Origin of the sequence: Streptomyces pimonensis (assembly GCF_041380215.1) — a bacterium.
Lineage (GTDB): Bacteria > Actinomycetota > Actinomycetes > Streptomycetales > Streptomycetaceae > Streptomyces > Streptomyces pimonensis.
The window spans coordinates 113,304-168,587 of record NZ_JAHWZY010000014.1; the positions used below are offsets into that span (position 1 = coordinate 113,304).

The 55,284-nt window shown below is 72.2% G+C and carries 51 protein-coding genes and 3 pseudogenes (2 of these 54 running past the window's edge); 31 read left to right on the forward strand and 23 right to left on the reverse strand.

The window, feature by feature from the left end:
- The 3 genes in view from pdhA to KYY02_RS16385 are tightly spaced (at most 10 nt apart) and all read left to right on the forward strand, a layout consistent with a single transcriptional unit that may run on beyond the window.
- A protein-coding gene (gene pdhA, locus KYY02_RS16375; RefSeq protein ID WP_371238686.1) for a pyruvate dehydrogenase (acetyl-transferring) E1 component subunit alpha crosses the window boundary here: on the forward strand, nt 1–610 show its 3' portion. 596 nt of this gene lie to the left of the window's left edge; 610 of the gene's 1,206 nt are visible here — the last part of the coding sequence; its start codon lies beyond the left edge, outside the window; the stop codon is at nt 608–610.
- Between the two features lies 1 nt (nt 611).
- Nucleotides 612–1,589, forward strand: a complete 978-nt coding sequence (locus tag KYY02_RS16380; RefSeq protein WP_371238687.1) for an alpha-ketoacid dehydrogenase subunit beta — start codon at nt 612–614, stop codon at nt 1,587–1,589.
- Nucleotides 1,590–1,599: 10 nt separating this feature from the next.
- Complete coding sequence (locus KYY02_RS16385) at nt 1,600–3,018, forward strand: dihydrolipoamide acetyltransferase family protein (RefSeq protein WP_371238688.1); 1,419 nt, start codon at nt 1,600–1,602, stop codon at nt 3,016–3,018.
- 86 nt (nt 3,019–3,104) lie between these two features.
- Here KYY02_RS16385 and KYY02_RS16390 read toward each other — a convergent pair whose 3' ends face one another.
- The gene (locus KYY02_RS16390; protein ID WP_371238689.1) at nt 3,105–4,082 is read right to left on the reverse strand and encodes a BRO-N domain-containing protein; all 978 of its coding nucleotides are present in this window, start codon (nt 4,080–4,082) and stop codon (nt 3,105–3,107) included.
- A 198-nt stretch (nt 4,083–4,280) separates the two neighbouring features.
- Between KYY02_RS16390 and KYY02_RS16395 the strand changes: the two genes are divergently transcribed.
- From KYY02_RS16395 to KYY02_RS16405, 3 genes are read left to right on the forward strand one after another with little or no spacing between them, the layout of a single operon-like run.
- Nucleotides 4,281–4,439 (forward strand): hypothetical protein, encoded by a 159-nt coding sequence (locus tag KYY02_RS16395; protein ID WP_371238690.1) that lies wholly within the window; start codon nt 4,281–4,283, stop codon nt 4,437–4,439.
- A gap of 3 nt (nt 4,440–4,442) precedes the next feature.
- Entirely contained in the window at nt 4,443–4,649 is a 207-nt protein-coding gene (locus KYY02_RS16400; RefSeq protein ID WP_371238691.1) for a DUF397 domain-containing protein, read from the forward strand.
- Nucleotides 4,650–4,660: 11 nt separating this feature from the next.
- On the forward strand, nt 4,661–5,302 hold the full coding sequence (locus KYY02_RS16405; RefSeq protein WP_371238692.1) for an HAD-IA family hydrolase: 642 nt from the start codon (nt 4,661–4,663) through the stop codon (nt 5,300–5,302).
- A gap of 255 nt (nt 5,303–5,557) precedes the next feature.
- Here KYY02_RS16405 and KYY02_RS16410 read toward each other — a convergent pair whose 3' ends face one another.
- Nucleotides 5,558–6,457: a D-alanyl-D-alanine carboxypeptidase family protein gene (locus KYY02_RS16410; protein ID WP_371238693.1), complete on the reverse strand. Its 900-nt coding sequence runs from the start codon at nt 6,455–6,457 to the stop codon at nt 5,558–5,560.
- A 194-nt stretch (nt 6,458–6,651) separates the two neighbouring features.
- Here KYY02_RS16410 and KYY02_RS16415 point away from each other — a divergent pair, with 194 nt between their 5' ends.
- Nucleotides 6,652–7,305: a GntR family transcriptional regulator gene (locus tag KYY02_RS16415; RefSeq protein ID WP_371238694.1), complete on the forward strand. Its 654-nt coding sequence runs from the start codon at nt 6,652–6,654 to the stop codon at nt 7,303–7,305.
- A complete protein-coding gene (locus KYY02_RS16420; protein ID WP_371238695.1) occupies nt 7,302–8,594 on the forward strand; it encodes an MFS transporter in 1,293 nt (430 codons plus the stop codon). Before KYY02_RS16415 ends, KYY02_RS16420 begins: the two co-directional genes overlap by 4 nt.
- A 131-nt stretch (nt 8,595–8,725) precedes the next feature.
- On the opposite strand, the gene KYY02_RS16425 is transcribed toward KYY02_RS16420, so the two are convergent.
- Nucleotides 8,726–9,550: a maleylpyruvate isomerase family mycothiol-dependent enzyme gene (locus KYY02_RS16425; protein WP_371238696.1), complete on the reverse strand. Its 825-nt coding sequence runs from the start codon at nt 9,548–9,550 to the stop codon at nt 8,726–8,728.
- Nucleotides 9,551–9,732: 182 nt separating this feature from the next.
- Here KYY02_RS16425 and KYY02_RS16430 point away from each other — a divergent pair, with 182 nt between their 5' ends.
- Nucleotides 9,733–10,527 (forward strand): carbon-nitrogen family hydrolase, encoded by a 795-nt coding sequence (locus KYY02_RS16430; protein WP_371238697.1) that lies wholly within the window; start codon nt 9,733–9,735, stop codon nt 10,525–10,527.
- A 15-nt stretch (nt 10,528–10,542) separates the two neighbouring features.
- Here KYY02_RS16430 and KYY02_RS16435 read toward each other — a convergent pair whose 3' ends face one another.
- The 4 genes from KYY02_RS16435 to KYY02_RS16450 form a co-directional block, all read right to left on the reverse strand.
- Nucleotides 10,543–11,037 carry an LURP-one-related/scramblase family protein gene (locus tag KYY02_RS16435; protein ID WP_371238698.1) on the reverse strand — a complete coding sequence of 165 codons (495 nt, stop codon included), beginning with the start codon at nt 11,035–11,037 and terminating at the stop codon, nt 10,543–10,545.
- A gap of 125 nt (nt 11,038–11,162) precedes the next feature.
- Nucleotides 11,163–11,411 carry a DUF6458 family protein gene (locus tag KYY02_RS16440; protein ID WP_371238699.1) on the reverse strand — a complete coding sequence of 83 codons (249 nt, stop codon included), beginning with the start codon at nt 11,409–11,411 and terminating at the stop codon, nt 11,163–11,165.
- Nucleotides 11,412–11,492: 81 nt separating this feature from the next.
- Nucleotides 11,493–12,791, reverse strand: coding sequence for a M18 family aminopeptidase (locus tag KYY02_RS16445; RefSeq protein WP_371238700.1), 1,299 nt, complete (start codon nt 12,789–12,791; stop codon nt 11,493–11,495).
- A gap of 116 nt (nt 12,792–12,907) precedes the next feature.
- On the reverse strand, nt 12,908–14,749 hold the full coding sequence (locus tag KYY02_RS16450; RefSeq protein ID WP_371238701.1) for an acyl-CoA dehydrogenase: 1,842 nt from the start codon (nt 14,747–14,749) through the stop codon (nt 12,908–12,910).
- Between the two features lie 163 nt (nt 14,750–14,912).
- On the opposite strand from KYY02_RS16450, the gene KYY02_RS16455 reads away from it, so the two are divergent.
- From KYY02_RS16455 to aspS, 3 genes are all read left to right on the forward strand, one after another.
- Nucleotides 14,913–15,377 carry an SseB family protein gene (locus KYY02_RS16455; RefSeq protein ID WP_371238702.1) on the forward strand — a complete coding sequence of 155 codons (465 nt, stop codon included), beginning with the start codon at nt 14,913–14,915 and terminating at the stop codon, nt 15,375–15,377.
- 139 nt (nt 15,378–15,516) lie between these two features.
- Nucleotides 15,517–16,488 (forward strand): pirin family protein, encoded by a 972-nt coding sequence (locus KYY02_RS16460; protein WP_371238703.1) that lies wholly within the window; start codon nt 15,517–15,519, stop codon nt 16,486–16,488.
- Between the two features lie 767 nt (nt 16,489–17,255).
- On the forward strand, nt 17,256–19,019 hold the full coding sequence (gene aspS / locus KYY02_RS16465; RefSeq protein ID WP_371238704.1) for an aspartate--tRNA ligase: 1,764 nt from the start codon (nt 17,256–17,258) through the stop codon (nt 19,017–19,019).
- 69 nt (nt 19,020–19,088) lie between these two features.
- Here aspS and KYY02_RS16470 read toward each other — a convergent pair whose 3' ends face one another.
- Together KYY02_RS16470 and KYY02_RS16475 are read right to left on the reverse strand one after the other, a co-directional pair.
- On the reverse strand, nt 19,089–20,003 hold the full coding sequence (locus KYY02_RS16470) for an RpnC/YadD family protein (RefSeq protein WP_371238705.1): 915 nt from the start codon (nt 20,001–20,003) through the stop codon (nt 19,089–19,091).
- Nucleotides 20,004–20,068: 65 nt separating this feature from the next.
- Nucleotides 20,069–20,434: a PH domain-containing protein gene (locus KYY02_RS16475; RefSeq protein ID WP_371238706.1), complete on the reverse strand. Its 366-nt coding sequence runs from the start codon at nt 20,432–20,434 to the stop codon at nt 20,069–20,071.
- 430 nt (nt 20,435–20,864) lie between these two features.
- Here KYY02_RS16475 and KYY02_RS16480 point away from each other — a divergent pair, with 430 nt between their 5' ends.
- Both KYY02_RS16480 and KYY02_RS16485 read left to right on the forward strand, forming a co-directional pair.
- A complete protein-coding gene (locus KYY02_RS16480) occupies nt 20,865–22,208 on the forward strand; it encodes a pectate lyase family protein (RefSeq protein WP_371238707.1) in 1,344 nt (447 codons plus the stop codon).
- A 356-nt stretch (nt 22,209–22,564) separates the two neighbouring features.
- Nucleotides 22,565–22,993 carry a YunG family protein gene (locus KYY02_RS16485; RefSeq protein ID WP_371238708.1) on the forward strand — a complete coding sequence of 143 codons (429 nt, stop codon included), beginning with the start codon at nt 22,565–22,567 and terminating at the stop codon, nt 22,991–22,993.
- A gap of 337 nt (nt 22,994–23,330) precedes the next feature.
- Here KYY02_RS16485 and metG read toward each other — a convergent pair whose 3' ends face one another.
- Complete coding sequence (gene metG / locus KYY02_RS16490; RefSeq protein ID WP_371238709.1) at nt 23,331–24,947, reverse strand: methionine--tRNA ligase; 1,617 nt, start codon at nt 24,945–24,947, stop codon at nt 23,331–23,333.
- A gap of 99 nt (nt 24,948–25,046) precedes the next feature.
- Nucleotides 25,047–26,759, reverse strand: coding sequence for a VWA domain-containing protein (locus KYY02_RS16495; protein WP_371238710.1), 1,713 nt, complete (start codon nt 26,757–26,759; stop codon nt 25,047–25,049).
- A gap of 251 nt (nt 26,760–27,010) precedes the next feature.
- Here KYY02_RS16495 and KYY02_RS16500 point away from each other — a divergent pair, with 251 nt between their 5' ends.
- Complete coding sequence (locus KYY02_RS16500) at nt 27,011–29,086, forward strand: PhoX family protein (protein WP_371238711.1); 2,076 nt, start codon at nt 27,011–27,013, stop codon at nt 29,084–29,086.
- 371 nt (nt 29,087–29,457) lie between these two features.
- On the opposite strand, the pseudogene KYY02_RS16505 reads toward KYY02_RS16500, so the two are convergent.
- Together KYY02_RS16505 and KYY02_RS16510 are read right to left on the reverse strand one after the other, a co-directional pair.
- Nucleotides 29,458–29,900, reverse strand: a pseudogene (locus KYY02_RS16505) (endonuclease/exonuclease/phosphatase family protein); the annotation flags it as partial.
- 261 nt (nt 29,901–30,161) lie between these two features.
- On the reverse strand, nt 30,162–30,623 hold the full coding sequence (locus KYY02_RS16510; protein WP_371238712.1) for a hypothetical protein: 462 nt from the start codon (nt 30,621–30,623) through the stop codon (nt 30,162–30,164).
- A 111-nt stretch (nt 30,624–30,734) separates the two neighbouring features.
- On the opposite strand from KYY02_RS16510, the gene KYY02_RS16515 reads away from it, so the two are divergent.
- The 5 genes from KYY02_RS16515 (at nt 30,735) to KYY02_RS16535 (ending at nt 37,506) form a co-directional block, all read left to right on the forward strand.
- Nucleotides 30,735–31,955, forward strand: coding sequence for a PP2C family protein-serine/threonine phosphatase (locus KYY02_RS16515; RefSeq protein ID WP_371238713.1), 1,221 nt, complete (start codon nt 30,735–30,737; stop codon nt 31,953–31,955).
- A 63-nt stretch (nt 31,956–32,018) separates the two neighbouring features.
- Nucleotides 32,019–33,098 carry a hypothetical protein gene (locus tag KYY02_RS16520; protein ID WP_371238714.1) on the forward strand — a complete coding sequence of 360 codons (1,080 nt, stop codon included), beginning with the start codon at nt 32,019–32,021 and terminating at the stop codon, nt 33,096–33,098.
- A gap of 52 nt (nt 33,099–33,150) precedes the next feature.
- Nucleotides 33,151–33,513 (forward strand): effector-associated constant component EACC1, encoded by a 363-nt coding sequence (locus KYY02_RS16525; protein ID WP_371238715.1) that lies wholly within the window; start codon nt 33,151–33,153, stop codon nt 33,511–33,513.
- A gap of 4 nt (nt 33,514–33,517) precedes the next feature.
- Nucleotides 33,518–36,133, forward strand: a complete 2,616-nt coding sequence (locus tag KYY02_RS16530) for a vWA domain-containing protein (protein WP_371238716.1) — start codon at nt 33,518–33,520, stop codon at nt 36,131–36,133.
- Nucleotides 36,133–37,506: an extracellular solute-binding protein gene (locus KYY02_RS16535; RefSeq protein ID WP_371238717.1), complete on the forward strand. Its 1,374-nt coding sequence runs from the start codon at nt 36,133–36,135 to the stop codon at nt 37,504–37,506. The genes KYY02_RS16530 and KYY02_RS16535 overlap by 1 nt, the downstream gene beginning before the upstream one ends.
- A gap of 186 nt (nt 37,507–37,692) precedes the next feature.
- Here the strand turns inward: KYY02_RS16535 and KYY02_RS16540 are convergent, their stop codons facing one another.
- Nucleotides 37,693–37,857, reverse strand: coding sequence for a hypothetical protein (locus tag KYY02_RS16540; RefSeq protein WP_371238718.1), 165 nt, complete (start codon nt 37,855–37,857; stop codon nt 37,693–37,695).
- Between the two features lie 97 nt (nt 37,858–37,954).
- Here KYY02_RS16540 and KYY02_RS16545 point away from each other — a divergent pair, with 97 nt between their 5' ends.
- From KYY02_RS16545 to KYY02_RS16555, 3 genes are all read left to right on the forward strand, one after another.
- Nucleotides 37,955–39,298 (forward strand): tetratricopeptide repeat protein, encoded by a 1,344-nt coding sequence (locus tag KYY02_RS16545; protein WP_371238719.1) that lies wholly within the window; start codon nt 37,955–37,957, stop codon nt 39,296–39,298.
- Nucleotides 39,299–39,486: 188 nt separating this feature from the next.
- The gene (locus KYY02_RS16550) at nt 39,487–40,248 is read left to right on the forward strand and encodes a GAF and ANTAR domain-containing protein (RefSeq protein ID WP_371238720.1); all 762 of its coding nucleotides are present in this window, start codon (nt 39,487–39,489) and stop codon (nt 40,246–40,248) included.
- Between the two features lie 27 nt (nt 40,249–40,275).
- The gene (locus KYY02_RS16555) at nt 40,276–40,551 is read left to right on the forward strand and encodes a hypothetical protein (protein ID WP_371238721.1); all 276 of its coding nucleotides are present in this window, start codon (nt 40,276–40,278) and stop codon (nt 40,549–40,551) included.
- A gap of 114 nt (nt 40,552–40,665) precedes the next feature.
- On the opposite strand, the gene KYY02_RS16560 is transcribed toward KYY02_RS16555, so the two are convergent.
- Nucleotides 40,666–41,472, reverse strand: coding sequence for a hypothetical protein (locus tag KYY02_RS16560; RefSeq protein WP_371238722.1), 807 nt, complete (start codon nt 41,470–41,472; stop codon nt 40,666–40,668).
- Between the two features lie 301 nt (nt 41,473–41,773).
- Here KYY02_RS16560 and thrS point away from each other — a divergent pair, with 301 nt between their 5' ends.
- On the forward strand, nt 41,774–42,997 hold the full coding sequence (thrS, locus tag KYY02_RS16565; RefSeq protein ID WP_371238723.1) for a threonine--tRNA ligase: 1,224 nt from the start codon (nt 41,774–41,776) through the stop codon (nt 42,995–42,997).
- Nucleotides 42,998–43,231: 234 nt separating this feature from the next.
- Nucleotides 43,232–44,935: a glycoside hydrolase family 13 protein gene (locus KYY02_RS16570; protein WP_371238724.1), complete on the forward strand. Its 1,704-nt coding sequence runs from the start codon at nt 43,232–43,234 to the stop codon at nt 44,933–44,935.
- A 531-nt stretch (nt 44,936–45,466) separates the two neighbouring features.
- Here the strand turns inward: KYY02_RS16570 and KYY02_RS16575 are convergent.
- Complete coding sequence (locus tag KYY02_RS16575; protein WP_371238725.1) at nt 45,467–45,838, reverse strand: DUF6479 family protein; 372 nt, start codon at nt 45,836–45,838, stop codon at nt 45,467–45,469.
- A 492-nt stretch (nt 45,839–46,330) separates the two neighbouring features.
- Here KYY02_RS16575 and KYY02_RS16580 point away from each other — a divergent pair, with 492 nt between their 5' ends.
- Together KYY02_RS16580 and KYY02_RS16585 are read left to right on the forward strand one after the other, a co-directional pair.
- Nucleotides 46,331–46,711, forward strand: coding sequence for a MerR family transcriptional regulator (locus KYY02_RS16580; RefSeq protein ID WP_371238726.1), 381 nt, complete (start codon nt 46,331–46,333; stop codon nt 46,709–46,711).
- Between the two features lie 240 nt (nt 46,712–46,951).
- On the forward strand, nt 46,952–47,155 hold the full coding sequence (locus KYY02_RS16585; RefSeq protein WP_003969786.1) for a cold-shock protein: 204 nt from the start codon (nt 46,952–46,954) through the stop codon (nt 47,153–47,155).
- A gap of 276 nt (nt 47,156–47,431) precedes the next feature.
- On the opposite strand, the gene KYY02_RS16590 is transcribed toward KYY02_RS16585, so the two are convergent.
- Nucleotides 47,432–47,752, reverse strand: a complete 321-nt coding sequence (locus KYY02_RS16590; protein WP_371238751.1) for an antibiotic biosynthesis monooxygenase family protein — start codon at nt 47,750–47,752, stop codon at nt 47,432–47,434.
- Between the two features lie 777 nt (nt 47,753–48,529).
- Between KYY02_RS16590 and KYY02_RS16595 the strand changes: the two genes are divergently transcribed.
- The 3 genes and pseudogenes from KYY02_RS16595 to KYY02_RS16605 form a co-directional block, all read left to right on the forward strand.
- Nucleotides 48,530–49,198: a DUF998 domain-containing protein gene (locus KYY02_RS16595; protein WP_371238727.1), complete on the forward strand. Its 669-nt coding sequence runs from the start codon at nt 48,530–48,532 to the stop codon at nt 49,196–49,198.
- A 56-nt stretch (nt 49,199–49,254) separates the two neighbouring features.
- On the forward strand, nt 49,255–49,467 hold the full coding sequence (locus KYY02_RS16600; RefSeq protein WP_371238728.1) for a DUF4287 domain-containing protein: 213 nt from the start codon (nt 49,255–49,257) through the stop codon (nt 49,465–49,467).
- A 13-nt stretch (nt 49,468–49,480) separates the two neighbouring features.
- A pseudogene (locus tag KYY02_RS16605) lies at nt 49,481–49,660 on the forward strand (oxidoreductase); the annotation flags it as partial.
- A gap of 78 nt (nt 49,661–49,738) precedes the next feature.
- Here the strand turns inward: KYY02_RS16605 and KYY02_RS16610 are convergent.
- The 5 genes and pseudogenes from KYY02_RS16610 to KYY02_RS16630 all read right to left on the reverse strand — a co-directional run bounded on the left by KYY02_RS16610 (nt 49,739) and on the right by KYY02_RS16630 (nt 54,371).
- Entirely contained in the window at nt 49,739–50,089 is a 351-nt protein-coding gene (locus tag KYY02_RS16610; protein WP_371238730.1) for a MerR family transcriptional regulator, read from the reverse strand.
- Nucleotides 50,090–50,619: 530 nt separating this feature from the next.
- Nucleotides 50,620–52,128 (reverse strand): DEAD/DEAH box helicase, encoded by a 1,509-nt coding sequence (locus KYY02_RS16615; RefSeq protein ID WP_371238731.1) that lies wholly within the window; start codon nt 52,126–52,128, stop codon nt 50,620–50,622.
- A 232-nt stretch (nt 52,129–52,360) separates the two neighbouring features.
- Nucleotides 52,361–52,564, reverse strand: a complete 204-nt coding sequence (locus tag KYY02_RS16620; RefSeq protein WP_030819851.1) for a cold-shock protein — start codon at nt 52,562–52,564, stop codon at nt 52,361–52,363.
- Between the two features lie 609 nt (nt 52,565–53,173).
- Nucleotides 53,174–53,943 (reverse strand): annotated as a pseudogene (locus KYY02_RS16625) (polysaccharide deacetylase family protein); the annotation flags it as partial.
- Nucleotides 53,944–54,200: 257 nt separating this feature from the next.
- Complete coding sequence (locus KYY02_RS16630; protein ID WP_371238732.1) at nt 54,201–54,371, reverse strand: hydrophobic protein; 171 nt, start codon at nt 54,369–54,371, stop codon at nt 54,201–54,203.
- 138 nt (nt 54,372–54,509) lie between these two features.
- Here KYY02_RS16630 and KYY02_RS16635 point away from each other — a divergent pair, with 138 nt between their 5' ends.
- Entirely contained in the window at nt 54,510–54,683 is a 174-nt protein-coding gene (locus KYY02_RS16635) for a CsbD family protein (RefSeq protein ID WP_371238733.1), read from the forward strand.
- 380 nt (nt 54,684–55,063) lie between these two features.
- On the opposite strand, the gene KYY02_RS16640 is transcribed toward KYY02_RS16635, so the two are convergent.
- On the reverse strand, nt 55,064–55,284 hold the 3' portion of the coding sequence (locus KYY02_RS16640) for a hypothetical protein (RefSeq protein ID WP_371238734.1). 16 nt of this gene lie beyond the right edge of the window; 221 of the gene's 237 nt are visible here — the last part of the coding sequence; its start codon lies off the right edge, out of view — the gene reads right to left on this strand; the stop codon is at nt 55,064–55,066.

A 55,284-nucleotide genomic window follows, 5' to 3' on the forward strand; every position in this document is an offset into this window, starting at 1 on the left:
CGACGGCGCGTCCAGCCAGGGCGACGTGGCCGAGGCGTTCACCTTCTCCGCGGTCTACAACGCCCCGGTGGTGTTCTTCTGCCAGAACAACCAGTGGGCGATCTCCGAGCCGACCGAGAAGCAGTCCCGGGTGCCGCTGTACCAGCGCGCGCAGGGCTTCGGCTTCCCGGGCGTCCGCGTGGACGGCAACGACGTGCTGGCGAACCTGGCCGTCACCAAGTGGGCCCTGGAGCGGGCGCGCGCCGGTGAGGGCCCGACGCTGGTCGAGGCGTTCACGTACCGCATGGGCGCGCACACCACCTCCGACGACCCGACCCGCTACCGGGGCGACGAGGAGCGCCTGGCCTGGGAGGCCAAGGACCCGATCCTGCGCCTTCGCCGCTATCTGGAGTCCTCGGACCACGCGGACGAGGGGTTCTTCGCGGAACTGGAGACCGAAAGCGAGGCGCTGGGCAGGCGAGTGCGCGAAGCGGTCCGTGCCATGCCGGATCCGGACCACTTCGCCATCTTCGAGAACGTGTACGCGGACGGACACGCGCTCGTGGACGAGGAGCGTGCGCAGTTCGCCGCCTACCAGGCGTCGTTCGCGGACGCGGACGGGGGTAAGTGACATGACGGAGAAGATGGCTCTGGCCAAGGCGATCAACGAGTCGCTGCGCCGCGCCCTGGACGCGGACCCCAAGGTCCTCGTCATGGGCGAGGACGTCGGCAAGCTCGGCGGCGTGTTCCGGGTGACGGACGGGCTGCAGAAGGACTTCGGCGACAGCCGTGTCATCGACACCCCGCTCGCCGAGTCGGGCATCGTCGGCACCGCGATCGGCCTGGCCCTGCGCGGCTACCGCCCCGTGGTGGAGATCCAGTTCGACGGCTTCGTCTTCCCGGCGTACGACCAGATCGTCACGCAGCTGGCGAAGATGCACGCCCGCTCGCTGGGCAAGGTCAAGCTCCCCGTCGTCGTGCGCATCCCCTACGGCGGCGGCATCGGCGCGGTGGAGCACCACTCGGAGTCCCCGGAGTCGCTGTTCGCGCACGTGGCCGGTCTGAAGATCGTGTCGCCGTCGAACGCGTCGGACGCGTACTGGATGATGCAGCAGGCCGTCCAGAGCGACGACCCGGTGATCTTCTTCGAGCCCAAGCGGCGCTACTGGGACAAGGCCGAGGTCGACACCGAGGCGATCCCGGGCCCGCTGCACACCGCGCGTGTGGTGCGCGAGGGCACGGACCTCACCCTCGTGGCGTACGGCCCGATGGTGAAGCTCTGCCAGGAGGCCGCCGACGCGGCGGCCGAGGAGGGCCGCTCCCTGGAGGTGCTGGACCTGCGCTCGGTCTCCCCGCTCGACTTCGACTCCATCCAGGCGTCGGTGGAGAGGACCCGCCGCCTGGTCGTGGTCCACGAGGCACCGGTGTTCTTCGGCTCCGGCGCGGAGATCGCCGCCCGGATCACGGAGCGCTGCTTCTACCACCTGGAGGCCCCGGTGCTGCGCGTGGGCGGCTACCACGCCCCCTATCCGCCGGCCCGCCTGGAGGAGTCCTATCTCCCGGACCTGGACCGGGTGCTGGACGCCGTCGACCGCTCGCTGGCGTACTGAGGAGAGGGCCGTGACGACGATGACGAACGCGTCCGTACGCGAGTTCAGGATGCCGGACGTGGGCGAGGGCCTCACCGAGGCCGAGATCCTCAAGTGGTATGTCCAGCCCGGTGACACGGTCACCGACGGCCAGGTGGTCTGCGAGGTCGAGACGGCGAAGGCGGCCGTCGAGCTGCCCATCCCCTACGACGGTGTGGTCCGCGCGCTGCACTTTCCCGAGGGCACCACGGTGGACGTGGGCACGTCCATCATCGCGGTGGACGTCGCGGGCGGCGCGGCCCCGGAGGAGGAGGCACCCGCTCCTGCCCCCGCTCCCGCTCCCGCTCCCGCCGCGGAGCCCGAGGAGAAGCCGGCGGCCCGCCAGCCGGTCCTGGTCGGCTACGGCGTGGCGACGTCCTCGACCCGCCGCCGCCCCCGCCGGACGACGCCCCCGGACACCGCTGCCCAGCAGGCGGCGGCAGCGGTCCAGCAGGAGCTGAACGGGCAGGCCCCGGCGGCCCCCGTCGCGGGCGTGTCGCGCCCGCTGGCGAAGCCGCCGGTGCGCAAACTGGCGAAGGACCTGGGCGTCGACCTGACGACGGTCGTCCCGACCGGCCCGGACGGCGTCATCACCCGTGAGGACGTCCACGCGGCGGTGGCGGTGGTCCAGGCACCGCAGGAGCAGCCCGCCCCCGTGTCCGCACCGGCTCCGGCCGCCGCCCCGGCCGCCCCGGTGTCGTACGACACGGCCCGGGAGACCCGCGTCCCGGTCAAGGGGGTCCGCAAGGCCACGGCGGCGGCGATGGTCGGCTCGGCGTTCACGGCGCCGCACGTCACGGAGTTCGTGACGGTCGACGTGACCCGCACGATGAAGCTGGTCGAGGAGCTCAAGCAGGACAAGGAGTTCACGGGCCTGCGCGTGAACCCCCTGCTGCTGATCGCCAAGGCCCTGCTGGTCGCGATCAAGCGGAACCCGGAGATCAACGCGTCGTGGGACGAGGCGGCCCAGGAGATCGTGGTCAAGCACTACGTCAACCTGGGCATCGCGGCGGCCACCCCACGCGGCCTGATCGTCCCGAACATCAAGGACGCCCACGCCAAGACACTGCCCCAGCTCGCCGAGTCCCTCGGCGAACTGGTGTCCACGGCCAGGGAGGGCAGGACCTCCCCGTCCGCGATGCAGGCCGGCACGGTCACGATCACCAACGTCGGCGTCTTCGGCGTCGACACGGGCACGCCGATCCTCAACCCCGGCGAGTCCGCGATCCTTGCGGTCGGCGCGATCAAGCCCCAGCCGTGGGTCCACAAGGGCAAGGTCAAGCCCCGGCAGGTCACCACCCTGGCCCTCTCCTTCGACCACCGTCTGGTCGACGGCGAGCTGGGCTCCAGGGTCCTGGCGGATGTGGCGGCGATCCTGGAGCAGCCGAAGCGGTTGATCAGCTGGGCATGACGCCCGCGAACCGCTAGGTTCATGAGGCAGGAGGGGCGCCGCAACTTCGGATTGCGACGCCCCTCCTGCCGTTCCCTCCGACCCGCTCAGCCCTGCTGGAGCACGTACACCGGAGCCCCGCCCTCGGCCCCGCCCCGCGAGCGGATGCAGGCGTGCTTGAGCAGCAGCCGGAGGCACTCGTTGACGCGGCGCACGGACAGCCCCGTACGGGCGGCGATCGACTCCAGCGACTCGCGCAGCTCCCCCCGTTCCACGAGCACCGGCGCGACGACCACGGCCACCGCCCACACGTCCTCCGTCACGGACAACCGCTGCCGCCAGTCGGCGAGCACCGACTCGGTGGTGGGCCGCGCGGTGAGGAGGGCCGTGGGCGTCCGGCGTTCGAGGACGAGGGTGTCGAACCGGTCCGCGATGCGTTCCATCGCCCGGACCATGGCCTGCTGCACGGCGAGGGTGGCCTGCTGGGTGACCAGCAGCTCCCTCTGCATGGTCAGCATCTCCTTCTGCAAAGCGATCGATTCGCGCTGCCCGTCGGCCAGCTTCTCGTCCAGCTGGAGGTTGTGCGCCTCCAGCCGGACGATGGCCTCGGCGACCTGCTCCGGCATCGCGTAGGCGATGGGAGCGCCGGGTGCGGCGGACTGCACCTCGGCCTCGTCGAGGGAGTAGGAACCCTCGCGCTGAACGGTCTCGATCACTTCGGCGACCCACTGCTTGAAGGGAGCGCAGGCCGGTTTGGTGCAGGCGTTGACGAGGAGGATCAGACCTTGCAGAGAGATGACTTGCAAGTCTCGACGCCACTCCCTACCTGCGGGAATTCTGAGACCGTAAGCTCTGCTTACGGTCTCGATACACTCTCGATGCTCGTCGGGAACATGGTCTGCGAGCGCCTGCCGGGAGTTGGTGTGGCCGAGTTCCTTGCAGACGTCCACCGCCGGGAACCAGTGCGTCCCGTCCGGCATCGTCAGCCTCCGCACCCGGGCGCCGGTCGCCGCGTAGACGAAGTCGCTGACGTCGATCGCCTCGTGCCGCTCGGCGGAGTTCCGCCGTTTGCTGGGTTCATTCATGTGAGTTACCTCCGCTGGGGAACGTAGAGCGGGGCGGAACGCATGTGCCAGCCGCTTCGGCGATGTTCACGACTGCGAGCGAAGCCGACCGAAACGGCTGTGCCGACCGGCGGGAGCGTGTAGGGCGGATGCCCGAGAGGGCTGCGTACGGCGGCCGCGAGGCACGGGAAAGTCGTCTCCTGCGCGGAGCCCGGTGCGATGGACGTGGTCCACAGGGACACGACCTCGTCTACCCTGTGGACGGAGAGCGAGAAGGACGCCGCGCGTCACAGCGCCACGTTCGAGCGGATCGCCCGGAGTGGGCTCGCTCTGCGGGGCTCCACCGCCCTGATCGAACGCGTCCGCAAGGAGCTGTGAGCCGTGCCGTACCTCGAGTTCCGTAGGTCCAGTCACAGCGGCGGCGATGCTCACGGCGAGCGTGTCGGGGTCGCCCGCGACATACCCGGCACCGTGGCCGTCCGGAACTCCAAGGACGCCGCCGGGGCGGTACTCCGGCTCGCGCCCTCCGCCTGGGCGGCGTTCCACGCGGGCGCCGTCGTCGAACGCCGTGCCACATGGGGCCGGTGACCGCCTCCGGCATGTCCGGCAGACCCTTCGACGCGGTGCTGTGCGACCTCGACAACGTGATCCGCTTCTACGACACGGCCCCGCTGGCCGAGTTGGAACGCGCCGCGGGACTGGCCGAGGGCACCACCATGAACGTGGCCTACGCGCCCGACGTGGACCTGCCCCTCCTGCTCGGCAGGATCACGACGGAGGAGTGGGTGGACTCCATCGCGTCGGCGCTCTCCGGCCGGGTGCCGCAGGCGTACGCCCGTCGGCTGGGCAGGGCGCTCACCGATGCCCCGTTCCGGGCCGATGACGCGGTGGTGACCCTGTTGCGCCAGGTGAAGAGGCACCTCCCTCTGGTCCTGGTGACCAACGCGACCCTGGAGCTGGAGCGCGACCTCGCGTCGATGGGGCTGGCGGACCTCGCGGACCACGTCGTCAGCAGCGCGCGGGTGGGGGTGGCCAAGCCCGACCGGGAGATCTACGAGATCGCGGTCCGGCGGGCGGGAACCGTCGCCGGACGCTGCCTGTTCGTGGACGACCGGCCGGAGAACGTCGAGGCCGCCGTCACGCTGGGGATGACCGGTGTGCACTACCGCGAGCCCGCCGATCTCCGCAAGGCGCTGGACTTCGTGTTCGGCGCCGGGGGCGACGCCGTGACCCACGTGTGAGGAGGGACGCGACGACCGCCGGGACGGGACGCGCGGGCGGTGACCGGAGCGAATCCCCGGGTGGGAACGGCGCGCGGGCGGCGCGTCGCCGGAAGACCCGCTCCCGTCGGCTCCCGGCACCACTTCCTGCCTGCGGGAGTCCCGGGACCGCGGCCGGCTGTCGCCGGAAGCCCGTGCAGACGGCAGTGCGGACGGCAGTGCGAGGCAGGGGGAAGGGGCCCGCCGGTACGGGTGGGCCCCCGTCGCGTCCGTGGGTCAGATCCTGCCGAAGCCGTAGCCCAGGAGCTTCTTCGCGTCCTTCTCGCGTTGGGCGGCGGAGGAGGAGGCGAGGACCGTGCCGATGACCGTCTTGCCGTTGCGGGTCGCGGCGAAGACCAGGCAGTACTTGGACACCGAGCCGGAGCCGGTCTTCACGCCGATCGTGCCGCTGTAGCTGTTGAGCAGCGTGTTGGTGTTGGTCCACGGCGCCATCGTGCGGGTGCCGCCCGTCTTCGTCTTCGTCTTCGCCGTGTACTTCTTCGTCTTCACGATCGAGCGGAACGTGGAGTTCTTCATCGCGCTGCTCGCGATCTTCGTCAGATCGCGCGGCGTGGAGTAGTTGTTGCCGTTCCCGATGCCGTCGAAGGAGTCGAAGCGGGTGTTCTTCAGACCCAGCTTCTTCGCCTCGGCGTTCATCTTGCCGACGAACGACTTCACGCGCGCCGCGCGCGTCGAGCCGGAGCCGAACTTGTCCGCGAGCGCGTACGCCGCGTCGCAGCCGGACGGCAGCATCAGCCCGTACAGGAGCTGGCGCACGGTGACCTTGTCGCCGACGATCAGCCGCGCCGACGAGGCGTTCTTCGACACGATGTAGTCGCTGTACGCCTTCTGGATCGTGACCTTGGCGTCGAGGTTCAGGTTCTTCTGCGCCAACACCACCTTCGCGGTCATGATCTTCGTCGTCGAGCCGGTCGAACGACGCGTGTCCGCCGCCTTCGTGTACAGCGACTTGCCGTTCGCGTTGTTCATCACGAAGCCGCCCTTGGCGACGACGGACGGAGCGGCGGCGGCCTGCGCGGGTGCGGCGTAGAGGGCTCCGGAGGCGAGCAGGGCGCCGGTGGTCACGGCGACGCCGACGGCTCTGCGGATACGGAAGCCCTGAATGTCGATCTTCAAGTCGAATACCCCGATTACCTGGAATGGCCGTATCCTGCGGCCAAGTTGAGGTGCGGACCATAAAAGGGCCGCACCTTTCTGACTCCCGGTGCGTACGGATGGTTGTGCGTGCGCCGGGGGTCGCTTCCGACTTCTCAGGGTCCGCATCGTGGAGGGATTCTCCCATGCGTGCGTGTTGTATCTATCCTGTCCGCATGAGCATGGCCGCCGTGAAGCAACCACCCGCCACCGACCGCGTCTACACCCACGTCAAGAAGGGCGTCCTGGAGCGCCGTTACGAGGGCGGGACGCTGCTCACCGAAGGCGAGCTGGCCGAGGCCGTGGGGGTCTCGCGGACCCCCGTGCGCGAGGCGCTGCTGAGGCTGGAGGTCGAAGGGCTGATCAAGCTCTACCCGAAGAAGGGCGCCCTCGTCCTGCCCGTCTCCGCGCAGGAGATCGCCGATGTCGTCGAGACCCGGCTGCTCGTCGAGGAGCACGCCGCCAGGAAGGCCGTACCCGCGTGCCCCGCACTCATCGAGCGTCTGGAGGAGCTGCTCGCCCGGCAGAAGGAGCAGGCCGCCGTCGGCGACTTCGCCGCGGCCTCCGTCACCGACCGGTGTTTCCACGCCGAGATCGTCCGCAGCGGCGGCAACGAGATCCTCTCCCGCCTCTACGACCAGCTCCGCGACCGCCAGCTGCGGATGGGCGTCGCCGTGATGCACTCCCACCCGGACCGGATCGCCAAGACCCTCGCCGAACACGGGGAGATCCTCCGGGCGCTGCGCTCCGGTGACGCGGAGGCGGCCGTCGACGTCGTCCACCGGCACGTCGGATGGTTCTCCCACCTGGCCCGGGGCGAGGTGCGATGAGCGGCACGCTGCCCGGGGACCCGCCCGGCGGGCGGCGCGCCCTCGCCGTGTGGGGGATCGGCGTCTCGGTCTACTTCGTCGCCGTCATCTTCCGCACGTCGCTCGGTGTGGCCGGTCTCGACGCCGCCGACCGCTTCGACGTGGGCGCCTCCGCCCTGTCCACCTTCTCCATCCTCCAATTGCTGGTCTACGCGGGCATGCAGATACCCGTCGGGCTGCTGGTCGACCGGCTCGGTACCAGGAAGGTGCTGGGTATCGGCGCCGTGCTGTTCACGGCCGGGCAGCTCGGCTTCGCGTTCTCCCCGTCGTACGGCATGGCGCTCGCCTCGCGGGCCCTGCTCGGCTGCGGTGACGCGATGACGTTCATCAGCGTGCTGCGGCTGGGCACCCGGTGGTTCCCGGCCCGGCGCGGGCCGCTGGTCGCGCAGATGGCCGGGCTGGCCGGCATGGCGGGCAACCTCGTCTCCACGCTGGTCCTCGCCCGGTTGCTGCACGGTATCGGCTGGACGGCGGCGTTCGCGGGCAGCGCGGTGGCCGGCGTCGTGGTGTTCGTGCTGCTCCTGCTGTTCCTCAAGGACCACCCCGAGGGGCACGAACCGGCGCCCGTTGCGCACCGGGGCGCCGCCTACGTGCGCCGGCAGATCGCCGCCTCCTGGCGGGAGCCGGGGACACGGCTGGGGCTGTGGGTGCACTTCACCACCCAGTTCCCGGCGATGGTGTTCCTGCTGCTGTGGGGGATGCCGTTCCTGGTGGAGGCGCAGGGGCTGTCCCGGGCCGCCGCCGGTGAGCTGCTCACCCTCGTCGTGCTGTCCAACATGGTCTTCGGGCTGGTCTACGGTCAGGTCCTCGCCCGGCGCCACGGGGCGCGGCTGCCGCTGGCGCTGGGGACGGTGGGCGCGACGGCGGTGCTGTGGGCGGCCACTCTGGTCTGGCCGGCGGACACGGCGCCGACGTGGCTGCTGGTGGTGCTGTGCGCGGTGCTGGGAGGCTGCGGGCCGGCGTCGATGATCGGGTTCGACTTCGCGCGGCCGGCGAATCCGCCCGAGCGGCAGGGGACGGCGTCGGGGATCACCAACATGGGGGGCTTCATCGCCTCCATGACGACGCTGTTCGCGGTCGGTGTGCTGCTGGACGCGACCGGGGACGACTACGCCGTGGCCTTCTCGTCCGTGTTCGTGCTGCAGGCGCTGGGTGTCACCCGGATTCTGCGGTTGCGGAGGCGGGCGGCGCGCAGGGAGCGGGAGCGGTCGGTCGCGAGCCGGGTGAGTTCGGTGCACGTGCCTGTGTAGGCGTCCGGCGGCGCTGCCGGGCGGGGGCGGGTCGCGCGGCCCGGCGCTCGCGGGGCGCCTCCCCCCCCGCTCCCGGCTCCGCTCGAGCGGGGCCCCTCGCCCCTGCGGCACGACCGCCCGCGGTCGCCAGGCTACGGCGTCACCGCGAAGTAGCGGAGGATCGCCGCCGCCAGGTCCGGGTCGCCGTCCGTCTTCACCCGGTCCGTCACCGCTTCCGCCGTCACCCGGCCGCAGGCCAGACGGACGTAGGTCTCCCAGTCGAGGGAGAGGGAGGCGGCCGGGCCGAGGGCCGGGGCCGTTTCCAGGGTGCCGCGGCCCTGCATGTCGACGCGGACCGTGCGGAGGAACTCCACCGGGCCGTGGACGTCGATGACGACGGCCGAGCTGCGCGGCGCCTGCGCGAGCTCGGCGACCACGCGCGGCAGCTCGGCGAGCAGCACGTCACGGGCGACGTACGCGCCGGGGGAGTCGAGGTCGCCGGGTCGGCCGAGGGCCGCGCGCAGGTCCTGCTCGTGCGCCCACACGGCGAAGGCGTGCCGGCGCATGGACTCCTCCAGCGTCAGCTCCGTGCCGAGCGGGCCGCGCACCGTGGCGCCGGGATCGCGGTTCTCGTTCCGCAGCTGGCGGTTGCGGCGGATGATCATGAGGTCCAGCTCGGAGGTCATCTCCGGCGCCGTGTGGTGGCGGCGCACGTCGACCTGCATCTCCATGTACCGCTGGTGGTCGTTGGTGACGTGGAACAGGTCGCGCGGCAGCGCGTGGATGGGGCGGGGGTCGCCGTACATCTCGGAGTCCAGGCCGATGACGTGCGAGACGACATCGCGGACCGACCAGCCCGGGCACGGTGTCCGCCGGTTCCAGTCGGCCTCCGGGAGCGGCTGCACCAGCTCGGATATCGCCTCGATGGAGTGGGACCAGGCGTCGGCGTAGGGCTGGAGGGTGGGATGCAGGCTCACGGAACGGGACCCCTCGGCGGTCGGTACACGGGCAGGTTGTGGCGGCGGTGCCAGTGGGCGGTGGCTGCACTCGGCGGGTGTCTCGGAACGCTAAGTTACGCTGCTGTGAGGCACCCCGGCAGTGCTTTCGTGTGACGATCGTAGGCCCGTGTGCGCGGGCCGAATGCCAGGACGGTGGTAGTGTGCACGCTTCCTTGCTCCAAGTCGCGGTCAACGAGGACGAATCGGTCGAATCGCGCCGACGCCGGGTCGCCGGATGGGTGCGGGAGCAGGCCGGGGCCGATCTCGTCGTGCTGCCGGAACTGTGGACCACGGGCGCGTTCGCGTACGAGGAGTTCGGCGGCGAGGCGGAACCGCTCGAAGGGCCGACCTTCGAGGCGATGGCCGAGGCCGCGAGCGACGCCGGCGTGTGGCTGCACGCGGGGTCGATCCCCGAGCGCGACCCGGACGGCCCCCTCTACAACACCTCGCTCGTCTTCTCCCCCTCGGGTGACCTCGCCGCCGCCTACCGCAAGATCCACCGCTTCGGCTTCGACAAGGGCGAGGCCGTGCTGATGGGGGCGGGCGAGGCACTGGTGACGGTCCGTCTGCCGCAGACCGTCGTCGGTGTGGCGACCTGCTACGACCTCCGTTTCCCCGAACTCTTCCGCGGTCTCGTCGACGCCGGCGCCGAGACCCTCGTCGTCCCGGCGGGCTGGCCGGAGCGCCGCAGGTCCCACTGGACGCTGCTGGCACGCGCACGGGCGGTGGAGAACCAGGCGTTCGTCCTCGCGTGCGGAACGGCCGGGACGCACACGGGGGTTCCGCAGGCGGGTCACTCGATCGTGGTGGACCCGTGGGGCGAGGTCCTGGCCGAGGCGGGCCCCGGCGAGGAGGCCCTCATCGTCGACTTCGACCCGGCGACGGTCGCGGGCACCCGCGAACGCTTCCCGGCCCTCAAGGACCGCGTCCTGGGCCTGGACCGCCCCCACCGCTGACCCGGGGCCGGGGCCCTAGTCCTCCCGCTCCTTCTCCGCCAGGTGGATCACGCACACCGCCACCGCGATCAGCAGCGCCGGGTCCGCGTCCTCGCGCACGACGTCGACGGCGTAGGTGTCCCGTACGGTCAGCAGCCGCCGGGAGATCACGGCGAGCAGTTCGCCGTCGTACTCGACGGCGAACTCCCGGTCGAGGATCCGGCCGCTGACGTCCAGTTCGGTGCCGCCGTCCGCCAGCGACACCCGGTAGTGGTTGCGCAGCAGTGACAGCCGTTTGCGCCGTACGGTCGCCAGCGGTTCCCCGCCGCGCTCGATCACCATGGTGTCGCGCAGGGCGAACATCTTCTGGCGGATGTCGATGAGGACGCGCCCCCCGGTGTCCTTCAGCTCGAAGGTGTCCCGCAGACGCATCGCCTTGCCGTCGACGAGGAAGACCTTGTTCCCGTGGTCGTCCTCGATCCAGTAGTCGTCCCCGATCCCGAGGATCCGGTCGCGTACGAGGAATCTCATGCCGCCAGCCCTTCCCCGCGTCCGTGGCGACGACGCGGACGCTAGCCCGAGGGGCTGACGCCCGCCGGGCACGAGAAGGGCGCGGGGATCCGTCCCCCGCGCCCCGTCCTGTGGTGACCGCCCCGTCAGGCCCCGTACCCGTCGCTGTAGCCGTCACGGGTGTGGGGACGGGTGTCGTCGACGACCGGGGTGGCGGGGGGTACGAGGACCCGCCGACGCCGGGCGATGCTGCTGAACGTCGCGACGCCGATCAGACCGACGATCATGAGGATGACGCCGACCAGGTCAAGGTTGACACCCTGCATGTCCCAGTCGGTCGCGAACGTGAGGATTGCTCCCGCGGCGATGAGGATGATGCATCCGCCGAGGCCCATGAGTGTCGCCTCCCTGTCCGGTGTTTCCGGTGCGGACCGGGTACCCGGGCGGGCGTCGCCCATGCGCCGCAGGACAGTTGACTAACCGTCGAGGAACGCGACGAGGGCGTTCGACAGCAGGAACGGGTCCTTCGCGCCGCACAGTTCGCGGGCGCTGTGCATCGACAGGATGGCCACGCCGATGTCGACGGTCCTGATGCCGTGCCGGGCCGCGGTGATCGGGCCGATGGTGGTGCCGCACGGCATCGCGTTGTTGGAGACGAAGGACTGGAACGGGACGTCCGCCTTCTCGCAGGCCGCCGCGAAGACCGCCCGACCGGAACCGTCCGTGGCGTACCGGTTGTTGACGTTGACCTTGAGGAGGGGGCCGCCGTCGACGCGCGGGTGGTGCGTGGGGTCGTGCCGCTCCGCGTAGTTGGGGTGGACGGCGTGACCGGTGTCGGAGGAGAGGCAGACAGTGCCGGCGAAGGCGCGGGCCCGGTCCTCGTACGACCCCCCGCGCGCGAACACCGAACGCTCCAGCACGCCGCCCAGCAGCGGGCCGTCCGCGCCGGTGTCGGACTGGGAGCCGTTCTCCTCGTGGTCGAAGGCGGCGAGGACGGGGATGTACGAGAGGCCGGAGCCCTTGCCGGCCACCGCGGCGAGCGCGGCCGTGCCGGCGTGTACGGAGAGCAGGTTGTCCATGCGCGGGCCCGCCACCAGCTCGCGGTCGCGGCCCAGGTAGGCGGGCGGTTCGACGGAGTGGACCATCAGGTCCCAGCCGGTGACCTCGCCGGAGGGGAGACCGGCGGTCTCCTCCAGGAAGGCGATCAGGTCCCCGTCGCGCACGTCGTCGCCCAGGCCCCACACCGGCTGCATGTGCCGCTGCTTGTCGAGCTTGAGGCCGTCGGAGTTGACGGAGCGGTCCAGGTGGACGGCGAGCTGGGGGACCCGCAGCAGGGGGCGGTCGACGTCGACCAGGCGGGTGGAGCCGTCGCGCAGGGACAGCCGGCCGGCCAGGCCCAGGTCGCGGTCGAGCCAGGAGTTGAGCAGCGGTCCGCCGTAGATCTCCACGGCCACCTGGCGCCAGCCGTGCGCCCCGCTGTCGGGCCGGGGCTTGACGCGCAGGTTGGGCGAGTCGGTGTGGGCGCCGACGATCCGGAAGGGGGTGTGCGCGTCCGCGCCCTCGGGGACGTACCAGGCGATGATCGCGCCGCCGCGCAGCACGTACTTGCCGCCCGCCGACCCGCCCCAGCCGTCCGTCTCCGCGACCTGACGGAAGCCCGCCTTCTCCAGCCGCTCGGCGGCGTTCGCCACGGCGTGGTACGGCGTGGGGCTCGCCGCCAGGAAGGACATCAGGTCGTCGGTGTGGCCGCGGTCGAAGCAGGAGGGAGCGCTCATGGGTTCACCTTAACGAGGCCGAGGGCCCGCTCCCCGGTGCGGGAGCGGGCCCTCGGGCGGGGTCCGGCCGGATCTCGTGGGATCTGTCCGTGAGTCCGGAGAGGTCCCGGAAGGACTCAGAAGGCCGCCTCGTCCAGTTCCATCAGGTCCAGCTCGACGCCCTCGGCGACCTTGCGGGCCAGGGTGACGCCGGGCAGGACGTTGGCCGCGAAGAACTTCGCCGCCGCTATCTTGCCGGTGTAGAAGGCCACGTCCTTGGAGGACACGGCCTTCGCGGAGGCGGTCCGGAGCTTCTCGGCGGCGACCGCCGCGCCCTTGAGGAGCAGGTAGCCGACGATCACGTCACCGGAGGCCATCAGCAGGCGGGTGGTGTTCAGGCCCACCTTGTAGATGTTCCTGACGTCCTGCTCGGTGGCCGCGAGGTCGGTGAGCATCAGGCCGACGACGGCCTCCAGCTCGACGGCCGCCTTGGCCAGGTGCTCGCGGGCCGCGCCGAGCTCCTCGCCGCCCTCGCCGAGCGCCAGGAACTTCTTGATGTCCTCGGCCAGCGAGTTCAGCGCCGCGCCCTGGTTACGGACGATCTTCCGGAAGAAGAAGTCCTGGCCCTGGATGGCGGTGGTGCCCTCGTACAGGGTGTCGATCTTGGAGTCCCGGATGTACTGCTCGATCGGGTACTCCTGCAGGAAGCCGGAACCGCCGAAGGTCTGCAGCGACTGGGCGAGCTGCTCGTAGGCCTTCTCGGAGCCGTAGCCCTTGACGATCGGCAGGAGCAGGTCGTTCAGCGCGTGCTCGGTGGAGGCGTCCTCGCCGTTCGCCTCCTTGACCTGGATGGCGTCCTGGACGGAGGCGGTGTACATCACCAGGGCGCGCATGCCCTCCGCGTAGGCCTTCTGCGTCATGAGGGAGCGGCGGACGTCCGGGTGGTGCGTGATGGTGACCTTGGGGGCCGACTTGTCCATGAAGTTGGCCAGGTCGGGGCCCTGGACGCGCTCCTTGGCGTACTCCAGCGCGTTGAGATAGCCGGTGGAGAGCGTGGAGATCGCCTTCGTGCCGACCATCATGCGGGCGAACTCGATGATGCGGAACATCTGGCGGATGCCGTCGTGCTTGTCGCCGATCAGCCAGCCCTTGGCGGGGTGCTTGTCGCCGAACGTCATCTCGCAGGTGTTGGAGGCCTTCAGGCCCATCTTGTGCTCGACGTTGGTGGCGTAGACGCCGTTGCGCTCGCCCAGCTCGCCGGTCTCGAAGTCGAAGAGGTACTTCGGGACGAGGAAGAGGGACAGGCCCTTGGTGCCGGGGCCGGCGCCCTCGGGACGGGCCAGCACGTAGTGGAGGATGTTCTCCGACATGTCGTGCTCACCGGAGGTGATGAAGCGCTTCACGCCCTCGATGTGCCAGGAGCCGTCCTCCTGCCGCACGGCCCTGGTGCGGCCGGCGCCCACGTCCGAGCCGGCGTCCGGCTCGGTGAGCACCATCGTGGAGCCCCACTGCTTCTCGGTGGCGATCTTCGCGATGTGCTTCTGGACCTCGTTGCCCTCCTCGAAGAGGATGCCGGCGAACGCGGGGCCGGAGGAGTACATCCACACCGCCGGGTTGGCGCCGAGGATGAGCTCGGCGTAGGCCCAGATGAGGGAACGGGGGGCGGTGGTGCCGCCGATCTCCTCGGGCAGGCCCAGGCGCCAGTACTCGGAGTCCATGAAGGCCTGGTAGCTCTTCCTGAAGGACGCCGGGACCGGCGCGGTGCCGGTCTCCGGGTCGAAGACCGGGGGGTTGCGGTCGGCGTCGGTGAAGGACTCCGCCAGCTCGTTCTCCGAGAGGCGGGTGAGCTCCTCCAGGATGCTCTTCGCGGTCTCGACGTCCATCTCCTCGAACGGGCCCGTGCCGTACAGCTTGTCGCGCCCGAGCACCTCGAAGAGGTTGAACTCGATGTCGCGGAGATTCGACTTGTAGTGCCCCATGGCGACGGCTCCGTTAGAGAGGTATCGGCGAGGCGCTGACTCCTCGCAACTGATTCACGTACCGGCAAGTAGCTCCGATGATGCTACCCGTCGGTAATAAGAAGCAACCCCGATCCGGACATCTGTGACCCGGCCCTCCCGCCGGATCAGTAGTCTGTGCGGCATGTACGGCTACGACCAGAACGCAGGGGCACAGCAGGGTTACGTCCCGCCGCAGCAGCAGATGCAGGGCGGGTACGGGCAGCAGGCGCCGCTGTATCCGGAGCCGTCCGCGCCCTCGCTCGCCGACGCGGTGCGCGCGTTCACCACGGGGCAGATGGCGGCCGAGGACTTCCAGCAGATCTTCGCCACCTCCAAGGTCTACTGTCCGCGCGGCGACAATCCCGGGTTCCTCGCCCTGCACAACACCCAGCAGCCGGTGATCCCGATGTTCACCTCGCTCAAGGAGCTGCGGCGGTACGCGGGCAAGGAGTCCAAGTACTTCGTGATCACCGGTGCCGAGGTGATCGACCTGCTGCCCACGGGGTACGGGTTCGTGCTCGACATGGAGGGCGAGCACCGGATGGTGTTCGACGCCAAGGCCGTGGAGCAGATGGTCGAGTTCGCGATGCGCCGGATGTACGGCTGAAGCCGTCGCCGTGCGGACGGCTGGTTCCTGTCACCCCTGAACGCCGGGCCCGGAGGGAATGTCCTCCGGGCTCTCGTCGTTCGGGGTGACAAGAAGTTCAACGCTCAACTAAAGTGGGCGTACCCAAGGAGGTACCGACATGCCTGCAGTGACCGTCGAGAACCCGTTGACGCTGCCCCGCGTGACCGCGCCCGCCGACGCCGTGGCACGTCCCGTGCTCACCGTCACGACCGCGCCGAGCGGTTTCGAGGGCGAGGGCTTCCCGGTGCGCCGGGCGTTCGCCGGGATCAACTACCGCCATCTCGACCCGTTCATCATGATGGACCAGATGGGCGAGGTGGAGTACGCGCCGGGGGAGCCGAAGGGTACGCCCTGGCACCCGCACCGCGGCTTCGAGACCGTCACCTACATCATCGACGGCACCTTCGACCACCAGGACAGCCACGGCGGTGGCGGCACCATCACCAACGGCGACACCCAGTGGATGACGGCCGGCAGCGGCCTGCTCCACATCGAGGCGCCGCCGGAGCAGCTCGTCGTGTCCGGCGGGCTCTTCCACGGACTCCAGCTGTGGGTGAACCTGCCCGCCAAGGACAAGATGATGGCGCCGCGCTACCAGGACATCCGCGGCGGCAGCGTCCAGCTGCTCACCTCCCCCGACGGGGGCGCGCTGCTGCGGGTCATCGCCGGTGAGCTGGACGGCCACGAGGGCCCCGGCGTCACGCACACGCCGATCACGATGGTGCACGCGACGCTGGCGCCGGGCGCGGAGATCACCCTGCCCTGGCGGGAGGACTTCAACGGTCTGGCGTACGTCATGGCGGGCAAGGGCGCGGTCGGCGCCGAGCGGCGCCCGATCCACCTGGGTCAGACGGCGGTCTTCGGGGCCGGCTCCTCGCTGACCGTCCGCGCGGACGAGCGGCAGGACTCCCCCACCCCGGACCTGGAGGTCGTCCTCCTCGGCGGACAGCCGATCCGGGAGCCGATGGCCCACTACGGGCCGTTCGTGATGAACACCCGCGACGAGCTCCAGCAGGCCTTCGAGGACTTCCAGAAGGGCCGGCTCGGCACGGTCCCCGCCGTGCACGGCATGTCCGAGGGCGGTCTGTAGGTCCCGCCGCAACACGGTGGGTGAGAGCCCCGTCCCGACGGACGGGGCTCGTCCGCGTGCGCGGCCGTGTACGGACCGGGAAGGACCGGCCGTCGGCAACGACGGTCCGTGAGGACTGCCCGGACCCGGCGGCGTTCCCGGCCGGGACGGCCGGGAACGTGCCCGTACCGGAGACCGGCCGGGACACGGAGGAGGGGCCGACGAACGACCGGCGGGTGCGGAGGATGCTGCGGCGGACGGCGAGCGGGAACCCGTCGGGGGCGAACCCGTCAGGGCGGCGCCGAAGGACTTCGCCCGCCCCGCCTTCGTCGCCGGGCGGTCAGCGGCTGCGCACCACCCGGGCGTCCTGCTTCCGGTCGTCCATGACCCGGATCCGCACCCCGCCGGGGGAGCCCGCGGCGACGGCGAGCCGGACCACTCCGGTGATCTCGTTCCGGCCGGCGGGGTGCGGGCGGGAGAGGGTCCGGGCCCCGTGAGGGTGACCCGTGCGGCAGGCGGGCCGAGCAGCCGTGCCGCCACGGCGTCGACCGTCACCTGCCCGGCCGTGGCGCCCCGGTGCCACCGTCCGGTGCCGGGGGCGGCGAGGACGTCCCCGGGGCGGGCGCCGGCCCAGCCGCGCGCACTGCCCGCTTCGTGGGGAAGACTCATGAAACCTCCGCCTTGCCCGTCCGGTGATGACGGAGAAGCGATCTCGGGCCGGCCGGTAGGCTTGGGGGGAGTTTCACGTGAAACGAAGACCCCGATCCGCGAAGGCTGGATGAACGACGATGCATCGGTACAGGTCCCACACCTGCGGCGAGCTCCGCGCCTCTGACGTCGGCACCGACGTCCGGCTGAGTGGCTGGCTGCACAATCGGCGCGACCTGGGCGGCATCCTCTTCATCGATCTGCGCGATCACTACGGCATCACGCAGCTTGTGGCCCGCCCGGGCACCGAGGCGTACGACGCGCTGGACAAGCTCTCCAAGGAGACCGTGGTCCGCGTCGACGGCAAGGTCGTCTCGCGCGGCACGGAGAACGTCAACGCCGAGCTGCCGACCGGTGAGGTCGAGGTCGAGGTCTCCGCGGTCGAGGTGCTGGGCGCCGCCGCCCCGCTCCCCTTCACCATCAACGCCGAGGACGGCGTCAACGAGGAGCGGCGCCTGGAGTACCGCTTCCTGGACCTGCGCCGCGAGCGCATGCACCGCAACATCCTGCTGCGCACGTCGGTCATCTCGGCGATCCGCCAGAAGATGACGGCGCTGGGCTTCAACGAGATGGCGACCCCGATCCTGAGCGCCACCTCTCCCGAGGGCGCCCGTGACTTCGTGGTCCCCTCCCGTCTGAACCCCGGCAAGTTCTACGCGCTGCCGCAGGCGCCGCAGCAGTTCAAGCAGCTGCTGATGATCTCCGGCTTCGACCGCTACTTCCAGATCGCGCCCTGCTTCCGCGACGAGGACGCCCGCGCGGACCGCTCGCCGGGCGAGTTCTACCAGCTCGACGTCGAGATGAGCTTCGTCGAGCAGGAGGACGTCTTCCAGCCGATCGAGAAGCTCATGACCGAGCTGTTCGAGGAGTTCGGCAACGGCCGTCACGTGACGTCGCCGTTCCCGCGGATCCCGTTCCGCGAGGCGATGCTCAAGTACGGCTCCGACAAGCCGGACCTGCGCGCGCAGCTGGAACTCGTCGACATCACCGACGTCTTCGAGGGCTCGGAGTTCAAGGCGTTCGCCGGTAAGCACGTGCGCGCGCTGCCGGTGCCGGACGTCTCCGGCCAGCCCCGCAAGTTCTTCGACCAGCTCGGCGACTACGCGGTCTCCCAGGGTGCGAAGGGCCTGGCGTGGGTGCGCGTCGGTGAGGACGGCTCGCTGACCGGCCCGATCGCGAAGTTCCTCACCGAGGAGAACGTCGCCGAGCTGACCAAGCGCCTCGCGCTGGCCCCCGGCCACGCGGTGTTCTTCGGCGCGGGCGGGTTCGACGAGGTCTCGAAGATCATGGGCGCGGTGCGGGTCGAGGCCGCCAAGCGCGCCGGCCACTTCGAGGAGAACGTCTTCCGCTTCTGCTGGATCGTCGACTTCCCGATGTACGAGAAGGACGAGGAGACCGGCGCGATCGACTTCTCGCACAACCCGTTCTCGATGCCGCAGGGCGGCCTGGAGGCCCTGGAGACCCAGGACCCGCTGTCCATCCTCGGCTGGCAGTACGACATCGTCTGCAACGGCGTCGAGCTGTCCTCGGGCGCGATCCGGAACCACGAGCCGGAGATCATGCTCAAGGCGTTCGAGATCGCGGGCTACGACCGTGAGACGGTCGAGGAGAAGTTCGCCGGTATGCTCCGCGCGTTCCGCTTCGGCGCTCCGCCGCACGGTGGCATCGCGCCCGGCGTGGACCGCATCGTCATGCTCCTCGCCGACGAGCCCAACATCCGCGAGACCATCGCCTTCCCGCTCAACGGCAACGCCCAGGACCTGATGATGGGCGCGCCGACGGAGCTGGACGAGGCCCGGCTGAAGGAGCTGCACCTGACGGTGCGCAAGCCGCAGCCGAAGTAACCCGGCGGTGATGAAGGGGCCTGGAGCCGGTGTCGACACCGGCTCCAGGCCCCCTCAGCGTGGTACGGCTCAGGAAGCCGACTGCCCCTCGGCGAAGAGGTCCTCGGTGGTGGCGGCCGTCAGGGAGCGGTCGAACCAGGTGGTGAGCGCCTCGAGGTCGGTGCAGGTGGTGATGCGTTCGCGGTCGTCGTCGGAGACCGTGAGCCCGCGTACCGACAGGACGCGCAGGATGTCTTCGGCCTTGCCCTCGGCCTTGCCCTCGGCCTTGCCCTCGGCTACGCCCTTCAGGTACTTCTCCTCGAAGAGAGTCCTGTGTCCCGGGAAGTGGGTGACGAGGTCCTGCATCAGCTTCCTCCAGTTCTTCCTGCTCGGCGTGGACTCCAGGCCGACTTCGACCACTTCGAACCAGTACTTCGTGACGTCGGGCTCAAAGGACATGAGTCCGCGCGCGACCGTTTCCAGTATGGCCGCCGCCCTCCGGCTCTGACTGTGAACGATGGCCGAGAGCGTTGCCAGGGCCGGCTGCTGGGCCACCACCGTCTCGTCGGTGAACACCGGGACGGTCTGCGGGCCCAGGACGAACGGGCGGGTGACCTGGGTCGTCCAGGGGCCCACGGCGCACTCGAAGGGGCCCGTGGCCCAGGCCGCCGTGGAGCGGTCACGGCAGACCGCGACCAAGAGGACCGGCAGGTCGTACTTCGCGCGCAGGTACGCGACGTAGTACGCCCAGCTCTTCGCCTTGTCCGGGTCCTTCTTCGTCTGGGCTTCCACGGCCAGGACGAAGTGCTCACCCATGGCGGGCTCGAACATGAGGACCGTGTCCGCGCGACGCTCCACCGGACGGATCTCGGTGACGTCGGTGGGGAGCTCGTGGAAGTCCGTCTTCACGGGCGGCGGCAGGCCCAGTGCTTCGAAGACGGGTGTGAGGGCCTCCGGATGCTTCTGGAAGAGCAGGTGGGAGGCCTCGTGTGTTGCTGTGACCATGAGCGCAAGCCTGGTGCGCTCATGGTCTGTGCGACGGGCACAGGCGAGACGTTCACCCGATCGGGTCAGCGGGCCACGAACTGGGTGAGGATCGCCTGGACCTCGTAGATGTCGACGCCCTTGGTGAAGGTCTTCTCCACCGGGGTGGGGGATCCGGAGATCCAGATCTTCAGCTCGGCGTCGAGGTCGAAGGTGCCGGCGGTCTCCACCGCGAAGTGGGTGATGCTGCGGTACGGGATGGAGTGGTACTCCACCTTCTTGCCGGTTATGCCCTGCTTGTCGATCATGATCAGGCGGCGGTCGGTGAACAGGATGGTGTCGCGGACCAGCAGGAACGCGGCGTGCACCTGCTCGCCGTGGCCCAGCAGCCGGGCGTAGTCCTGCTGGGCCTGGGCCGGGTCGACGGTGTGCGCGTTGCCGAAGAGCGCCATGGACGGGTCCCCCCACATGAACGGTGACGGCCGGACCTCGGCCGCCTTCATGTGATCTTCGCAAGGCGCGGGGCCCGGGAGAAGTCCTCGTCCTCTCCCGGGCCCCTGCTGTAGCGAGCGCGTTACGCGGCCGGCTCCTCCTCGATACGCGGGAACAGCACCACGCTCTCGGTGACCGTCGAACCGGCGGACGGGACGCCCCGGGGGCCGGCCTCCTGCTCCGGCAGCACCGGCGCACCGCACTCGCCACCCGCGGTGAGCTGGAGGTGAGCGGAACCGGGTGGGGCGTCGTGGAGGCGGACCCGGGCGACAGCGGGTGGCGGAAGAGGTGGGGACAAAGGCGGGGAAAAATCTCCGCACGCGGCAACCCTTCGCCGGCCGGCGGCCACTGACAGGACGTAACCCCGTTCCTCCCCTGTAAGGAAGCCCCGTGGCTGCTCGTTCCCACCGCCGTTCCCTCCGCTCCCGTCGTGCCGCCGTCGTCTGCGCGGCCGTCGTGGCCGCGAGCGTCGGCACCGGTGTCTTCGTGATGAACGCCAACGCCGGGACCGTGGACCTGTACCACCAGGCGCTCGCCGCGAAGGACGGCTGGGCGTCCTCCGGGACGGGCACCACCGGCGGCACGAAGGCCGACGCCGCCCACACCTTCACCGTCTCCACCCGCGCGCAGCTCGTGAAGGCACTGGGCTCGGCGTCCGACACCACGCCCCGCATCATCAAGGTCAACGGCATGATCGACGCCAACACCGACGGCAGCGGCAAGAAGCTGAGCTGTGCCGACTACGCCTCCGGCACCGGCTACTCGCTGTCGGCCTACCTCAAGGCCTACGACCCGGCCACCTACGGCCGCTCCAAGCTGCCCTCCGGCACCCAGGAGACGGCGCGCGCCGCCGCCCAGGCCAAGCAGGGCAGGAACATCGTCTTCAAGGTCCCCGCCAACACGACGATCGTGGGCGTGCCCGGCACGAACGCCGGCCTCACCGGGGCCATGCTCCAGATCCAGAACGTGGACAACGTCATCGTCCGCAACCTGACCTTCGCCGCCACCGAGGACTGCTTCCCGCAGTGGGACCCGACCGACGGCGACGACGGCAACTGGAACTCCAACTACGACTCGGTGTCCCTGCGCGGCGCGACCCACGTGTGGGCGGACCACAACACGTTCACCGACGCACCGCACTTCGACAGCGCCAACCCGAAGTACTTCGGCCGCGAGTACCAGATCCACGACGGCGCCCTCGACATCACCAAGGGATCCGACCTGGTGACCGTCTCGCGCAACCAGTTCACCAACCACGACAAGACGATGCTGATCGGCGGCAGCGACACCGACAGCGTCGGCAAGCTGCGCGTCTCCATCCACCACAACGTGTGGAAGGGCATCATGCAGCGCGCCCCGCTGGCCCGCATCGGCCAGATCCACATCTACAACAACTACTACGACGTCACGCCCCTCAACGGGTACGCGCCGCAGTACAGCATCAACTCCCGCGCCAAGGCCCAGGTCGTCGCGGAGAACAACTACTGGAGGCTGCCGTCCGGCGCGAAGACCGCCAGGCTCCTCAGCGGTGACGGGACCGGCTCGGTCAAGGGCTCCGGCAACCTCGTCAACGGCACGGTGACCGACCTCGTCGCCGCCTACAACGCCGCCTCGTCCAAGGACCTGAGGACCACGGTGAACTGGACCCCGGCCCTCACGGCGGGCCTGGAGGCCTCGGCGGGCAGCCTGCCGACGTCGCTGGCGACGACGACGGGGGCGGGCGTGCTCAAGTAGCACCCGAGACGCGCGAGGGCCGGGAGACCACGAGCCCCCGGCCCTCGCGTACCCATGTCGCGCGGTCCGCCGCGCCACGGACCGTGAGGGCCCGGGACACGTGTCCCGGGCCCTCACGGAGTCTGCCGGGCAACCGGCTCACAGGGCGGTTCACGCAGGCCGCATGACGTTGTTCTCGGCGGCCGGAAGCCGGCGGCTTTGTGCATGTTCACCGACAGCGTTTGTCGATGAGCCGGGGAGGCGGTACGGGACCGCGGAGCCGGGAGACGTTCGTCAGTTCCGTAGGCAGCAGCCGGTTGCCGTGTCCGCCGGCGTCCGGCCGGCCGTTGTCAGTGTCTGCTGTCAGGGTCGTCGGCATGACACCGTTGCTTCTCACCGATGTCGAACGAGCCGTTCGCAGCAGCTGGAGTGCCGAGACGTGCACACCTGAGTTCCGATCGCGCTGGACCGAGGACAACCCGGCCCGGGACCAGTGCGCAGTGACCGCCATGGTGCTCAATGACCTGTTGGGAGGCGAGTTGATCCGGGGAGAGGTCCACGTCAACGGAGAGCGTGTGGACTACCACTGGTGGAACCGCCTGGGTATGGGCATCGAGATCGACCTCACCCGCGAGCAGTTCGGGCCAGAGGAGATCGTCATCGGAGGCATCGTGATTCCTCGCCCTCCCGTGACTGAATGGCGCAGGTTCCGTCGGGAGTACGAGCTTCTCCGCGACCGCGTCCTGGAGAAGCTCGATCGGCAGCAGGCGACGGTCTCTGCGGTCGTGTCTCGTCAGCCGGCTTGAACCTGTTCGGCCCGTGCGCGGGTGGTGGCCAGGCGGTGGGAGAGCACTCCACTGCCTCAAAGCTCGTGGCCATCGCCTGACCGTGGAAACGGGCGCCTCCCAAACCCGGGCACCGCCAACGTCACGACTCGTGAACAAAGCCGGTGCGGTCCAGCGTCCGTGCCACCCGCTCGTCCCCAGCCTTCACGGACGTCCCCTTTCCCGGCGGTCGTAGGAGTCTGGGTGCGGGACGGGTGGGCACAGCCCGGTTGGGCGGATCTGCCCGGTTCCGTCGGGACGACAGCACAGAGGCCCGGAAACATGCCGTTTCCGGGCCTCTGGACGTACGCAGTGCGTTCTACGCGGCCGGCTTCTCCTCGAGGCGCGGGAAGAGGACCGCGCCCTTGGTGACCGTCGAGCCGACGGGCAGGGCGCCCCAGGCGGCGGCCTCCTGGACCCTCTGGTCGGCGAGGGCGCCGAGGCCGGCCTCGGCGCCGAGGGAGTCCCAGAGCTTCTGGGACGTCTCCGGCATGATCGGGTTGAGGAGGACCGCCACCGCGCGCAGGGACTCAGCGGCCGTGTAGAGGATGGTCGCCAGGCGGGCCCTGCCCTCGTCGGACGTGTCCTTGGCGACCTTCCAGGGCTCCTGCTCCGTGATGTAGCCGTTGACCTGCTTCACGAAGTCGAACACCGCCAGGATGCCGCCCTGGAAGTCCAGCTCCTCGCCGATCTTCCGGTCGGCCTCCGTGACCGCCTTCGCCAGGCCGTCGTGGATCGCCCGCTCCGCGTCACCGTCGGCCGCCGACGCCGGCAGTTCGCCGCCGAAGTACTTGCCGACCATCGCGGCCACGCGGGACGCCAGGTTGCCGTAGTCGTTCGCCAGCTCGCTGGTGTAGCGGGCCGAGAAGTCCTCCCACGAGAAGCTGCCGTCCTGGCCGAAGGCGATCGCCCGCAGGAAGTACCAGCGGTACGCGTCCACGCCGAAGTGCGAGGTCAGGTCCTGCGGCTTGATGCCGGTCAGGTTGGACTTGCTCATCTTCTCGCCGCCGACCATCAGCCAGCCGTTCGCGGCGACCTTCCCGGGGAGGGGGAGGCCCTGCGCCATCAGCATGGCCGGCCAGATGATCGCGTGGAAGCGCAGGATGTCCTTGCCGACCAGGTGCACGTCGGCGGGGAAGGTGGCCCCGAACTTCTCCGGGTTCTCGTTGTAGCCGACCGCCGTGGCGTAGTTCAGCAGCGCGTCGACCCACACGTAGATCACGTGCTTGTCGTCCCACGGGACCGGCACGCCCCAGTCGAACGTCGAGCGGGAGATGGACAGGTCCTGCAGCCCCTGGCGGACGAAGTTCACGACCTCGTTGCGCGCGGACTCCGGCTGGATGAAGCCGGGGTTGGCCTCGTAGTGGGCGAGGAGCTTCTCGCCGTACTCGCTGAGCTTGAAGAAGTAGTTCTCCTCGCTGAGGATCTCCACCGGCTTCTTGTGGATCGGGCACAGCTTCTGGCCCGCGTACTCGCCCTCGCCGTCGAGCAGCTCGCCGGGGAGTTTGTACTCCTCGCAGCCCACGCAGTACGGGCCCTCGTAGCCGCCCTTGTAGATCTCGCCCTTGTCGTACAGGTCCTGCACGAACTCCTGGACGCGGTCGGTGTGCCGCTTCTGCGTGGTGCGGATGAAGTCGTCGTTCGCGATGTCGAGGTGTTCCCAGAGGGGCTTCCACGCCTCGTCGACGAGCTTGTCCGCCCACTGCTGCGGGCTGACGCCGTTCGCCTCCGCGGTGCGCATGATCTTCTGACCGTGCTCGTCCGTGCCGGTGAGGTACCACACCTTCTCGCCGCGCTGGCGGTGCCAGCGGGTGAGCACGTCGCCTGCGACGGTCGTATAGGCGTGGCCCAGGTGAGGAGCGTCGTTGACGTAGTAGATGGGGGTCGAGACGTAGTACGCCTTCGCCCCCTGCTTCTCGGATCCAGTGGCCGCCATGGTCGAAATCCTACTGGCCCCGGCGAGGTCGGCTCACACGCGTTTCGGGGGGCGGACGGGAATCCCGTCCGCCCCCCGGAGGAGGAACGGGAGCGACGGCTACGGGCGCCAGGCCGCCAGTACGCCCTCGTAGAGCTCCTTGTCGGTGAGCTCGAGGGGGGTGGGGCCCGCGTGGAAGAAGGAGGTGTTCCCCGTCTTCAGCTTGCGGAGGTAGTCGAAGGCCTTGTTGTCGTGCTCGCCGAAGGCGACGAAGGAGAAGAAGACGGCGGGGTGGTTCTTCGCCGCGTCGGTGAGGGCCTGGGTGGCGGGGGTCTTGGCGTCCGGCGCGCCGTCCGTCTGGAAGACCACCAGGGCGGGGGTGCCGGCCGGCTCCTCGGCGTGCCGTGCGAGGACGGCCTCGACGGCCGCGTGGTAGCTGGTGCGGCCCATGCGGCCGAGGCCGGCGTGCAGCTCGTCGATCCTGTTCTCGTGGTCGGTGAGGGTCAGCTCGCCGGTGCCGTCCAGTTCGGTGGAGAAGAAGGTGACGTGGAGGGTGGCCTCGGTGTCGAGGTGGGCGGCGAGGGCGAGGGTCTGCTCGGCGAGGGCCTGGGCGGAGCCGTCCTTGTAGTACGGGCGCATGGAGGCGGAGCGGTCGAGCACGAGGTATACCTTGGCGCGGGCGCCGGTGAGGTCGTGCTTCTCGAGGGTGGCGCCGGCTGTCTCGTAGGCGGTGGTGAGGGTGGAGGGGACGGCGGGCTGCTCGGGTCCGGCCTCGGCTTCGTCTTCGGCCGGGGTTTCGTTCCCGTCCGCACCACCCGTGCTGCTTTCGTCGTCGGGTGCGGGTGGCCCCTGGGGGGCGTCCTGGCCGTCGGCCGCCGCGGGCTCGGCCTCAGCCTCGGTCCCGGCGGTAGCGTCGGGCTTCGCCTCCGTCTCGGGCTCCGGTTCTGCCTCGGCCTCGGCCTCGGGCTTTGCTTCGGGCTTGCTCGTCGTCTCTGCGTCGGTTACCGGCTCGGCTTCGTCTTCGGCCGGGGTTTCGTTCCCGTCCGCACCACCCGTGCTGCTTTCGTCGTCGGGTGCGGGTGGCCCCTGGGGGGCGTCCTGGCCGTCGGCCGCCGCGGGCTCGGCCTCAGCCTCGGTCCCGGCTTCGGTCCTGGCCTCGGCGGTAGCGTCGGGTTCCTCTTCCGTCTCGGGCTTCGGCTTCGGCTCCGTCTCGGGCTTCGGCTCGGCTTCCGTCTTCGGCTCGGGCTTCGGCTCCGTCTCGGGCTCGGGCTTTGCTTCGGGCTTGCTCGTCGTCTCTGCGTCGGTTACCGGTTGGGGTTCGGCCTCGGCGGCAACGTCGGGCTTCCTCTCTGCCTCGGCCTCCGGCTTCGCCTCGGCCGTAGTCACAGGCTTCGCCTCTGCCTCGGGCTCCGGTTCGGCCTTGGTCTCGGACTTTGCCTCGGCCTCGGTGGTGGCCTCCGGCTCTGCGTCGGTCGTCGGTTCGGCCTCGACCTCGGCCTTGGACTCAGAGGCGGTCCCCGCCTCGGGCTCCGTTGCCGGGGGTGCCCCGGTTTCCCGGGTGGGAGGTGAGGAGGCGTCCGGCCGGGTGGGGCCGGGGACCGTGACGTTGTCGAAGGCCGCGGAGACCAGGTCGTGTTCCTCGCGGGGTTCCGGGACCGAGACCGTGGAGGAAGGCGGAGTGGGCTCCGGGGACGGAGACGGGACCTTCGGAGCCGCCGGCTCCGTCGGGGACGTGCTCGCCGTCTCGGCGGCGTCCGCCGCACCCCCCGCTTCGGCGGACTTCGCTTTGCGTGACCGGCCGAACGCGTTCCGCAGGAGAGTGAGAATGCCCATGTGCGCAACCCTTCGCGTGAGTTGATGCCCGTCGATCCCTGGCCAGGACGGACACGTAAGGTTATCGGCCCGCAAGGGTGATCTTGGGCAGGGCTGGGTTTGCCGAATCGTATATGTCAAGGGTGAGATTCGGACCGGCGCGACTTCCCAGATGCTGCCGCAGGTTTACCCGCCGTTCACTGCGATGCCCGGCTACCGCACGTATGTACTTCTACGGTCACGCTGACACCACGGGCACCCAAGGAGAGAACGTGCGAAAGCTGCTGCCGTTGATCGGAACGCCGTCCAGTTCCCACCCCGGCGGTCGGTCCGCCATGACCTGCCGTTTCCGGTGTGGTGACGCCTGCTTCCACGAGGTGCCCAACACCAGCTCCAACGAGTACGTCGGCGACGTCATCGCCGGCGCCCTCAGCCGCCGCTCCATGATGCGGGCCGCCGCCGTCGTGACCGTCGCCGCGGCCGGCGCCGGCGCGGTCGGCGTCGCCGCCGCCCCCGAGGCGCAGGCGGCCCCCGCCGCCAGGGGCGGTCACGGCAACCGCAAACCCAGGGGCGCCCGCGGCCTGCGGTTCACGCCCGTCGCCCCGAACACCGACGACGCCGTGACGGTGCCGGAGGGCTACCGGCAGAACGTCGTCATCCGCTGGGGCGAACCCATCCTGCGCGGTGCGCCCGCCTTCGACCCGGAGAAGCAGAGCGCCAAGGCGCAGGCCGGGCAGTTCGGGTACAACTGTGACTTCCTCGCCCTGCTGCCGCTGCGCGGCGAGCGCGGCCGGCAGCTGCTCGTGGCCAACCACGAGTACACCGACGAAGTCCTCATGTTCCGGGACTACGACGCGGGCAACCCCACCCGCGAGCAGGTGGAGATCGCCTGGGCCGCGCACGGGCTCGCCGTGGTCGCGGTGGAGGAGGAGCGGCGGAGCGGCAAGCTGACGCCCGTCACCCGGCACCAGCTGAACCGGCGCCTCACGGCCACCTCCGAGTTCCGGCTCACCGGACCCGTCGCCGGGTCCGACCTGGTGAAGACCTCCGCCGACCCGAGCGGTACCAAGGTGCTCGGCACCCTCAACAACTGCGCCGGCGGCACCACCCCGTGGGGTACGACCCTGCACGGCGAGGAGAACTTCAACCAGTACTTCGCCAACGGCAGCCGCGCGACCGACAAGCGGTACGGCATCGGGACCGGCGCCACCGAGCGCAAGTGGGAGCGTTTCGACAAGCGGTTCGACGTCTCCCAGGAGCCCAACGAGGTGCACCGGTTCGGGTACGTCGTCGAGCTGGACCCGTACGACCCCGACTCCACCCCGCACAAGCACACCGCGCTCGGCCGGTTCAAGCACGAGGGCGCGACCGTGCGGCTGACGCACGACGGACGTCCGGTCGTGTACTCGGGTGACGACGAGCGGTTCGACTACTTCTACAAGTTCGTCGGCAGCAAGAGGATGCGGCACGGCAACAGCCGCTCCGCCCGCGAGCACAACCTCTCGCTGCTCGACGAGGGCACGCTGTACGTCGCCAAGCTCACCGGGGACTCCCCGGCCATCGAGATCGACGGCACCGGCAAGCTCCCGAAGGACGGCGAGTTCGACGGCAGCGGCCAGTGGATCCCGCTGGCCACCGCCACCGCCGACGGCGCCGTCTCGCACGTCGAGGGCATGACCGCCGAGGAGGTCTTCGTCTTCACGCGCCTCGCCGGTGACAAGGTCGGCGCCACCAAGATGGACCGGCCCGAGGACATCGAGCCCAACCCGGTCACCGGCAAGGTCTACATGGCCCTCACCAACAACTCCAACCGCGGCAAGGCCGGTTACGCCGCCGCCGACGAGGCCAACCCGCGCAACTCCAACAAGCACGGCCACGTCCTGGAGCTGACCGAGCGCTGGAACCGGCCGGAGAGCACGAAGTTCGCCTGGTCGCTGTTCCTGGTCGCGGGCGACCCGGAGGACCCGGCGACGTACTTCGCCGGTTTCCCGAAGGACTCCGTCAGCCCGATCTCCTGCCCGGACAACGTCGCCTTCGACGACCACGGCAACCTGTGGATCTCCACCGACGGCAGCGCCCTCGGCTCCCACGACGGCCTCTTCGGCGTCGCCACGCGCGGCAACCGGCGCGGTGAGCTGAAGCAGTTCCTCACCGTGCCCAACGGCGCGGAGACCTGCGGCCCGGTCATCCAGGACCGGCGGGTGCTGGTCGCCGTGCAGCACCCGGGCGAGGTGGACGGGGCGACGGTCGACCGGCCGGCCAGCACCTGGCCCGACGGGCCCGGCACGTACGTCCGCCCGGCCGTGGTCGCGGTGTGGCGCGCGGACGGCGGCGACATCGGCGTCTGACGCGACCGTCCGGGAGTGGCCGGTCCAGGGTCCGGGCACCGGGTCCTCCAGCCACTCCCGGCACGCCGGCGCCGGCCGCGCCACCTCCCGGCACGCCTCGGCCGGATCAGGGAGACGCCCTCCGGATCCGTCTCCGTGCGCGCCGCCGGCAGCAGCCGTGCGCCCAGCGGGTCGCCGTGCGGCACGCGCGGGCTGCCCCCGGCGGCGTGCGGGGCCCGGCGTACGGCGTTCCGCTCGCCGGCGGCCGCCGGGCCGGCCGTCCAGCGGTCGCCGGCCCGGCCGGACAGGTGGACGGCCGAACGCACGGCGGCCGGGGCGTGCCGGCTCGCGGCGCCCGCCCGTACCGCCCCGGGGTGGTACCTCCCAGGCCTTTACAGCACCGGGGAGACGCGATCGCCGTAGCCGGGTGGCCATGTCTTGTGCAGGGTCAGGTCGACCACCAGGGAGCGGTGGTCGGTGTCCGGGAGGGCGAGGAAGCGGGCCCGGGCCGCGGCGAAGTCGTCGGAGACCATGGTCGATCTGGGTGCCGAACGCCGGGGCGGTGCGGGACGGCCAGGTCGGGGTCCGGCCGGCGCCGGCCAGGCGGGCCGCGTCGCGCAGGCCGGTGCCGAGGAGGCGGCGGAAGGCCGCGTGGTCCTGGGAGGCGTTGAAGTCCCCGGCCGGCGGCGGCCGCGTCCCGCAGTCGGCCGAGCTTCCGCCGCCACAGGTCCACCTGGCCGGGCAGCGGCGGCACGGGGTGCGCGAGCTGGAGCCGTACGGCGTGTCCGTCGACGTCGGCGACGGCACCGGGCATGCCCATGGTGCCGGGGACGCCGGCGGGTGTGCGCGCGGCCCGGCGCTCGCGGGGCGCCTCCGCCGCTCCCGGCCGCGTTCGAGCGGAAGGCGCCCCACCGTCCGCCCCCCACTCCCGGCTTCGTGCGAGCGGGGGCACACAGCCGTACCGGACCCGGGGGCCAGGCGCCCCCTTGCGGGGCCACGAGAAAGGTAACGGGGGACCACCACCGCCCTGGGGGTGCTTCCCCAGGGCGGTGGTGGGGCGCGGGGGGAGGTACGACCGCCCGCGGCCGACGGAGGCTCACCTCAGCCGGTGGCCCCGTGCGTCCTCGTGGGTGTAGAAGCGGTAGAACATCGTCAGGAACACTCCCGACGCGACCAGCAGGCCCAGGATCGTGGAGCGCAGTACTCCGGGGCTGGGGGCCTGGATGACCAGGAAGCCGAGCGCGCTGCCGCTGAAGGCGGCCCAGAGCACCGCGTGCATTTCGCGCCGCATCCTCGGGGTCAGGGCGAGGAGCGCCATGAACACCAGGGAGAACACGAGGCCGGCGAAGAAGCCGAACAGGAAGTTCTCCATGGTGATCGGCCCGCCGTAGCGCCGGTTGGCCGCCATCCAGTAGCCGTACAGGACTCCGAGCAGGACGGGTACGACGACCTTCGCCACCCGGTGGGTCCGTGCGCCGAAGACGTCGGTCGTGCCGGCCGGCTCGATCGTTCCCCGGGGCCGGGGCCGGGGCCGGGGCCGGGGTGCCGTGTGCGCCATGGGAGCACTCCTCTCTCTCCTCGCCCCCGCCCCACCAATGGACACCTCCCCGGGCCCGTCGGCAAGTGGAGACCGGATGCGGGCCGCACGGCGCCGTGTTTCGCTGGGGCCGTGAGTCCGGGCAGCGGGGGACACGGCCTGCACGACCGGTACCCCCCGGCCGGCCGGCGCGATGTCGTGCACCGGCACGAGATGCTGCGGCTGAGGGGGCGCAGCATCACCTGGGTGGCGCCGTTGCTGCTGCTCACGGCCATCACCGTGGCCGACTACAACACCACCGGCGAGTTCCGGATCATCTCCTGGATCGTGCTGGTGCCGGGCATCGCCTGCGCGATCTGCGGGGTGTGGGGCACGGCCCTGTTCGCCGTGCTCTCCCTCGTCGCCTACACCCTCGTGGACAGCGCCTGGCCGCACCAGTTCCAGGCGGGGCTGCCGGACTTCATCCTCGTCTCCGCCGGTGGCGTCCTCGCCACGCTGGCCTGCGTGGTGCGGGTGCGCGGTGAGCGCCGCGCGCTGCACATGCGGGACGTCACCGACACCGTGCGGCGCACCGTGCTGCGCCCCCTGCCGCCGGGCTGGGGCGGTCTGGAGCACGCCGGGGTCTACCTCACCGCGGACGCCCGGGCCCGCGTCGGCGGCGACTTCTACGACATCCAGCCGGGCCCGTACGGCACCCGGGTGTTCGTCGGTGACGTCCAGGGCAAGGGGCTGGGCGCGGTGGAGACGGCGTCGGTGCTGCTCGGGGCGTTCCGCGAGGCGGGCTACCACGAGGCGGAGCTGACGGCGGTCGCCGACCGGCTGGAGACCCGGATGCTGCGGCACCGCGAGTACACCACGGCGCTCGGCCGGGACGACGGCGACCGCTTCGCCACCGCCGTGCTGCTCGGTTTCCCGGCGGACCGCACCGACGTGGTGGACGCCGTCGTCTTCGGCCACGAGCCCCCGCTGGCCGTCGGCCCCGGCGGCGTACGGTCCCTGCCGGCCGGCGGAGGTCTCCCGATCGGCTGCCGCGACCTCGGCCCCGGAGCGCCGCCGGTGTGCCGGGTGCCGGTCGCCGCCGACGAGACGCTGCTGCTGGTCACCGACGGCGTGACCGAGGCCCGGGACGGTGCAGGTGACTTCTACCGGCTCGTCGACGACCTGGCCCGGGCGGTGGCGGAGGACCCGCGGGCCGTCGCGCCGGGCCGGCTGGTCGCCGTCGTGCGGGACGGGACGCTGAGGCACAGCCGGGGGCACCTGACCGACGACACCACCGTCTTCGCCGTACGACGGATCCGCGCGCCCGGCGCGGCGGGGGGCGAAGGCCCCGAAGGGGGATGTTCACCCCGCTGACGTCACCCGGCGCAGGCGCAGCGGTTACCGTGCTGCGGTAGGTGATCGACAGGGGAGGGGACCATGCCCGGAACCGTGCTGCTGCTGGCGGCCTCGCCGCTGGGCCGCGGGCGGCTGGTGGACGCGACGTCCGTACTCCCGGTCCTCGCGGCGGTGCCGCCCGCCGTGCTGTCCGGCGCGGACACCGCGAACGTCGTCGAACTCGCCGACCCGCTGGAGCCGCAGGCCGTGCTGACCCGGCTGCGCGCCGCCGCCGCGGCGCCGGGACCGCTGACCGTGTACGTCACCGGGCAGCTCCAGCTCGACCGCCGCCAGCGGCTGCCGCATCTGGCGCTGGCCCGGACGACCGCGTCCACCGTGCGGTACACCGGGCTGCCGTGGCACTGGTTCCGGGAGGAGCTGCGGCTGCGTCCGGCGGGCGCGACGACGCTGTTCCTCGATCTGCACGCCGACCCGGAGACCTGGCAGTCGCTGAGCGCGGCGCGCCCGCCGGGCCCGCCCCCGCTCGACTGCGGCCCCGACAACGCCGTCTACGGCCGTGTCGCGCCCCCGCCGTCCCGCCGCGGGGTCGGGGAGCCGGCGTACATGAAGGCGGTCGCGACGATCCTGCGCAGCGGATGGCGTCCGCCGGACGAGGAGCTGCACCAGCAGGCGCTGACGCGGATCGCGCCGGAGAGCGTGGGCGCCGGTCTGCCGCTGGCGCGGCGCGGGCCGGTGCCGGGCGATCCGCACGCGGCCGTCACCGCCGCCGTGCGCTCCGGCCGGCACGCGGACGCCGACGCGCTCGCCGCGCGGCTGGAGCAGGCGGCCGCCCTGGCGCACGGGCCCGCCTCCGAGGAGGCGCTGCACTGGACGGAGGTCCGGGCGGACCTGGCGATGCTGGCCGGGGACGCGGCGCGCAGCTGCCGTACCTGGCTGGCCGTCGCGAGCGCCCGGCTGGCCGCCGGACAGTCGGCGGAAGCGCCCGCCGTCGAGACGGCCGTGGACCGGGCGCACCACCAGTGGGGCCGGGTCGGCGATCCGGCCAGGGCTCGTGAACTCGGGTCGGTGCTCGCGGAGTTGCGCGGCCGGGTGCCGGGGCGGCGCGAGGGGGCCCTGGACCACGTGCGGCGGCAGCTGCGGCAGTTGCAGACGCAGGGCTGAGTGCCGGCCGGCCCCTCCCCAGCGGGCGGCGGCGGTGCCATGATGGTGAGTCATGGCTGAGGGGGACGGTGTGGCCAACCAGGGTATTCGGGTACGGCTGGACGGAACCGCGACCGAGCGCGACATCGGGGCGCTGCGCAAGTGGCTGGAGCGGGAGGAACCGCTCGACGAGCGGGTGCGCGCGGGCGAGTTACGGATACAGGAGCGGCCCCGGACGGACGGGACCGGCGCCCCGATGGGCGTCGGCATGGACATCGTCCTCGTCGTCACCGGAGCAGCCGCCTCCGTGTTCTTCCAGGAGCTGCTGGACCAGGTCAAGCGGGCCGTGTCGGCCTGGCAGGCCAATCGGCGCGACGTCGAGGACGGCGCACCGCCGGAGGACAGAGTCGAACCGGTGAACCTCGACGACAGGTAGGCCGGTGACTCCCCTCGACCCGCGCGGGCTGGTGAACAGGGCGTTGCTGGTCGGCGTGTCCGAGTACGACCTCACGGAGCCGCCGCACGGCGTGCCCGGTGACCTCCCGGCGGTCAAGCACAACCTGAACCGGATGCGCGAGGTGCTGGCGCGCGGGCGGGTCTTCGGCGAGCGGGAGACCAGGGTCGCCCGTTCGCCGACCCTGGACGACTTCGGGCGGGCGCTGCGCGCGGTGACCGAGGAGGCCGAGGGGGTGCTGCTGCTCTACTTCACCGGGCACGGCGCCATTCCCAGCGCGGGTGACGAGCTGTTCCTGCAGATGCGCAACGCCAGCGTGGTCGCGGGCGGGCACGCGGTCTTCCCCGGCGCGGAGACGTTCACCACCGTGCTGACGGTGCTGGCGACCAGCCCGGCCCGGCGGATCGTGGTGATCCTCGACTGCTGCTTCGCGGGCAACGCGGCGCGGGTCTGGGAGCACTTCGACGACAAGCGGCGCGTGATGCTGCTGGTGAGCGTGCAGGCCAACCACCGTATCGACGCCGGGGATCCCAGGGAGCCGACGCCGTTCACCGCCGCGCTCGCGGAGTTCCTCGACGAGGACCGCGACACGACGCTGTCGGACCTGGCCGACCGGTTGCGGGAGAGGATGACCGCGCTGGGCCTGCGCACCCTGCGCGACGATCCGTGGGAGCCGCAGCTCCGTGCGGAGCGGGGCATGGACGTGCTGCTGAGGCCCGGCGGCGGGCAGGACCTGCCGCCGCCCTTGCCCGGCCTGCCGGGGCCCTCCCCGCTGCCGGGGCCCTTCCGTGCGTTTCCGTCCGCGCTCCCCGCCCCGTTCCTCGTCCCGCTGCGAGGCCTGCGCGCCGCCCTGGCCGACCGCTTCCGTACGCCCGGTCCGCCGCGCGCGCCCCGGCGGACCGCGGCCCGGACCATGACCCGGATCGCCCTCCGGGTCGTCCTCGCCGCCGGCCTCCTCGGCCTCGGCCTCCACGGTCTGCTGAGGTGGGCCGGGGGCGGCGACGCGGCCTGTGCCCCGCCGCCCGAGCTGCGCGTGCTGACCGACCCGGACCTGGAGCCGACGGTCCGGGCCGCCGCCGACGCCTATCTCACCTCCGGGGAGAACACCACCGACGACGGCTGCCGGCACACCGGCGTCACCGTCTACAGCGCGGGCTCCTCGGACGTGGTCGGTGCGCTGCGCGCGCAGACCGGCGCCTGGCAGGAGCCCCGGAACGAGGACGTCAACCCGCAGCGGGACATCGGCCCGCAGCCGGACGTCTGGATCCCCGCCTCCCGCGCCGACGCCGACCGGGTGGAGGCCGGCCGGGACACGGACGCCGTGGCCGTCCTGGAGCCGGCGGAGGAGCCTCTCGCCTACTCCCCGGTCGTGCTCGCCGTCCCGGAGGCCCTCGCCTCCGAGGCGCTGGACGACCGCGTCGGCCGCCCCCTGAGCGAGATGATCGACCGTCTGACCGCACGGGACGGGGACGCCGCGGTGCGCCGCCCGGATCCGGAGTTCACGGACGTGGGCCTGCTCGCCACGGTCGGCCTGTACGGTCCGGACGCGCGCGCCGTCGCCCGTGGCGAACGCATGGTCGCCCAGCCCGGGCCGCCCTCCCCCACGGCCGCCGAACTGCTGTGCACGCTGCCCGACGACGACGCCGTGGACAACCGCACCGCCGCCCTGGTCCCGGAGTTCCTGCTGCGCAGCGGCGTCGGCTGCGACGCCACCACGCGCAGCCCGCGGTACGCCCAGTACCCCGAGGACGTCCCCGGCGTGGAGCCGGTGTACGTGCGGGTCCGCTGGCGGGGCGCCGACCGCGACGAGCAGGACCGGGACGCGTCGGCGGACGGGTTCCGGGACTGGCTGGCCGGTGAGCGGGGGCGTGCGGTGTTCGCCCGGGACGGCTTCCGTTCCGTGGGCGAACGGAAGCTGCCGGACACCGTGCGGGACGTCGACCACGTGCTGCACGCGCCCACTCCGCTCGTCGAGTCGGCCGGCCGGGACGCGATGGAGCGGGCGCTGCGCGCGTACCGGGACGCGGGCGGCCCGGGGCGGGTGCTGTTCCTGCTGGACAGCTCCGGTTCGATGATCGACCTGTGGCAGGGGCCGGGCGGCGGTCCCGGTCTGCTCAGGCAGTCGCTGGGCGGGCTGGGCGAACGGGACGAGTACGGCGTGTGGGCGGTGGCCGGCACCGGCGACCGGCCGTACGGGACGCTCCTCCGCCTCGGCCCGCACGGACGCGCCGACGCCGAGCGGGCCCTCGACACCGGCGCCCGGGTCAGGGACGCCGAGGCCGATCCGCATGCGGCGCTGCTCGCCGCCCTCGACGAGATGGAGGAACGCGGGGACGACCGGCGGCCCCAGCTGATCGTGCACATCACCGACGGCGAGGACAACGACCGGCTGACCGGCGAACGGCTGGTCGACGTCCTCGACGGGGCGCGCGCGTCCGGCGTCCCGGTGACCGTGGTCTCCCTGCAGAGCGGCGGCTGCGACCCGGACCGGCCGGACCGGCGGATCGCCGACGTGAGCGGCGGACGCTGCCTGGACACCGGCGACGACCTCGGTGCGGCCCTGTACGACGAGGTCGCCCGCACCGGAACGGGGGAGGGCTGATGGACCGGAGGACCGCCGCGCTGCTGGCGCTGCTGCTGGTGCTCGCCGCCTGCACCGGCGGCGAGGACGGCGGCGGCGCACCGGCCGTGCCCACCGCGCGGGACGTGCCCGGCACCATCGTCGTGGCCAGCGGCCGTGACGTCACCGGCAAGAACGGCGTGCGCCGACGGCTCATCGACGCCTGGAACCAGCGCGAGCAGCGGGCCGGCACGCAGTTCCGCGCCCGGTTGGTGGAGTTGCCGAGCAGCGCCGACGAGCAGCGCAGCCAACTGCTGGGCGCCCTGCAGTCGCGCAGCGCCGAGTACGACGTGGTCAACCTGGACGTCACCTGGGTGCCGGAGTTCGCCGCGGCCGGGCTGGTCCGGGTGCTGCCGGAGGACCTGGTCGACGGGGACGTCATCCGGTCCGTGGCCGGGACGGCCCGGTGGGACGGGAAGGTGTACGCGGTGCCGTTCAACAGCGACGTCGGCCTGCTGTACTACCGGCGCGACCACCTGGAGCGGGCGGGCGTCGAGCGGCCCGACCTGAGCGGTGGCCTCACCTGGGAGCGGCTGCGGGACCTCGTCGAGACCCTCGACGGCCATCCCGCGCGGGGCGCCTACCGCAAGGGCTGGACCACGCAGCTCGCCGCGTACGAGGGCCGTACGGTCAACGGGGTGGAGGCGTTCGCGTCCGCCGTGCGGGACTTCGCGCTGGTCGACGAGGAGGGCCGCTACACGGGGACCGTCGAGGAGCTGACCGCCGGGATCGCGGAGCTGCGCCGGCGCACCGAGACGCCGTACACGCTCCAGGACGCCTTCCACTCCGACGAGGCCGCCTCGTTGAGCGACTTCGCCGAGGGCCGTACGGCCTTCCTGCGGCACTGGCCCTCCGTCTATCCGGCGTTGCACCGGACGTTCACGCGCGAGCGGCTCGGGGTGGCCCCGTTGCCCGGACGGGCGGTGCTCGGCGGGCAGAACCTCGCGGTGACCAGTGCGTCGCAGCGGTCCGGAAAGGCGGCCGAGCTGATCCGCTTCCTCACCGGCCGGGAGAGCGAGCGCTGCCTGCTGGACGCGGGGTTCGCCGCCACGCGGGAGTCGGCGTACGGGGACGGGGTGCGCTGCGCCACGGCCGTCGCGGGGCCGTCCGCGTCCCCTACGGGGGAGGGCGCCGATCCGGTCCCGCGCGACGAGGGCGGCCGTCCGGCCTACGCCCGCACCATCCTGCTGCCGGCCCTGCGCGACGCGGTGCACCGGCCGAGGACCCCGCTGTACGGGGCGTTCACCCAGACGTTCACCGCTCGGCTCGGCCCTCTCTTCGGCGACGCCCCGCCGACGGACGAGACCCTGGCCGAACAACTGGACGAGGCGTTGCGCGAGGCCCTGCCCGACTGACGTGCCGTTCCGCCGGCCCGACCGCGCCGCCCGCCGCCCACCGGGGGCACCGGTCCGCCGTCCCGGGTTTTCCGCCGGAGCCGCTGCACCGGGGCCGCGCCGTCCGGTCACCTGGTCGCCCGTGTCGCCGGACGGTGCGGGTCCGTCGCTGCCGGGCGTCTCCCGGGCCGTTCCCGCTGGGCCGTCCTACCGGACCGCCGCCTCCACCGGTGTCGTGGTGCGGTGGTCCGGTTCGGGGTCGACGGCCTTGGTCGGGCCCGCGTTGGCAGCCAGGACCAGCGCCGCGACCGCGGCGACGGCTGCGGCGAGGCCGCGGGCGTAACGCTCGGTGGTGCGTGTGCGTTCCAGCACGGCGACCTCGCAACAGCAACGGGTTAAGCACGTTTAATTCACGGTTTAACCTAAGGGCTGTAGGACGCGAACGGCAAGGGGCACTGGGGGAGTTGGTGTGGGGGAGCGGGACGAGCCGGCGACCATCGGGCGACGGGTGCAGCAGTTGCGGGTGGAGCGCGGGCTGACCCAGAGGCAGCTGGCGGAGCCGGTGTACACGCCCGCGTACATCTCCACGCTGGAGGCGGGACGGGTGCGCCCCTCCGACGACGCGCTGCGGCACCTCGCCGACCGTCTCGGCGTCGCGTTCGACGAACTGGCCACCGGACGTTCCGCCCGGCTGGTGACCGAGCTGCGCCTGCGGCTGACCGAGGCGCGGCGCACACTCGCCGTCGGCGAGACGGAGGCCGCGGTGGAGCAGTACGCCGGGCTGCTCGCCGAGGCGGAGGCGCACGGTCTGGCCGAGGAACAGGCCGCCGCGCTGCTCGGACTCGGGGAGTGCGCGCTGGAGACCGGCGAACTCGTCGAGGGACGCAAGTACTTCGAGCGGGCCGAGGACCGGCTCGCCGAGGCGCCGCTGCCCGCCCGCGCGCCGGCGCTGCGCGGACGGGCCGTCGCCCACTACCTCGCGGGGGAACTGCGGTACGCGGTCTACCTGCTGGAGTCCACGATCGACGAGCTGAACCGGGGCGGCCTGCACGACCCGGACGCCCTGCTGCTGCTCTACGCCAGCGCCATCGGCCCGTACATGGACATGGGCGCGCACGCGCGGGCCGCACAGGCGGCGGAGTTCGCGCTGGCGCTCGCGCCTCAGTCCGGCGACCCGGCGCTGGTGGCGCGCATGCACCGGTCGGTGGCCCGCACCCTGCTCGCCGAGGGCCGCCTCGCCGAGGCGGACGCCTCGCTGGCCAAGGCGGCGGAGCTGTACCGCGGGCTGCAGCTCCGTACCGAGCTGGCCAACTGCCACTGGATGCGCGGCTACGTGTACGCGCAGAACGGCGAACTGGAGCGCGCCGAGAAGGAGATGCGCGAGGCGCTGGAGATGCTGTCGGCCAAGCGGGCCTCCCTCTACAGCAGCCAGGTGACCGTCGAGCTGGCCGACGTCCTGCGCCGGCGCGGCGACTCCCGGGAGGCGGCGGCTCTGCTGGAGGACGTGCTCGGCGGGCTCTCCCCCGAGCGGGGCGCGGTGCACGCGGCGGCGGCGCACCGGCTGCTCGGGATCATCGCCGAGGACGCCCGCCGGGTGGAGCAGGCCGAGGAGCACTACGTCCGCGCGATGAGCCTGCTGGAACGCGCGGGCGCGGCCGGTGACCTGGCCGACCTGTGCCGCCTCCTCGGCGACCTGCTGCGCCGCACCGGCCGCGTCGAAGCGGCCCTGGACGCCTACCGCACCGGCCTGGGCCACCGCACGGCCCCGGGCACCACGACCCTGGGGCCGGCCCCGGCACAGCCGCCGGTGTGAACGGCGGGCGCGCGGGCCGGGACGGCGCGAGACCGACCGTGTCCATGCCGCGCGGGACGGGCGGCCGCACCGTCCGCGCGTGAGCCGGTGAGGGGCCCGGGAACGGCACGGGTCCCGGGTTTCGACGCGGGGCGGAACGGGTAACCGGGGCGCCGATCGTCCGGTGACAGGTGAGGGAGGCGGTAGCGGTGCCCTCCAGGGACGACTCCGGCGACGGTCCGGGACCGGCCCCCTCCCGTGGCCCCGGCGGCCGTGGCCACGAGCGGGTGGCCGGTGCGATCGCCGCCCGTGTGCGCGATGCCGGGCCCGGGGAGGTGCCGGAACGGCTGTGCGCCGTGGCCGTCGACCTCCTGCCGGTGGACGGCGCGAGCGTGTCGTTGCGCGGCACCGGCATGCCCGCACAGCTCGGCGCCTCCGGTCCGCGGGCCGCGCGTCTCGCCCAGCTCCAGGCCACCCTGGGTGACGGCCCCTGCCACTACGCCCTGGAGGCCGGTGCGCCGGTCCTCGCCCGCGACCTCGCCGCCGCCGGCTGCGCCGACCGCTGGCCCGTCTTCACCCAGCAGGCGCTCGACGCCGGTGTACGCGCCGTGTACGCGTTCCCCCTCGGCAGCGGCGCCGTCTGCGTCGGCACCCTCGACCTGTACCGCTCCGTCCCCGGCGGACTCACCGACGACCAGCTGCGGGTGGCCCGGCTCGTCGCCCACGTCATGACGGTGGCGCTGGTGGACCTGCCGTACGACCTCCAGGGCGGCGACGAACCCTGGCTCAGCGGACTGGCCGCCGACCACGACCGCGTCCACCAGGCCGTCGGCATGATCATGGCCCAGCTGGGTGTCGGCGCCGACGAGGCCCTGGCCCGCCTGCGCGCCGACGCCTTCGCCCACGACCGCACGGCCCTGGAGGTCGCCCTGGACGTGGTCGCCCGCCGCCGCCGTTTCGACACGCCCTGAGCGCGCGACTGCCTATCCTCGGCGTTCATGGACACAGCCATTCTCTTCCTCACCTGCGTCGTGATCCTCGGCGTCATGACGATCCAGGGCCACCTCTCCCGCGCCGACCGCCGAGCCGCCCGCGTCGAGCGCAGACTCGACGCGGTGATGCGGCACCTGGGCGTCCAGGAGGAGGTCCCGGGGAGGGACGAGATCCTCGCCCTCGTGCGTCAGGGGAAGAGGGTCCGGGCGATCAAGCTGTACCGCGAGACCACGGGCGCGGACCTGGTCGAGGCCAAGCAGGCGGTGGACCGCCTGACCTGAACCGCCGGCCCGCGGGCCTCCGGGAGGCGGCGGCCGGGGCGTGACCGGCGGCGTCCTGGCCGCCGCCCTGCTGAACGGCGACGCCTGACCCGTCGTCGGGGAGGGACCGGGCCGTCAGACCCGTACCCGCGCCTGCCGGCCGACGTCCGCCAGGCGGTCCGCGCCGAGCTGGACCATCGCCCGGGCGACCTCGGGGAGCACCGATCCGAGGCCGCCGTTGGTGAGGATGATCGCGTTCTCGCCGACGCGGACCGCCGCGAGGTTCACGGTGAGGTGCGTGGGGACGCCGTCGGACGCCTCCCCGGTCATCGTCAGCCGCAGTCCCGCCCGCGCGTCGCCGGCCTTTGGGAGCGGGAGTTCCACCACCTCGACGAGCTGGGCGCCGGCCCGGGGGGTCGTCGCCTCGAACCGCTCGCACGTCTCGGGCAGCGTCCCCAGCCAGGCCAGGACGCGGTCCACGTCGGCGGGCGGGTGCGCGGCGACCTGGTAGCGCAGCTGGGAGCCGTCGTAGGCGTCGTCGAGCGCGGTGGTGGCGCTCGGTCCGGCCGGCGGGCCGAACAGCTCCTCCGTGTAGAGGGCGTCGAGCAGCCGGTGGCAGTCGGCGTTCTCCGCCCTCGCCTTGAGCAGCCCGTCCCGCCAGGTCGCCGCGCCCCGGCTCGGCATCCACGGTTCTCCCAGGTCCGTCCCCGTGACCAGCGCCGCCCGCAGCTGCTCCGCGCTCAGCGCCGACGGACCGGGCGAGGGCTGCTTCGCGGTGGGCGATGCGGAGGACGCGGAGGCGGCCGGGGGCTCGGACACGCCCGCGGGCAGCGGGCGCGGCACCTCCCGGTCGCCGGCCGCGCACGCCGCCGCGGTCAGCAGGGCCGTCACCGACAGCGCGGAGACGAGAAGGGTGCGGGCGGCGGCCGGGGCATGGGTCATCGAGGTGCCTCCTGGGGGAACCGGGCCGTCCACGAGCGGACGTGCTCCCACGGCACCACCCCCTGCGTCGCCCCACCAGCGAGGCGGGCCGTCCGGGTGAGCCCGCCCGGACGGAAAACGGCTCGCGCGCCCCCCGTCCCCTTGCTAGCGTCGCCGGCATGCAGCGCGCCCACTCGTCCCGCACGACGACGCCGGACCGGGTCCCGGCGCGCTGACGGTCGACGACCGACGAAGCCCCGGGGCGAGTGCCCCGGGGCTTCGTCGCGCGTGGTGCTCGCCTCACGACCACGAGGAGCCCACCATGCAGCACGACCACCGACGTCTCGGCCGTGAGCTGGGCCTGTTCGGCACCGACCCGCTGATGGGCGCGGGCCTGCCGTACTGGCTGCCCGACGGCGCCGTCGTCCGGCACGCCCTGGAGGAGTACGTCCGCGAGGCGGAACGTGCGGCCGGCTACCGGCACGTGTACTCGCCGGTGCTCGGCAAACGCGAGCTGTACGAGATCTCCGGCCACTGGGACCACCACAGTGAGGACATGTTCCCGCCCATGGAGCTGGGGGCGGAACAGGTCGTCCTGCGGCCGAGTCTCTGCCCGCACCACGCCCTCGTCTACCGCTCCCGCTCCCGCAGCCACCGGGAACTGCCGTTGCGGATCGCGGAGCTGGGCGGCATGTACCGCTCCGAACCGTCCGGGGTGCTGAACGGCCTCACCCGCGTGCGGGCCATCCAGCTCAACGACGCGCACATCTTCTGCACCCTGGAGCAGGCCGTCGAGGAGGCCCGCGCCGCCCTCGCGCTCATCTCCCGCGCCTACGCCGACCTCGGCGTCCGCGCCGCCCGCCACCGCCTCTCCCTGCCGGGCGACGGCGGCAAGTACGTCGCCGACCCGGCCCTGTGGGAGCGGGCCACCGCCCTGCTGCGCGAGGTCCTGGAGTCCTCCGGCACCGTGTACGAGGCCGTCGAGGGCGAGGCCGCCTTCTACGGTCCGAAGATCGACGTGCAGGTCGCCGACCCGGCGGGCCGCGAGACCACCCTGTCCACCGTGCAGATCGACTTCCACCAGCCGGAACGCTTCGCCCTGCGCTACACCGGCCCCGACGGCGCCCGGCACCGCCCGGTCATGGTGCACCGCAGCGTCATCGGCAGCGTGGAACGGGCGGTCGCCCACCTCCTGGAGGAACACGGCGGAGCCCTCCCGGTGTGGCTGGCCCCGGTGCAGCTCGCGGTGCTGCCGGTGGGCGGGGCGCAGGAGGAGCGGGCGCACGACGTCGTGCGGCGGGCCGGCGAGCTGGGCCTGCGGGCCGAGGTGGCCGCAGCGGGCGGGGGCAGCCTCGGCGCCCGGATCCGCCGGGCCCGGCTGGTGCCGTACCAGGCGGTGCTGGGGGCCCGGGAAGCGGCGGACGGACTGCTCGCCGTACGGCTCAGGGACGGACACCGGCCCGGCGCCCTGCCCGTGGAGGAGGTGCTGCGGAGGATCGCGGAACGGGCGGCGCGGCGCGGCACCGGACTCTGGGAACCCGCGTAGGGCCACGGCGCGCCCGGGAGGGTCCCCGCCCGCCGGCCGGGGGCTCTCCGGTCCCGCGTCGGCGGGGCCGGGCTCCACGAGGGTGCCCGGTCACCGGTTCGATTGCGGCAAACGGGGGTGAAAATTCCGTACGCCGTATCCGCCGGGAATGGCTCCACGCTGCCGGTGCGTTCGCTTTTACGGTGTTCCGCAGAGATTCTCCGCAGGTACCCGCACGCACCCAGAGGAGACCGCGTGACCGACCGCACCGCCACGCCCGACCCCAGGCCGCCGCACCCCGCCCCCGACGCCACGCCCGACCTCTCCTCCAGGAACCCCGACTGGTGGCGGCAGGCCGTCGTCTACCAGGTCTACCCCCGCAGCTTCGCCGACGCCGACGGCGACGGGCTCGGTGACCTGCGCGGCATCACCCGACGCCTCACCCACCTCGCCGCGCTGGGTGTCGACGCCCTGTGGATGAGCCCCTTCTACCCCTCCGAGCTCGCAGACGGCGGTTACGACGTCGCCGACCCGCGCGACGTCGACCCCCGGCTCGGCACCCTCGACGACTTCGCCGCGCTCGTCGCCGAGGCCCACCGGCTCGGCCTGAAGGTGATCGTCGACATCGTCCCCAACCACACCTCCCACCAGCACGTCTGGTTCCAGGAGGCGCTGCGCGCAGGGCCGGGCTCACCGGCCCGCGACCGCTACGTCTTCCGCGACGGCAAGGGGGAGCGGGGCGAGCTGCCGCCCACCGACTGGCAGTCCGTGTTCGGCGGCAGCGCCTGGCAGCGGGTGCCGGACGGGCAGTGGTACCTGCACCTGTTCGCCGCCGAGCAGCCCGACCTCAACTGGGGGAACCAGGAGGTCCGCGACGACGTCCGCACCACCCTGCGGTTCTGGGCGGACCGGGGCGTGGACGGCTTCCGCGTGGACGTCGCGCACGCTCTCGCCAAGGACCTCGACGAGCCGCTGCGCGACCTCGGCGACCACGCCTCGGGCGGTGAGGAGGCCCTCGCCGACTTCCCGCCCGGCACCCACCCCTTCTACGACCGGGACGAGGTGCACGAGATCTACCGCGACTGGCGCAAGATCCTCGACGCCTACTCCCCGCCCCGCATGGCCGTCGCCGAGGCCTGGGTCCCCGGCGCCCGGCGCGCCCTGTACGCCCGTCCGGACGAGCTGGGACAGGCCTTCAACTTCGAGTACCTGCAGGCCGCGTGGGACGCGGAGGAGCTGCGACAGGTCATCACCGGATCGCTTCGGACCGCGCACGCCGCCGGCGCCTCGGCGACCTGGGTGCTCTCCAACCACGACGTCGTCCGGCACGCCTCCCGCCTGATGCTGCCGCCGGACACGGACGAGAACGCCTGGCTGCTGTCCGGCGGCCACGCCCCCGCAGTCGACCCGGACGCCGGGCTGCGCCGGGCCCGCGCCGCCACCCTGCTGATGCTGGCGCTCCCCGGCTCGGCCTACCTCTACCAGGGCGAGGAGCTCGGCCTGCCCGAGGTCGCCGACCTGCCCACCGAGGTCCTCCAGGACCCGATCTGGGAACAGACGGGACACGTCCGCAAGGGCCGCGACGGGTGCCGGGTGCCGCTGCCGTGGACGACGACCGGTCCGTCGTACGGTTTCGGGGCGGCCGGTGCCTGGCTGCCGCAGCCGCCGTCCTTCGCCGCGTACGCCGTCGAGGCGCAGGACGGGGCCGAGGGCTCGACCCTGGAGCTGTACCGCACGGCCCTGCGGCTGCGCCGCAAGCTGATCGACGGCGAGACGCTGAACTGGGCGGAGGAGACCCCGGAGGGGGTCCTGCAGTTCGACCGCGGCGACGGCTGGCGCTGTGTGAGCAACCTGTCCCCCGGCCCGGTCTCCCTCCCGGCGGGCGAGGTCCTGCTGACCAGCGCACCGCTGGAGGACGGCCGACTCGGCCCGGACACCACGGCCTGGCTCGGCCGCTGACCCGGACACCGCCCCGGCCCACCGGGGCGGTGTCCGGGAGGGCGCCCGACGGCTTGCGGACGGTACGGCCCTCCGGCGGGACCCGGCCGCGCGGCGACGGCGGACGACGGGCCGCGGGACGGTCGTCCGGTCACCTGCACGGACGTCCCGCGCAGGTGGCCCGTGCGGGACGCAACGGCGCGATCGGCTCCGGGGTGTCCGTGACGTCCGTACGGGGAGCCCGCCGGTGATGCACAGGTCCAGCAGGACGGCGGCCGGAATCCTCGTCGGGCCGCGCCCGGCGGCGGGCGCCCCGTCCGCCGCCGGGCGCGGCCTGGTACCGCCCCGGGCGCGCAGGTCACCGCCTCCGACCAGAGCGGCACGAGGTGTGCACCGGCACCGCGGGCCCGGCGGCCGCTGCAGCCCTGTTCCCGGGCCCGCCCTCCCGGACGGGCCCGGCCGGCTCCAAGGACGCCGCCACCCTGGACGGCGTCAGCGCGTCGACGAGCAGACTCGGACCGCCGTGGGGGACGCCGCCCCGGCACGGTGAGGTCACACGTGCCCGGGGCCTCCGCTGCCGAAGGCGCCGCTGGATCCGGGCAGCCAGCGCCTGCGCTGCTGGTCCTTGCACGTTCTGGTCGAGGAGTGGTGGAGTTCGTAGGGCATGAGCCGTGAGCCGGTCCTCGACATGTCCGGCATCTCGTCCGGCTCCCGGACCTCCCGCATCTCGCGGACCGCGCCGCCGTCCGGCATCCTCGGCTGCTCCTCCTCGGTGGGGCGGGGCTCCTCCTGGTCCATGTACCGCATGCCGACACGTACGGCCCAGACCAGCGCGCCGGCCACGACCAGCCCGCCGATGAAGGCCGTGATGACGGCCCACCTGTGCGTACTGGAGGCCAGAACTACATACGTTGCCGTGTCCATGTTCTCGAGTATGGCCGAAGAAATGAGATGAAGCGCCTTGAATGTCGCATATCGTCACGCTCCTGGCCCGCCCCGGCGGGCGGTCACCCCCGTGGCATGGCAGATTGCGGCCGGGGGAAGGCCGGGGCGGGCCGTCGCGTCCCCACGTGTGCAGCTCGGGGCCCGGCCCCGGCCCTCCCGCCTCCGCGGTCCTGCCGCTCCCGCGCCCCCGCCGGTGCGGCCCGGCCCGACGCGATGCTCCGCAGACCCCCGCCCGCACCGCCCTCGCCGGGGCCGGATACGGAGGCGCTGCCGCCCTCACCGGTCCGTACCGCACCCGCCCGGACGGGGTGTGACCGCCGTACGGAATCCGCCGCGGAGCGTGCGCAGGGCGAACGCGCGCAGAACATCTGACGTCGTCACGTCAGTTTTTCCGCCGGGCCGACTAGAGTTCCCCGTGGGGAACCGTCCCCGTGGCGGACCGTGCCCACCGTGGTCCGCGGAAAGGTGCGTATGCCTTCGGGAAGTCAGCCGTACGCCGACGGCCGGCAGCCGGACCGGGACCGGCTCCCCGTCGCCGACCGGCTCGACGACGACCATTTCCCGGCCTACACCATGGGCAGGGCCGCCGAACTGGTCGGGGCCGCACCCGCTTTTCTCCGCGCCCTGGGTGAGGCGCGGCTGATCACCCCGACGCGCTCGGGAGGCGGTCACCGCCGCTACTCGCGCCATCAGCTGAGGCTGGCCGCCAGGGCCCGGGAGCTGGTCGGCCAGGGCACCCCGGTCGACGCCGCGTGCCGCATCGTCAGCCTTGAGGACCAGTTGCGGCAGGCCGAACGCGCCAACGAGGAGCTGCGCCGACGGGGCGCGGGGGCGGCCCGCGGGAGACGATGAAAATCTGTTCCCGCCGAAACAGAATTTCCGCTCCCGTTGAACAAAATCTCTTTCCTTAAACATCCGATGGTGCTTTATTCCAGTGATTTTCCTCGCTTGCCATTGAGTTCTTCCGTGCTAGGCTGACGTCAGTTGCAGTTGTGGTTGCCAGTTTGCTACCGGGTCTCCGGGCAGGTGATCATCGCGACGATGAAGGGATTCGTAAAGTGCGAGTCCCAGCACTGTCTCAGGAGAATTGATATGGCCACCGGTACGGTGAAGTGGTTCAACTCGGAAAAGGGCTTCGGCTTCATCGAGCAGGACGGCGGCGGCGCCGACGTGTTCGCCCACTACTCGAACATCGCCACCTCCGGCTTCCGTGAGCTCCAGGAAGGCCAGAAGGTGAGCTTCGACGTCACGCAGGGCCAGAAGGGCCCGCAGGCGGAGAACATCGTCCCCGCCTGATCCAGGCGCAGGGATTCAAGGGCAGGGGCCCGCACTTCGGTGCGGGCCCCTGCCCTTCGTTGTCCGGACCCTTCTCGTCCGCGTTCTCCGCGGGACCGTCACGACCGCGCCCCCTTCGCCACAGCGTGTCCACCGCGATCCGCGCGACCGTGCCGACCGCCGCGCCGTCCGCCGCAGGAGTGGCCGTGGTGTGGGCGATCCGGGTGAGACACGGCGTCGGACGGGAAGCCCGACGCCCGGCGGCGCGGTCGCGCCGCCGGGAGGGCGAACCCGGCGTCAGTCCTGCCGGGGCGCGGCCTGCTGGACCACCTCGAAGGACCACAGGGTGGCGTCCGTGGCGGCCGGCCGGGGCTTCTCGCCCGGGGCCCCGCCGTGGGCGGCCTGAGCGCGGCCGGACATCCAGCGCTGGAAGTCCTCCTCGCTCCGCCAGCGGGTGTAGACGAGATAGGTGTCGGTGCCCTCCACCGGACGCAGCAGCTCGAACCACTCGAACCCGTCCGAACCCTCCACCGCCCCCGCCCGCGCGGCGAACCTCTGCTCCAGCGTCTCGCGCTGCTCCGCCGGGACCGTGAGTACGTTGATCTTGACGATGCTCATGTCCCGATTGTTCCGCAGGGCCGGTCCGGGAGGCGTGGCGGGGCCCGGCCCGTGCGGGCGCGTCACCCGGCGGGAGGTGTTGCCGCGGAACGTCGGGCTGCCGCCGGCGAAGTCGAAGGTGCGCTCGGCGTTGTCGATGCCGACGTCGTCCGGGACGGTCATCGGACCCGGGTCGCCGCGGTACGTGAACCCGTGCTTGCCGTTGTCGTAGGCGATGCTGCGCCGGATGAGGTGGCCGCCCCCGCCGTCCTCGCCGCCGGGCTTGTAGCCGTTGCGGTCGCCGTCGTCGGCCTGACCGCCGGTGCCGTTGCTGCCGTTGCAGAAGCCGCTGCCGGAGTATCCGGATCATTCGGTCCCGACGGCGCCGGTACGGACCGCCGAGGGCCCCTCGGCCTCGTGGTGGACGGTCGCGGTCTTGCGCGGGACCGCCGGACAACGTGACGAGCGCGCCGGCCGGCAGGTCGGCACAGGCGAGGGTGGGCCTCGTGCACATCGTTCGCCTCCAGGTTCGGCCGGGCGGGGGCGAGCTCATCGACGAGTTCGGGTCCGTGAACGGAGAAAGTGCTTTCCGGGACGGCAAGGGTGCGTTGTGGACACGTCAGTAGCCTTGACGATGAGCAAGGTTCACACCCATGGGTAACCAGGTGGCGGCTCCGTGCCCCGCCGGTCGGCGACACTCCGAGGTCGTGTGACGCAGAACACATCGGGTGGGGCGGTGAATCCTCCCCCTGCCGGTGGTCGTACACACGACAACACCGACGCACGGAAGGCCCGGCCATGACCCACTCACTCGACGCATCCCGCCCCCTCGCCCCCGCTTCGCCCACGTCGCGCCCGGCGGCACGGTGGACCGCGGCCGGTGGCGTGCTGGCGGGCCCGCTGTTCCTCGCGGCCGGTCTCGCCCAGGGCTCGGCACGGGAGGGCTTCGACTTCACCCGGCACGCGATCAGCCAGCTCGCCCTCGGCGGGGCGGGCTGGATCCAGACGGCGAACTTCCTGATCGCCGGGGCCTTACTCGTCGCCGGGGCGGCCGGTCTGCGCCGGGTGCTGGGCGGTGGCGCGGGCGCGACCTGGGGCCCTCTCCTCGTCGGGGTGTGCGGTGTCTCGTTCTGGGGCGCCGCGGCCTTCCCCGCGGACGCCGGCGCGGGCTTCCCCGCCGGTTCCCCCGACACGACCACGCTGAGCGGGCACGGAGCCGCCCACATGGCCGCCGGGATGGCCGGTTACCTCGCCCTGTGCGCCGCGTTCGTCGTCCTGGCCCGCCCGCTCGCCGGCCGCGGCCACCGCGGCTGGGCCGTCGCCTCCAGCCTCGCGCCCGTCGCCGTGCTCGCCGGGTTCGCCGGCTCCGCCGCTTCCGTTCTGGCGTTCACCGCGGGCGCGGGCCTCGGCCTGCTCTGGCTGGCCGCCCTGACGGCCCGGCTGGCCACCGGCCCGGCGAACCGCTAGCCGGCCGCCGTACCCCGACCACGCAAGATCTGTCCGACACGGGACGGGAGCACCTCATGACCGACGCGGTGAAGGGCCCTGCCGGCTACTTCCCCTCCATCGAGAAGAAGTACGGCCGGCCTGTCGCCGAGTGGAAGGAGCTCATCCGCTCCTCTCCGCTCACCAAGCACATGGAGCTCGTCAACTGGCTCAAGACCGAGCACGGACTGGGCCACGGCCATGCCAACGCCCTGGTCGCTCACACGTTGGCCGAGGACAGCGGCAGGTGACCGGGCGCGGGCCGCCGACGACCGCACCGTCGACGCGGCCCTGACCGGACGCCGCGCCGCCCTCTGCAAGGAGCTGGTCTGCAGGGGCGCGGCCTGGGACGTGGCCAACCCGGCCCTCGGCATCCCGACCCGCCGCCGCGGCGTGGTCCGCGAGCCGGCCGCCCAGGACCCGGCGGTCGGGGCCGCGGCCTGACCGCGCGCCCGGCCGTGCGCGACGGGGAACGGCCGGGGACGACGTCCGTCGTGCACCGGCCGGCCCGCGCCCACGCGGTCAGTCCGAACCGGCGTCGGCGCCGCGGGACGCCTCGTCCGCGGCGCGGCGGTACTCGGCGTTGATGCGCTGGGCCTCCTCGAGCTGGTCCTCGAGGATGACGATGCGGCAGGCCGCCTCGATCGGGGTCCCCCGGTCGACGAGCTCGCGGGCACGGGCGGCGATCCGCAGCTGGTAGCGGGAGTAGCGGCGGTGACCGCCCTCCGAGCGCAGCGGAGTGATCAGGCGGGCCTCGCCGATGGCGCGGAGGAAGCCGGGGGTGGTGCCGAGCATTTCGGCGGCCCGGCCCATGGTGTAGGCGGGGTAATCGTCGTCGTCCAGACGATTGCTGAGTGGAGTGTCTGCTGGCATGTCACCTCGTTGTACAACGCGTCGAGGGGCCCTGGTGCCGTGCGGCACCAGGGCCCCGAAGGAAATTCAACACCATCGGTCGGCCCTCATGCTGTGCCGACCTTCTGTTTCCGCTACCCGGCCCGGTGGGGGCGGGGGTGCGGGGATCGCGGTTGCGTGACCAAAGACCACCATCCGTTCCGGGGTCCTGAGGTACCCGGACCGAAAGCCTCTCGGCACCGGGCGATCCTGATGGCGTCTACTCCTCCGTCCTCTCCTCCGAACCGACTGCTTGATGAACGGGTACTGCGGTACTGCTACCCGCCAGTTCGTGTCTGTCGGGTCTCGCTCGACCGTGTCAACGAGGGAAAGGCTAACGGCAGCGCGTCGCAATGTCTATTCTGGCAAAGGCAGATTTGGGCGTGCGGCTGTCCCGGACGGCCTGTGGTCCGCGACAGCGGGGAGCGCTCGTCGGAGGCGACGGGGCGGACACGACGACGAGGGCCCCGCCGACGTGTGTCGGCGGGGCCCTCGTGTCTTCTCCGGCGGCTCTAGGCGGCCGGGCCGAAGTCGGGCCGCCGCTGGGTCCTGCGGCCCCCTTCGCCGCCGGCCCGGCCCTGGCCGGCCCGGCCCCGGCGGCCCCGGCGGCCGCGGGAGGGGGACGACGTGCCGCGGGGGCGTTCCACGGGCGGCGCGGCGATGACGACCGGGACGCCGGAGGGGACCTGGGCGCCGGTGATGCGGCTCAGCTCCTCCTCGCCCGACCGGACCTGAGTGACCTGGGGGGTGATGCCCGCCGAGACCATCAACCGGTTCACGTCGCGACGCTGGTCGGGGGTCACCAGGGTGACGACGCTGCCGGACTCCCCGGCGCGGGCGGTACGGCCGCCGCGGTGCAGGTAGTCCTTGTGGTCGGTGGGCGGGTCGACGTTGACGACGAGGTCGAGGCTGTCGACGTGGATGCCGCGTGCCGCGACGTTGGTCGCCACCAGCACCGTCACCTCCCCGCTCTTGAACTGGGCCAGGGTCCGCGTGCGCTGCGGCTGGGACTTGCCGCCGTGCAGGGCAGCGGCGCGGACACCGCTGCTCAGGAGGTGCTTGGTCAGCCGGTTCACCGCGTGCTTGGTGTCGAGGAACATGATCACCCGGCCGTCCCGCGCCGCGATCTCGGTGGTCGTCCGGTGCTTGTCCGCGTCGTGCACGTGGAGTATGTGGTGCTCCATGGTGGTGACGGCGCCGGCGGAGGGGTCGACCGAGTGGACGACGGGGTCGTGCAGGTAGTTCCGCACCAGCCGGTCGACGTTGCGGTCCAGGGTGGCCGAGAAGAGCATCCGCTGCCCGTCGGGGCGCACCTGGTCGAGCAGGGCGGTGACCTGGGGCATGAAGCCCATGTCGGCCATCTGGTCGGCCTCGTCGAGTACCGTGATGCCGACGTCGTCCAGCAGGCAGTCGCCCCGCTCGATCAGGTCCTTGAGCCGTCCGGGCGTCGCGACGACCAGCTCGGCACCGGTGCGCAGCGCACCGGCCTGCCTGCCGATGGACATCCCGCCGACGACGGTGACCGGCCGCAGACCCACGGAGCGGGCGTACGGAGTGAGCGCGTCGGTGACCTGCTGGGCGAGCTCGCGGGTGGGGACGAGCACGAGGGCGAGCGGTCGCCGCGGCTCGGCGCGCCGGCCCGCCGTGCGGGCCAGTACGGCGAGGCCGAAGGCGAGGGTCTTGCCCGAGCCCGTGCGGCCGCGGCCGAGTACGTCGCGACCGGCCAGGGAGTTCGGCAGTGTGGCCGCCTGGATCGGGAACGGTGCGGTCACGCCTTCGTCGCCGAGCGTGGCCAGCAGCCGTGCGGGCATGTCGAGGTCGGCGAACGACTCGACGGCGGGCAGCGCGGGTGTGATCGTCTTCGGCGGCGCGAACTCGCCCTGCGGGGCGGGCCGTCCGGACTGCCGGCTTCCCTGGCCCCTGGAACGGCGCGGACCACCGGAGCGGGGCGCGCCGGAGCGGGGCGCCCCGGAGCCTCCTCCGGAACGGTCAGGAGTGCGGGACGTGCGGGCATGCTTCATGCGGAGCCTTCCTTGATGGGGCACGTACCAAGGAATTCCCGCAGCAGATGGGCGGCGCAGAGAATCTCGAGACGAGCCGAATTCGATGGGGCGGCGTCGGGCCTACGGAGGAGGCGTCACCGGCCGGTGACGCGGTGGAGCCTTTCCGTCGCGCGCCCTGAAATGCGCGCGAGCCGGGGCCCGCACCCCAGAGGTGCGGGCCCCAGCTGCGAAGTATGCGTCGCCGCCGGTGTCAGGCGGGGACGATGTTCTCGGCCGTCGGGCCCTTCTGGCCCTGCGCGATGTCGAACGACACCTTCTGGCCTTCCTGCAGCTCACGGAAGCCCTGGGCGACGATGTTCGAGTAGTGGGCGAAGACGTCGGGGCCGCCGCCGTCCTGCTCGATGAAGCCGAAGCCCTTTTCCGCGTTGAACCACTTCACGGTGCCGGTAGCCATGTCATTTCTCCTTCGGAGGCGGTATCGGTAATTCACCCTGTGTGAATTCCGTGTCGCCGTGATGATTAACCCGTCGGAAATGAACCTTCTGGCAACCACACCTGCAACTGGTAACGACGGTAGCACGGTGGGATCGGCCCCGCACGGCCGATAATTCCGGCCCGGTCGGCGGCCGGGGGAATACGCGTCCCGCCCCGCCCTTCTTCCTCCTGTGGCGGACACAGATATTGCTCTCCGCGGAGCACGGGCTTCCTGCCGCACGCTTCCGTCCGCACCCCTGTGACCTCCGCAGACGGCGGATCCGCCGCCGCTGCCCCGGCCGGCGGACCGCCCGACGGTGAACGCGCCGGACCCTCGCTGCCGCGACGAAGATCACACCTGCTGCACCGGTGCGACGGCCGGGACCGCGGCTGCCGCCGGAGCCGGCGCCGTCGTCCTGCTCACCGAGGGCAGCGAGGCCCGCCGGGTCGCCCCGGAGACCATGGGGGCCTTCGCGCACCACCGTCGCACCGTCGACGGCCGCCACGCCCCGGACTCCGCCCGGTGGCGCGCCGCCGGCTGAGGGTACCGTGCGCCCGGCCGACCGTGACGGACCGGTTCCGGGGGGCAGCGCACCGGGAAGCCGAAGGAGTAGCCCTGCTCCTCGAGCCAGGGCAGGGCGCGGCGCAGGGCGTCGACGGTCTGCGCGCGGTCGCCTCCCGCGTCGTGGAAGAGGATCGTCGGCCGTTGGCGATCTCCCGTTCGACGGTGGCGACGACGGCGTCGGCGCCCGGCTGCTCGAAGTCCTTGGTGTCCACGTTCCAGCCCAGCGGGCGCATGCCCCGGGAGGCGGCCAGCTCGCGGCTGTAGGGGGTGAGGGCCCCGCCGGGCGCCCGGTAGTACATCGGCCGTACGCCTCCGGACGCCTCGGTGATCATGCGTTCGGCGTCGAGGATCTCCTTCTTCTGGTAGGCCTCGGACTTCCTGTCCATGGTGGTGTCGTGCGAGACCGTGTGGTCGCACAGCCGGTGCCCGGCCGCGACCACCTCCTTCACGAGGTCCGGGTGGGCCTGCGCCTGCGTCCCCGTCACGCAGAACGTGGCCTTCACCCCGTACTCGCGCAGCAGGTCGAGGACTTGGGGGGGCCACGCGGGGTCGGGACCGTCGTCGATGGTGATGCTGACGCCGCGCGCCCCCTGGTCCGAGGCGTGCACGATGGTCGCCGTGACCGGCTCCACGTCACCGCCCGGCGCGGCGGACGCCGTCGCCCTCGGCGGCGGGGCGCCCGCCATGCCGGCCTGCGCGGTCCACATCGAGGCGCCGACGGCCGGCACCGTCACCCCGAGCGCCGCCCCGACCACCCTGCCGTACCAGCCGCGTCCGCCACCGTGCCGTGCCATGACGTCGGCCACCTGTCCGCCGAGGGGGGAACCGGCGGGTGCCGTTCCGCCGGCTGCGACGAGGTGTCTTCGCGCGACCCGTCGCCGTCAGCGACGCCCCCGAGCGGCTGCGGAGCGGTGTCGCCCCGCAGCCGCTCGGGGCTCTCCCGGTCGGTCCCGTCCGTCGGACGCGGTGTTCCGGTGTCCCGCGCGCGAGCGCAGGGCCCGGCCACCGAGGTGGCCGGGCCCTGGAAGGCGGGGCGCGTCTTCGGAACGCGTCACCATCGGTACCAGCGGCTACGGCCGCCGCCGGCCGAGGTGGAGCGCATGACGAAGCCGAGCAGCCAGAGCACCAGAACGGCGATGGCGATCCACCAGAGGACCTTCACGGCGAAACCCGCGCCGAAGAGGATCAGCGCGAGGAGCAGAACCAGCAAAAGGGGAACCATAGTTATCGACCTCCTGAGCCATCGTTTGCCCTGCGCCAACGCCGTCATTCACCAGCGGCACCCTGTTTGTGAAGGAAAGGTGAGGGAACGCGGACTGCACCGAGACAGTGGCGAGGGCGCTACGAGGAGGCGTGTTCCATGAGTGCCGGCGAGAAGGCCAAGGCGAAGACCGAGCAGGCCCAGGGCAAGGCGGAGGAGGCCCTGGGGAGTGCCACCGGGGACGACCGCACGGCTGCCGAGGGCCAGGCCAGGAAGAGCACGGGAGACGCCCGCGAGGCCAAGGAGAAGGCCAAGGACGCCTTCAAGCACTGATGCCCGCCGTGGCCCGGCAGGGAGCCGTCCCAAGACGGCTCCCTGCCGGGTGCTCGGATGAGCGCCGGGACCTCCCCGTACGCCGACGTCACGACGCCCCGGCCGCGGCGCAGCAGCCCGGCGGAGCCGGGGCGGGGCAGGGGCGGTGGTTCCGGACAGGGCGGCGGTGACCGCTCCTTTGGGGACCGGCCGCGGAGGAGCCGGGCGGACGGGCGCGTCCGCCACCGGGACCGCGCGGCGGGCCGGGGCCGGACCGACGCCGTGTGGGACGGCGGAACGGGACGGGACTTCGCCTGCGCCGGCACCCACGACAACGAGTTGTGGACGGAGGCGGCCGGACTCGCGGTGCGATCAGGACCGTCCCCCGGCCGTCCCCGGGGTCAGCCGCGCCGCCAGCCGGTCAGCGTCCGCCAGGTCTCGCCGCGTATGGATGTGACCGCCACCTGTTCGGGTACGTACTCGGAGCACTTCTCGTTGTGGCAGGGGCCGGCGGTCCACGTGGGGACGTAGACGCCCATCGTCTTGTGTCGTTCCAGGACGGCGTTCACGGGGTGCTTGCACGAGCGGCACACGTACCTGGCCCGAGACGTCGCCGACTGCT

What these genes read in the sequence shown, in the direction of transcription:
- KYY02_RS16615 (WP_371238731.1), bottom strand. Translation starts at nt 52,128, where the DNA reads ATGAAGCATGCCCGCACGTCCCGCACTCCTGACCGTTCCGGAGGAGGC.
- KYY02_RS16440 (WP_371238699.1), bottom strand. Translation starts at nt 11,411, where the DNA reads ATGGGCCTCGGCGGATGCATCATCCTCATCGCCGCGGGAGCAATCCTC.
- KYY02_RS16390 (WP_371238689.1), bottom strand. Translation starts at nt 4,082, where the DNA reads ATGAATGAACCCAGCAAACGGCGGAACTCCGCCGAGCGGCACGAGGCG.
- KYY02_RS16395 (WP_371238690.1), top strand. Translation starts at nt 4,281, where the DNA reads ATGGACGTGGTCCACAGGGACACGACCTCGTCTACCCTGTGGACGGAG.
- KYY02_RS16590 (WP_371238751.1), bottom strand. Translation starts at nt 47,752, where the DNA reads ATGAGCATCGTCAAGATCAACGTACTCACGGTCCCGGCGGAGCAGCGC.
- KYY02_RS16610 (WP_371238730.1), bottom strand. Translation starts at nt 50,089, where the DNA reads ATGCCAGCAGACACTCCACTCAGCAATCGTCTGGACGACGACGATTAC.
- KYY02_RS16630 (WP_371238732.1), bottom strand. Translation starts at nt 54,371, where the DNA reads ATGGTTCCCCTTTTGCTGGTTCTGCTCCTCGCGCTGATCCTCTTCGGC.
- KYY02_RS16380 (WP_371238687.1), top strand. Translation starts at nt 612, where the DNA reads ATGACGGAGAAGATGGCTCTGGCCAAGGCGATCAACGAGTCGCTGCGC.
- KYY02_RS16405 (WP_371238692.1), top strand. Translation starts at nt 4,661, where the DNA reads ATGTCCGGCAGACCCTTCGACGCGGTGCTGTGCGACCTCGACAACGTG.
- KYY02_RS16585 (WP_003969786.1), top strand. Translation starts at nt 46,952, where the DNA reads ATGGCCACCGGTACGGTGAAGTGGTTCAACTCGGAAAAGGGCTTCGGC.
- aspS (WP_371238704.1), top strand. Translation starts at nt 17,256, where the DNA reads ATGCATCGGTACAGGTCCCACACCTGCGGCGAGCTCCGCGCCTCTGAC.
- KYY02_RS16555 (WP_371238721.1), top strand. Translation starts at nt 40,276, where the DNA reads ATGGACACAGCCATTCTCTTCCTCACCTGCGTCGTGATCCTCGGCGTC.
- KYY02_RS16445 (WP_371238700.1), bottom strand. Translation starts at nt 12,791, where the DNA reads ATGAGCGCTCCCTCCTGCTTCGACCGCGGCCACACCGACGACCTGATG.
- KYY02_RS16525 (WP_371238715.1), top strand. Translation starts at nt 33,151, where the DNA reads ATGGCTGAGGGGGACGGTGTGGCCAACCAGGGTATTCGGGTACGGCTG.
- KYY02_RS16415 (WP_371238694.1), top strand. Translation starts at nt 6,652, where the DNA reads ATGAGCATGGCCGCCGTGAAGCAACCACCCGCCACCGACCGCGTCTAC.
- KYY02_RS16485 (WP_371238708.1), top strand. Translation starts at nt 22,565, where the DNA reads ATGACACCGTTGCTTCTCACCGATGTCGAACGAGCCGTTCGCAGCAGC.
- metG (WP_371238709.1), bottom strand. Translation starts at nt 24,947, where the DNA reads ATGGCGGCCACTGGATCCGAGAAGCAGGGGGCGAAGGCGTACTACGTC.
- KYY02_RS16510 (WP_371238712.1), bottom strand. Translation starts at nt 30,623, where the DNA reads ATGGCGCACACGGCACCCCGGCCCCGGCCCCGGCCCCGGCCCCGGGGA.
- KYY02_RS16460 (WP_371238703.1), top strand. Translation starts at nt 15,517, where the DNA reads ATGCCTGCAGTGACCGTCGAGAACCCGTTGACGCTGCCCCGCGTGACC.
- KYY02_RS16470 (WP_371238705.1), bottom strand. Translation starts at nt 20,003, where the DNA reads ATGGTCACAGCAACACACGAGGCCTCCCACCTGCTCTTCCAGAAGCAT.
- KYY02_RS16620 (WP_030819851.1), bottom strand. Translation starts at nt 52,564, where the DNA reads ATGGCTACCGGCACCGTGAAGTGGTTCAACGCGGAAAAGGGCTTCGGC.
- KYY02_RS16475 (WP_371238706.1), bottom strand. Translation starts at nt 20,434, where the DNA reads ATGGCGCTCTTCGGCAACGCGCACACCGTCGACCCGGCCCAGGCCCAG.
- KYY02_RS16635 (WP_371238733.1), top strand. Translation starts at nt 54,510, where the DNA reads ATGAGTGCCGGCGAGAAGGCCAAGGCGAAGACCGAGCAGGCCCAGGGC.
- thrS (WP_371238723.1), top strand. Translation starts at nt 41,774, where the DNA reads ATGCAGCACGACCACCGACGTCTCGGCCGTGAGCTGGGCCTGTTCGGC.
- KYY02_RS16580 (WP_371238726.1), top strand. Translation starts at nt 46,331, where the DNA reads ATGCCTTCGGGAAGTCAGCCGTACGCCGACGGCCGGCAGCCGGACCGG.
- KYY02_RS16520 (WP_371238714.1), top strand. Translation starts at nt 32,019, where the DNA reads ATGCCCGGAACCGTGCTGCTGCTGGCGGCCTCGCCGCTGGGCCGCGGG.
- KYY02_RS16450 (WP_371238701.1), bottom strand. Translation starts at nt 14,749, where the DNA reads ATGGGGCACTACAAGTCGAATCTCCGCGACATCGAGTTCAACCTCTTC.
- KYY02_RS16435 (WP_371238698.1), bottom strand. Translation starts at nt 11,037, where the DNA reads ATGAGATTCCTCGTACGCGACCGGATCCTCGGGATCGGGGACGACTAC.
- KYY02_RS16600 (WP_371238728.1), top strand. Translation starts at nt 49,255, where the DNA reads ATGACCGACGCGGTGAAGGGCCCTGCCGGCTACTTCCCCTCCATCGAG.
- KYY02_RS16420 (WP_371238695.1), top strand. Translation starts at nt 7,302, where the DNA reads ATGAGCGGCACGCTGCCCGGGGACCCGCCCGGCGGGCGGCGCGCCCTC.
- KYY02_RS16595 (WP_371238727.1), top strand. Translation starts at nt 48,530, where the DNA reads ATGACCCACTCACTCGACGCATCCCGCCCCCTCGCCCCCGCTTCGCCC.
- KYY02_RS16495 (WP_371238710.1), bottom strand. Translation starts at nt 26,759, where the DNA reads ATGGGCATTCTCACTCTCCTGCGGAACGCGTTCGGCCGGTCACGCAAA.
- KYY02_RS16560 (WP_371238722.1), bottom strand. Translation starts at nt 41,472, where the DNA reads ATGACCCATGCCCCGGCCGCCGCCCGCACCCTTCTCGTCTCCGCGCTG.
- KYY02_RS16535 (WP_371238717.1), top strand. Translation starts at nt 36,133, where the DNA reads ATGGACCGGAGGACCGCCGCGCTGCTGGCGCTGCTGCTGGTGCTCGCC.
- KYY02_RS16455 (WP_371238702.1), top strand. Translation starts at nt 14,913, where the DNA reads ATGTACGGCTACGACCAGAACGCAGGGGCACAGCAGGGTTACGTCCCG.
- KYY02_RS16575 (WP_371238725.1), bottom strand. Translation starts at nt 45,838, where the DNA reads ATGGACACGGCAACGTATGTAGTTCTGGCCTCCAGTACGCACAGGTGG.